This is a genomic window from Kribbella sp. NPDC004875, assembly GCF_042873375.1.
GTDB lineage: Bacteria > Actinomycetota > Actinomycetes > Propionibacteriales > Kribbellaceae > Kribbella.
Window position 1 is genome coordinate 169,009 of sequence record NZ_JBIALI010000009.1, and the last position, 57,166, is coordinate 226,174.

General features: G+C 68.9%; 51 protein-coding genes (2 of these 51 running past the window's edge). 25 read left to right on the forward strand and 26 right to left on the reverse strand.

The window, feature by feature from the left end; genetic code table 11:
* A protein-coding gene (locus ACFYRH_RS38685) for a glycoside hydrolase family 3 C-terminal domain-containing protein (RefSeq protein ID WP_387785430.1) crosses the window boundary here: on the forward strand, positions 1–528 show its final stretch. 2,373 nt of this gene lie to the left of the window's left edge; only the last 528 of its 2,901 coding nucleotides appear in the window; its start codon lies beyond the left edge, outside the window; the stop codon is at positions 526–528.
* On the opposite strand, the gene ACFYRH_RS38690 is transcribed toward ACFYRH_RS38685, so the two are convergent.
* Positions 472–1,203 (reverse strand): MerR family DNA-binding transcriptional regulator, encoded by a 732-nt coding sequence (locus tag ACFYRH_RS38690; protein WP_387785432.1) that lies wholly within the window; start codon positions 1,201–1,203, stop codon positions 472–474. The genes ACFYRH_RS38685 and ACFYRH_RS38690 overlap by 57 nt on opposite strands.
* Positions 1,204–1,306: 103 nt before the next feature.
* Between ACFYRH_RS38690 and ACFYRH_RS38695 the strand changes: the two genes are divergently transcribed.
* The 3 genes from ACFYRH_RS38695 to ACFYRH_RS38705 are packed head-to-tail and all read left to right on the forward strand — an operon-like array spanning position 1,307 to position 3,851.
* The gene (locus ACFYRH_RS38695) at positions 1,307–2,302 is read left to right on the forward strand and encodes an ATP-binding cassette domain-containing protein (protein WP_387785434.1); all 996 of its coding nucleotides are present in this window, start codon (positions 1,307–1,309) and stop codon (positions 2,300–2,302) included.
* A gap of 17 nt (positions 2,303–2,319) precedes the next feature.
* Positions 2,320–3,069, forward strand: a complete 750-nt coding sequence (locus ACFYRH_RS38700; protein WP_387785435.1) for an ABC-2 family transporter protein — start codon at positions 2,320–2,322, stop codon at positions 3,067–3,069.
* A complete protein-coding gene (locus ACFYRH_RS38705; RefSeq protein ID WP_387785437.1) occupies positions 3,069–3,851 on the forward strand; it encodes an ABC transporter permease in 783 nt (260 codons plus the stop codon). The genes ACFYRH_RS38700 and ACFYRH_RS38705 overlap by 1 nt, the downstream gene beginning before the upstream one ends.
* Here the strand turns inward: ACFYRH_RS38705 and yicI are convergent.
* On the reverse strand, positions 3,848–6,073 hold the full coding sequence (yicI, locus tag ACFYRH_RS38710; protein ID WP_387785438.1) for an alpha-xylosidase: 2,226 nt from the start codon (positions 6,071–6,073) through the stop codon (positions 3,848–3,850). The two genes, ACFYRH_RS38705 and yicI, sit on opposite strands and share 4 nt — an antisense overlap.
* Positions 6,074–6,207: 134 nt before the next feature.
* Here yicI and ACFYRH_RS38715 point away from each other — a divergent pair, with 134 nt between their 5' ends.
* The 3 genes from ACFYRH_RS38715 (at position 6,208) to ACFYRH_RS38725 (ending at position 8,581) form a co-directional block, all read left to right on the forward strand.
* A complete protein-coding gene (locus ACFYRH_RS38715) occupies positions 6,208–6,885 on the forward strand; it encodes a response regulator transcription factor (RefSeq protein ID WP_387785441.1) in 678 nt (225 codons plus the stop codon).
* 42 nt (positions 6,886–6,927) lie between these two features.
* Positions 6,928–8,328: a sensor histidine kinase gene (locus tag ACFYRH_RS38720; protein ID WP_387785443.1), complete on the forward strand. Its 1,401-nt coding sequence runs from the start codon at positions 6,928–6,930 to the stop codon at positions 8,326–8,328.
* Positions 8,329–8,389: 61 nt separating this feature from the next.
* Positions 8,390–8,581: a DUF1918 domain-containing protein gene (locus ACFYRH_RS38725; protein WP_387785446.1), complete on the forward strand. Its 192-nt coding sequence runs from the start codon at positions 8,390–8,392 to the stop codon at positions 8,579–8,581.
* A gap of 6 nt (positions 8,582–8,587) precedes the next feature.
* On the opposite strand, the gene ACFYRH_RS38730 is transcribed toward ACFYRH_RS38725, so the two are convergent.
* Positions 8,588–9,484: a LysR family transcriptional regulator gene (locus ACFYRH_RS38730; protein ID WP_387785448.1), complete on the reverse strand. Its 897-nt coding sequence runs from the start codon at positions 9,482–9,484 to the stop codon at positions 8,588–8,590.
* A gap of 80 nt (positions 9,485–9,564) precedes the next feature.
* Here ACFYRH_RS38730 and ACFYRH_RS38735 point away from each other — a divergent pair, with 80 nt between their 5' ends.
* Complete coding sequence (locus tag ACFYRH_RS38735; protein WP_387785451.1) at positions 9,565–10,434, forward strand: DMT family transporter; 870 nt, start codon at positions 9,565–9,567, stop codon at positions 10,432–10,434.
* Here the strand turns inward: ACFYRH_RS38735 and ACFYRH_RS38740 are convergent.
* Positions 10,421–11,530, reverse strand: a complete 1,110-nt coding sequence (locus ACFYRH_RS38740; protein ID WP_387785453.1) for a DNA glycosylase AlkZ-like family protein — start codon at positions 11,528–11,530, stop codon at positions 10,421–10,423. The genes ACFYRH_RS38735 and ACFYRH_RS38740 overlap by 14 nt on opposite strands.
* 233 nt (positions 11,531–11,763) lie before the next feature.
* On the opposite strand from ACFYRH_RS38740, the gene ACFYRH_RS38745 reads away from it, so the two are divergent.
* Complete coding sequence (locus tag ACFYRH_RS38745; RefSeq protein WP_387785455.1) at positions 11,764–12,486, forward strand: hypothetical protein; 723 nt, start codon at positions 11,764–11,766, stop codon at positions 12,484–12,486.
* A gap of 103 nt (positions 12,487–12,589) precedes the next feature.
* Positions 12,590–12,844, forward strand: coding sequence for a GlsB/YeaQ/YmgE family stress response membrane protein (locus ACFYRH_RS38750; protein ID WP_387785457.1), 255 nt, complete (start codon positions 12,590–12,592; stop codon positions 12,842–12,844).
* A 42-nt stretch (positions 12,845–12,886) separates the two neighbouring features.
* Here the strand turns inward: ACFYRH_RS38750 and ACFYRH_RS38755 are convergent, their stop codons facing one another.
* The 5 genes from ACFYRH_RS38755 to ACFYRH_RS38775 are packed head-to-tail and all read right to left on the reverse strand — an operon-like array spanning position 12,887 to position 18,539.
* On the reverse strand, positions 12,887–15,256 hold the full coding sequence (locus ACFYRH_RS38755) for a glycoside hydrolase family 65 protein (protein ID WP_387785460.1): 2,370 nt from the start codon (positions 15,254–15,256) through the stop codon (positions 12,887–12,889).
* Positions 15,253–15,996, reverse strand: a complete 744-nt coding sequence (locus ACFYRH_RS38760) for a beta-phosphoglucomutase family hydrolase (RefSeq protein ID WP_387785463.1) — start codon at positions 15,994–15,996, stop codon at positions 15,253–15,255. Before ACFYRH_RS38760 ends, ACFYRH_RS38755 begins: the two co-directional genes overlap by 4 nt.
* 43 nt (positions 15,997–16,039) lie before the next feature.
* The gene (locus ACFYRH_RS38765; RefSeq protein WP_387785465.1) at positions 16,040–17,011 is read right to left on the reverse strand and encodes an RNA polymerase subunit sigma-70; all 972 of its coding nucleotides are present in this window, start codon (positions 17,009–17,011) and stop codon (positions 16,040–16,042) included.
* Positions 17,008–17,502: a glyoxalase superfamily protein gene (locus ACFYRH_RS38770; RefSeq protein ID WP_387785468.1), complete on the reverse strand. Its 495-nt coding sequence runs from the start codon at positions 17,500–17,502 to the stop codon at positions 17,008–17,010. The genes ACFYRH_RS38765 and ACFYRH_RS38770 overlap by 4 nt, the downstream gene beginning before the upstream one ends.
* A gap of 26 nt (positions 17,503–17,528) precedes the next feature.
* The gene (locus ACFYRH_RS38775) at positions 17,529–18,539 is read right to left on the reverse strand and encodes an acetylxylan esterase (RefSeq protein WP_387785471.1); all 1,011 of its coding nucleotides are present in this window, start codon (positions 18,537–18,539) and stop codon (positions 17,529–17,531) included.
* 78 nt (positions 18,540–18,617) lie between these two features.
* Between ACFYRH_RS38775 and ACFYRH_RS38780 the strand changes: the two genes are divergently transcribed.
* Both ACFYRH_RS38780 and ACFYRH_RS38785 read left to right on the forward strand, forming a co-directional pair.
* Complete coding sequence (locus ACFYRH_RS38780; protein ID WP_387785472.1) at positions 18,618–20,105, forward strand: sulfatase; 1,488 nt, start codon at positions 18,618–18,620, stop codon at positions 20,103–20,105.
* 57 nt (positions 20,106–20,162) lie between these two features.
* Positions 20,163–21,827, forward strand: a complete 1,665-nt coding sequence (locus ACFYRH_RS38785; protein ID WP_387785474.1) for an MOSC domain-containing protein — start codon at positions 20,163–20,165, stop codon at positions 21,825–21,827.
* A gap of 2 nt (positions 21,828–21,829) precedes the next feature.
* Here the strand turns inward: ACFYRH_RS38785 and ACFYRH_RS38790 are convergent, their stop codons facing one another.
* Together ACFYRH_RS38790 and ACFYRH_RS38795 are read right to left on the reverse strand one after the other, a co-directional pair.
* Positions 21,830–22,876, reverse strand: a complete 1,047-nt coding sequence (locus tag ACFYRH_RS38790; protein WP_387785476.1) for an enolase C-terminal domain-like protein — start codon at positions 22,874–22,876, stop codon at positions 21,830–21,832.
* A complete protein-coding gene (locus ACFYRH_RS38795; protein WP_387785478.1) occupies positions 22,873–23,904 on the reverse strand; it encodes a DUF4037 domain-containing protein in 1,032 nt (343 codons plus the stop codon). The genes ACFYRH_RS38790 and ACFYRH_RS38795 overlap by 4 nt, the downstream gene beginning before the upstream one ends.
* Positions 23,905–23,959: 55 nt before the next feature.
* On the opposite strand from ACFYRH_RS38795, the gene ACFYRH_RS38800 reads away from it, so the two are divergent.
* From ACFYRH_RS38800 to ACFYRH_RS38810, 3 genes are all read left to right on the forward strand, one after another.
* A complete protein-coding gene (locus ACFYRH_RS38800) occupies positions 23,960–24,604 on the forward strand; it encodes an HAD family hydrolase (RefSeq protein WP_387785481.1) in 645 nt (214 codons plus the stop codon).
* Between the two features lie 105 nt (positions 24,605–24,709).
* Positions 24,710–25,471 carry a hypothetical protein gene (locus ACFYRH_RS38805; RefSeq protein WP_387785482.1) on the forward strand — a complete coding sequence of 254 codons (762 nt, stop codon included), beginning with the start codon at positions 24,710–24,712 and terminating at the stop codon, positions 25,469–25,471.
* 108 nt (positions 25,472–25,579) lie between these two features.
* The gene (locus ACFYRH_RS38810; protein ID WP_387785560.1) at positions 25,580–28,300 is read left to right on the forward strand and encodes an ATP-binding protein; all 2,721 of its coding nucleotides are present in this window, start codon (positions 25,580–25,582) and stop codon (positions 28,298–28,300) included.
* Positions 28,301–28,311: 11 nt separating this feature from the next.
* Here ACFYRH_RS38810 and ACFYRH_RS38815 read toward each other — a convergent pair whose 3' ends face one another.
* Genes ACFYRH_RS38815 through ACFYRH_RS38830 form a run of 4 tightly spaced genes read right to left on the reverse strand, consistent with a single transcriptional unit; the run spans position 28,312 to position 32,994 of the window.
* Positions 28,312–29,751, reverse strand: coding sequence for a sulfatase (locus ACFYRH_RS38815; RefSeq protein WP_387785484.1), 1,440 nt, complete (start codon positions 29,749–29,751; stop codon positions 28,312–28,314).
* Positions 29,748–30,650, reverse strand: coding sequence for a carbohydrate ABC transporter permease (locus ACFYRH_RS38820; protein ID WP_387785487.1), 903 nt, complete (start codon positions 30,648–30,650; stop codon positions 29,748–29,750). Before ACFYRH_RS38820 ends, ACFYRH_RS38815 begins: the two co-directional genes overlap by 4 nt.
* Positions 30,647–31,540, reverse strand: a complete 894-nt coding sequence (locus ACFYRH_RS38825) for a carbohydrate ABC transporter permease (protein ID WP_387785489.1) — start codon at positions 31,538–31,540, stop codon at positions 30,647–30,649. Before ACFYRH_RS38825 ends, ACFYRH_RS38820 begins: the two co-directional genes overlap by 4 nt.
* A 2-nt stretch (positions 31,541–31,542) precedes the next feature.
* On the reverse strand, positions 31,543–32,994 hold the full coding sequence (locus ACFYRH_RS38830) for an ABC transporter substrate-binding protein (RefSeq protein WP_387785492.1): 1,452 nt from the start codon (positions 32,992–32,994) through the stop codon (positions 31,543–31,545).
* Between the two features lie 91 nt (positions 32,995–33,085).
* Between ACFYRH_RS38830 and ACFYRH_RS38835 the strand changes: the two genes are divergently transcribed.
* Positions 33,086–34,087 carry a LacI family DNA-binding transcriptional regulator gene (locus ACFYRH_RS38835; RefSeq protein ID WP_387785495.1) on the forward strand — a complete coding sequence of 334 codons (1,002 nt, stop codon included), beginning with the start codon at positions 33,086–33,088 and terminating at the stop codon, positions 34,085–34,087.
* The gene (locus tag ACFYRH_RS38840; RefSeq protein WP_387785497.1) at positions 34,080–35,501 is read left to right on the forward strand and encodes a sulfatase; all 1,422 of its coding nucleotides are present in this window, start codon (positions 34,080–34,082) and stop codon (positions 35,499–35,501) included. Before ACFYRH_RS38835 ends, ACFYRH_RS38840 begins: the two co-directional genes overlap by 8 nt.
* On the opposite strand, the gene ACFYRH_RS38845 is transcribed toward ACFYRH_RS38840, so the two are convergent.
* The 7 genes from ACFYRH_RS38845 to ACFYRH_RS38875 are packed head-to-tail and all read right to left on the reverse strand — an operon-like array spanning position 35,482 to position 41,943.
* Positions 35,482–36,306 carry a phosphoenolpyruvate hydrolase family protein gene (locus tag ACFYRH_RS38845; protein ID WP_387785499.1) on the reverse strand — a complete coding sequence of 275 codons (825 nt, stop codon included), beginning with the start codon at positions 36,304–36,306 and terminating at the stop codon, positions 35,482–35,484. The two genes, ACFYRH_RS38840 and ACFYRH_RS38845, sit on opposite strands and share 20 nt — an antisense overlap.
* Positions 36,306–37,520: a Tm-1-like ATP-binding domain-containing protein gene (locus ACFYRH_RS38850; protein ID WP_387785501.1), complete on the reverse strand. Its 1,215-nt coding sequence runs from the start codon at positions 37,518–37,520 to the stop codon at positions 36,306–36,308. Before ACFYRH_RS38850 ends, ACFYRH_RS38845 begins: the two co-directional genes overlap by 1 nt.
* 1 nt (position 37,521) lies before the next feature.
* Positions 37,522–37,884, reverse strand: a complete 363-nt coding sequence (locus ACFYRH_RS38855) for a cupin domain-containing protein (RefSeq protein WP_387785503.1) — start codon at positions 37,882–37,884, stop codon at positions 37,522–37,524.
* Position 37,885: 1 nt separating this feature from the next.
* Positions 37,886–38,965, reverse strand: a complete 1,080-nt coding sequence (locus tag ACFYRH_RS38860; RefSeq protein WP_387785506.1) for a Gfo/Idh/MocA family protein — start codon at positions 38,963–38,965, stop codon at positions 37,886–37,888.
* On the reverse strand, positions 38,962–39,786 hold the full coding sequence (locus ACFYRH_RS38865; protein ID WP_387785507.1) for a carbohydrate ABC transporter permease: 825 nt from the start codon (positions 39,784–39,786) through the stop codon (positions 38,962–38,964). The genes ACFYRH_RS38860 and ACFYRH_RS38865 overlap by 4 nt, the downstream gene beginning before the upstream one ends.
* Positions 39,787–39,790: 4 nt before the next feature.
* Positions 39,791–40,678 carry a carbohydrate ABC transporter permease gene (locus tag ACFYRH_RS38870; RefSeq protein ID WP_387785510.1) on the reverse strand — a complete coding sequence of 296 codons (888 nt, stop codon included), beginning with the start codon at positions 40,676–40,678 and terminating at the stop codon, positions 39,791–39,793.
* Positions 40,675–41,943 carry an ABC transporter substrate-binding protein gene (locus ACFYRH_RS38875; RefSeq protein WP_387785513.1) on the reverse strand — a complete coding sequence of 423 codons (1,269 nt, stop codon included), beginning with the start codon at positions 41,941–41,943 and terminating at the stop codon, positions 40,675–40,677. The genes ACFYRH_RS38870 and ACFYRH_RS38875 overlap by 4 nt, the downstream gene beginning before the upstream one ends.
* Before the next feature lie 100 nt (positions 41,944–42,043).
* Between ACFYRH_RS38875 and ACFYRH_RS38880 the strand changes: the two genes are divergently transcribed.
* On the forward strand, positions 42,044–43,513 hold the full coding sequence (locus ACFYRH_RS38880) for a PLP-dependent aminotransferase family protein (RefSeq protein WP_387785515.1): 1,470 nt from the start codon (positions 42,044–42,046) through the stop codon (positions 43,511–43,513).
* Positions 43,514–43,593: 80 nt separating this feature from the next.
* Here ACFYRH_RS38880 and ACFYRH_RS38885 read toward each other — a convergent pair whose 3' ends face one another.
* The gene (locus ACFYRH_RS38885; protein WP_387785516.1) at positions 43,594–44,436 is read right to left on the reverse strand and encodes a MurR/RpiR family transcriptional regulator; all 843 of its coding nucleotides are present in this window, start codon (positions 44,434–44,436) and stop codon (positions 43,594–43,596) included.
* A gap of 164 nt (positions 44,437–44,600) precedes the next feature.
* Between ACFYRH_RS38885 and ACFYRH_RS38890 the strand changes: the two genes are divergently transcribed.
* From ACFYRH_RS38890 to ACFYRH_RS38910, 5 genes are read left to right on the forward strand one after another with little or no spacing between them, the layout of a single operon-like run.
* Positions 44,601–46,031 carry an ABC transporter substrate-binding protein gene (locus ACFYRH_RS38890; RefSeq protein ID WP_387785519.1) on the forward strand — a complete coding sequence of 477 codons (1,431 nt, stop codon included), beginning with the start codon at positions 44,601–44,603 and terminating at the stop codon, positions 46,029–46,031.
* Positions 46,028–46,963, forward strand: coding sequence for a carbohydrate ABC transporter permease (locus ACFYRH_RS38895; protein ID WP_387785520.1), 936 nt, complete (start codon positions 46,028–46,030; stop codon positions 46,961–46,963). The genes ACFYRH_RS38890 and ACFYRH_RS38895 overlap by 4 nt, the downstream gene beginning before the upstream one ends.
* Positions 46,964–46,975: 12 nt before the next feature.
* Positions 46,976–47,836: a carbohydrate ABC transporter permease gene (locus ACFYRH_RS38900; RefSeq protein ID WP_387785521.1), complete on the forward strand. Its 861-nt coding sequence runs from the start codon at positions 46,976–46,978 to the stop codon at positions 47,834–47,836.
* Positions 47,837–47,867: 31 nt separating this feature from the next.
* Entirely contained in the window at positions 47,868–48,908 is a 1,041-nt protein-coding gene (locus tag ACFYRH_RS38905; protein WP_387785524.1) for a sugar phosphate isomerase/epimerase family protein, read from the forward strand.
* Positions 48,901–50,331: an amidohydrolase family protein gene (locus ACFYRH_RS38910; RefSeq protein WP_387785526.1), complete on the forward strand. Its 1,431-nt coding sequence runs from the start codon at positions 48,901–48,903 to the stop codon at positions 50,329–50,331. The genes ACFYRH_RS38905 and ACFYRH_RS38910 overlap by 8 nt, the downstream gene beginning before the upstream one ends.
* Positions 50,332–50,335: 4 nt before the next feature.
* Here the strand turns inward: ACFYRH_RS38910 and ACFYRH_RS38915 are convergent, their stop codons facing one another.
* Entirely contained in the window at positions 50,336–51,841 is a 1,506-nt protein-coding gene (locus ACFYRH_RS38915) for an alpha-L-arabinofuranosidase C-terminal domain-containing protein (protein WP_387785530.1), read from the reverse strand.
* A 107-nt stretch (positions 51,842–51,948) separates the two neighbouring features.
* Here ACFYRH_RS38915 and ACFYRH_RS38920 point away from each other — a divergent pair, with 107 nt between their 5' ends.
* The gene (locus ACFYRH_RS38920; protein ID WP_387785532.1) at positions 51,949–53,157 is read left to right on the forward strand and encodes an ROK family protein; all 1,209 of its coding nucleotides are present in this window, start codon (positions 51,949–51,951) and stop codon (positions 53,155–53,157) included.
* 334 nt (positions 53,158–53,491) lie between these two features.
* On the opposite strand, the gene ACFYRH_RS38925 is transcribed toward ACFYRH_RS38920, so the two are convergent.
* Both ACFYRH_RS38925 and ACFYRH_RS38930 read right to left on the reverse strand, forming a co-directional pair.
* A complete protein-coding gene (locus ACFYRH_RS38925) occupies positions 53,492–55,087 on the reverse strand; it encodes an arylsulfatase (protein WP_387785534.1) in 1,596 nt (531 codons plus the stop codon).
* Entirely contained in the window at positions 55,060–55,383 is a 324-nt protein-coding gene (locus ACFYRH_RS38930; RefSeq protein WP_387785535.1) for a hypothetical protein, read from the reverse strand. Before ACFYRH_RS38930 ends, ACFYRH_RS38925 begins: the two co-directional genes overlap by 28 nt.
* A gap of 515 nt (positions 55,384–55,898) precedes the next feature.
* Here ACFYRH_RS38930 and ACFYRH_RS38935 point away from each other — a divergent pair.
* Positions 55,899–57,166, forward strand: partial view of a cryptochrome/photolyase family protein gene (locus tag ACFYRH_RS38935; RefSeq protein WP_387785537.1) — the 5' portion only. 211 nt of this gene lie beyond the right edge of the window; the window shows 1,268 of its 1,479 coding nt (coding positions 1–1,268); it begins with the start codon at positions 55,899–55,901; the stop codon falls past the right edge of the window.

Consider the following 57,166-nt stretch of genomic DNA (forward strand, 5'->3'; position numbering starts at 1 on the left):
ACCGCCACCCTCGACGTCCACGGCGAGCGCATCCCTCCCCGCACGCTCGCCCACCTCGAGGCCACCAGCTTCGACGAGCACTGCGCCATCACCCTGACCGCCGCACCAGGCGAACGCGGCGACGCCGTCATCTCACTGGAACCCCAAGCCTGGCTGGCCTTCGACGACGTACTGCTCGACTCCACGACCTACCAAGCCCGAGCAGCCAGCCGCACCAACACACCCGCCACCATCGAACTCCGCCTGGACGACCCACTCCACGGCCAACTCGTCAGCACCCTGCACGTCCCGCCCTCCAACGAGCTCATGTCGATCCCCGCCTACCTGCAGCTCGACAGTACGTATACGTCCACTGGCCACAACCGCACGTCTGGCTCCGCCTCGGACTCAGCGGCCAGTAGCCATATACGTACTGTCGAGCCGCAGACCCTCTACGCGGTCTTCTCCGCAGCCGATGTTCTGCTGGAGGGCTTACGCATGAGCGGCCCGCCAGTCCAGATAGGTGACCAGGGCCGCGTCCGCTCGTAGGCGGGCGAGGCTGCGCTGGTGCAGTTCGGCGTCGCGCCGGTTGAGTTCGGCGCCGACCCGTTCGGGGCGGCCGTCCGGCGAGGAGTGCATCTCGTCGAGGGCGGCACGGATGATCGCCATCGGGAAGTTCCCCTCCCGCAACAGCCGTACGAGATGCGCGTCGCGCGCGGCGCCGACGTCGTACCTGCGGTAGCCGGTGGTTCGTTCACGGAGCGGATGGACGAGACCGGAGCGTTCCCAGAAACGCAGCGCCGACGTGCGGACACCCAACAGACTCGCCATCTGGCCGATCCGCAACGGGGCGCCCTGGCGCGTGATCTGAGCGAGTGCGGCTGACATCCGCGGGTCCGCGTCGAGTGGATGTGTCACCACGACCTCGAAGGCCCGGAGCGCCTGCTGAATGCGTTCGCGTTCCCGATGCAGCGCGGCGTGCGCCTCGTCGACACGGGCCACCGCCGTCCGCAGGTCGTCGCGGTGCACGGCAGCCAGGATGGTTGCCGCGGCCTTCCATCCGTACGCGCGCACCAGCACCCGCGCCGCCGTCAGCGCCTGCCGATGCGATTCGTCGAACTCGCGATAGCCGGCCGCCGTACGGCCGGCCAGCGGAAGCAGTCCGGCCTCCTCGTAATTCCGCACCTGCTGGACCGAGATCCCAGCCTCCCGGGCCAGCGTCACGCCGCGCACAGTCCTTGACGCACCGGTTGAGGGTTTTCTCACGGGACTCCTGATTCGCTCAGCGGCAAACAGTCTAACCGAACTTCAACGATAGACTTTAAGCATGGATGCCGTCGAGGTGGACCGGTTGTCAATGACCTACCGCGTGCCGGTCCGCGACGGCGGACTCGTCGCCGCTGCCCGCGCCCTGGTCCGGCGGCAGCACCGCGACGTCCACGCGGTCCGCGACCTCAGCTTCCGGGTCCCGGCCGGACAGGTCGTCGGATTTCTCGGCCGCAACGGCGCCGGCAAGACGACCACGCTGAAGATCCTGGCCGGGATCCTGCACCCGACGGGCGGGACGGTCCGGGTCCTCGGCGAAACCCCGTGGCAGCGGCACAACCACTACCTCCGCGAGATCGCGCTGATCCGGGGCAGCCAGCCGATCGGCGATGCACCAGAGCTCACCGTCCTGGACTCGTTCCACTACCAGCAGGTGCTGTACGAGATCGGCGAGCCGGCGTTCAAGCGCAACTTGGCCGAGCTCAGCGAACTCCTCGATCTCGACAGCATCCTGCAACGCCAGGTGCGCGCGCTGAGCCTCGGCGAGAGGATGCGAGCCGGCCTGGCGCTCGCGTTGGTCTATCGGCCGAAGGTCCTGTTCCTCGATGAGCCCACGATCGGGCTCGACGTCTCGGCGGCGCGGATCATCCGGACCTTCATCGCGGAGTACGCCGCCCGCACCGGCGCCACCGTGCTGCTCACGAGCCACACCATGGCCGACGTCGAATCGCTGTGTCCGCGGCTGATCCTCGTGGATGACGGCGCGATCGCGTTCGACGGTCGCCGCGACGAGCTCGGCTCGCTGTTCGCACCGGCCAAGCTGATCCGGGTGACGTTGACCGATGACGACCCGGACCTCACGTCGTACGGCGATGTCCTGCACCGGGACGGGGATCAATGGCTGCTGCGGGTCGGCCGTGACGCGGTGCCGGCGACGACGGCCCGGCTGCTCGCCCGATTCGCGGTCGCGGACCTGTCCGTCGAGGAGCCCTCGCTCGAAAGCGTGATGGATCAGGCGTATCAGAGCCTCCGGGGGACGAAGGACATCGCCTCGTGAGCCGCATCCTCCGACTGGTGAGGCTCGAGATCTGGCGGCAGATTCTCGGGTGGTCCGGAGCCTGGTGGTTCCTCGTCACGCTGATACTCGGGCAGGCGGTGGCGCCACTGCTCGGGCTCTTTGTCTGGCGGCAGGTCCCCGGTGCGGGCTCGGAGATCAGTAGCTACTACCTGGCCGTCGTCTGCGTGGCCCTGCTGACGGCGTCGTTCGAGAACCACACGTTCGCACAGGCGATCTACAGTGGCTCGGTTGCGTCCGCGTTGCTCCGGCCGCAGCCCGCGGTGATCGGGCCGCTCGGCGAGAACCTGGCGATCCGGTTCTGGATGTTCCTGCTCGGGATCCCGCTGCTCGTCGTGGCCGGGCTCGCGACAGGCGTGCGCTTCGAGCCGCCGGCGGTGCTGGCCGCCGTACCGGCGCTCGTTCTGGCCGCGGTCCTGCACTTCGTGTTCGTGTGGACGCTGGCGATGGCCGCCTTCTGGACCGAACGGGTCCACGCGGTCGTTGCCTTCGGCACCGTGCTGATCTTCCTGCTCGGTGGTTCCGCGGCGCCGAACGCGCTGCTCCCCGATCCGCTCCGGACGATCGCCCAGGTGCTGCCGTTCCGCTCGATGCTCGGCTTTCCGGCCGAACTGGCAGTCGGCAACCTGACGCCGGCTGCCGCAGCGACGGGATACGCCGTCTCGGTGTTCTGGACAGTGGTGCTGGGCAGCTGTGCCGTCGGCGCCTGGCGGCTGGGCGTCCGCCGCTACACCACAGTGGGGGCCTGATGCGATCCGCGCGGTTGTTCGGTACGGCGTTCTCGCTCTCACTGCGCCGTGCCTTCGCGTACCGAACCAATCTGTTCTTCGACGTCCTGCTGGCTGTCCTGGAATTGACCGCGTCGATCTCCGCCATCGGCATCGTCTTCACACGCACTGGTCTGCTCGCCGGATGGAGTGCCGGGCAGATGCTCGCCCTCACCGGCACCTATGCGCTGATCACCGGCCTCCGAGCGACCTTCCTCGATCCCAGCCTCGCGGGCTTCGCCCAGCAGATCCGTGACGGCCAGCTCGACGCGTACTTGCTCCGGCCGGCGAACAGCGTCGTACTCGCGACCTGCACCCGGCACGCCCCACTCGCACTGGTGCAAAGCGTCCTCGGCCTCGGCGTCATCGCCGTCGGACTGCACAGGCTCGGCACCGTCCCATCGCCGGCAGCTGTGGGCGGGTGGGTCTTGCTCACGCTCATCGGCTTACTGATCGGATGGGCGACCTCGGTCGGGCTGGCGGCGCTCGCCTTCTGGGCACCGCGGCTCAGCCTCGGCGTGTTGCACGGCGCCGCGTGGGAGACCGGCCGCTATCCCGTCGACATCTACGGGCGCTGGCTCCGCCGCCTCCTCACGTTCGCGTTCCCCGTCGCCGCGCTCACCACGTGGCCCGCGCTGACTCTCACCCGAGGTCCTGACCCGGGCATCCTGATCGCGGCGGTCCTGCTCGGCTCCGGCTTCACGACAGCAACGCTGCTCCTCTGGCGCCTAGGCGTACGCCGCTACACCGGCGCGACCTCCTAGTTTCGGCAGAGCTTGACTGTGTAGTTCGCGCAGGAACCCTCCACGACGCGAGAGCTCACCTCACCGTTGTGCAGTGCGAGTTCGATGACGGCCGCCACTCCCCCGTCGGCGGCCGGCAGAGCCACCGTGGCGGTTCGACCTTCTGATGGGCTGAACCAACGCAGCTCGACATCAGCTGCCCAGTCGTAGTCCGGCCGCTCGTCCACCGCGCCGACAGGGATCACGGCGCCCTCACGGACCAGGAGCGGGACGCTGTCGAACGCATGCGTTTGCGTCACCCAGCGGGAACCCTCAAGAACCTCACCGGTGAGCAACGACGTCCAACGGCCGGCCGGCAAGTAGAACGAGACTGCACCGTCGAAGCTCATCACGGGCGCGACCAACAAGTCCGGCCCGAGCATGTACTGGCGATCCAGATACGCAACCGCCGGATCGTCCGGGAACTCCAGGACCATCGGCCGCATCATCGGTACGCCGTCCCGATGCGCCTCGCCGGCCGCTGTCACGAGGTACGGCATCAGCGACAGCTTCAGCTTGGTGAACTTCCGCAATACGTCGACCGCCTCCTCGTCGAACGCCCACGGCACCCGGTACGACGACGAGCCGTGCAACCGGGAGTGGGACGAGAGCAACCCGAACGCCACCCACCGCTTGAAGATCGCCGGATCCGGCGTGCCCTCGAAGCCACCGATATCGTGACTCCAGTACCCGAACCCGGACGCGGCCAGCGACAGCCCGCCGCGCAGCGACTCCGCCATCGCCTCGAATGTCGACTCGCAGTCGCCACCCCAGTGCACCGGGAACTGCTGACCACCCGCTGTCGCGGACCGCGCGAACAGCACCGCGTCGCCGTCGCCACGGTTCTCCTCCAGCAGACCGAACACGGCCGCGTTGTACAGCTGCGCGTAGTAGTTGTGCATCCGCTCCGGGTCCGAGCCGTCGTACCAGGCCACGTCGGTCGGGATGCGCTCACCGAAGTCGGTCTTGAAGCAGTCGACGCCGATGTCGATCAGCGCCTGCAGCTTCGACCGGAACCACGCCGTCGCATCCGGGTTGGTGAAGTCGACGACCGCCATCCCCGCCTGCCACATGTCCCACTGCCAGACCGAGCCGTCGGGTCGCTTCAGCAGATACCCGAGGCTGCGGCCTTCCTCGAAGAGCACCGAGCGCTGCGCGATGTACGGGTTGATCCACAGGCTGATCCGCAGACCGCGATCCTTCAGCCGGCGGAGCATCCCGGCCGGGTCCGGGAACGCCACCGGGTCCCAGAGGAAGTCGCACCAGTGGAACTGCCGCATCCAGAAGCAGTCGAAGTGGAAGACGCTGAGCGGCAGGTCGCGTTCGGCCATACCGTCGACGAACGAGCTCGTCGTCTCCTCGGTGTAGTCCGTGGTGAACGACGTCGACAACCACAGGCCCATCGACCACGCCGGGACACGAGCGGGCCTGCCGGTCAACGCGGTGTAGCGCTGCAGGACGTCCTTCGGGGTCGGGCCGGCGAACACGTAGTACCCGAGCTCTTGGCCCTCGACGCTGAACTGGTTGCGCGACGTGACCTCCGAGCCGATCTCGAACGAGACCCGCGCGGGGGTGTCGACGAGGACGCCGTACCCCTTGCTGCTGAGGTAGAACGGCACGTTCTTGTACGCCTGTTCGCTGGACGTGCCGCCATCGGCGTTCCAGCTGTCGACGACCTGGCCGTTCTTCACGAAGGCGCCGAAGCGCTCACCCAGACCGTAGATCGTCTCGCCGACGCCGAGCGCGAGCTGCTCGTGCAGGTAATGCTTGCCGTCGGCATCGGTGATCAGGCCGATGCTGCGCGCGGCCGAGTTCGTCAGCGGCCGGCCGTCCTGCTCGAAGCGGACGTCCCACGGCCCCTCGAGCGCGATCACGACACTCAGTTCGCCCGACGTCAGCCGCGCCTCGGCAGCCCCGACGTCCACCTTCACCGGGTGCTCGTCCTCGACGTTCAACTGGTACGCCGGACGCGCGGGCAGGCCGCCGAGATGATGACCGATCCGGACCCCGATCACACCGGGCGCGGGTGCTGTGAACGTCACCGTGAACATCGGCTGGTTGAGGGTGTCGCCCCGCCGCTCGATCCGTTTGGCCGGCGCGAACACGGTCAGGTCCCGCGGGCCCGCGACCACGCTCTCGACCTCGGCCGGCCGCAACCGGGTGAGTCCGGCCCGGAGCTGCCAGTACCCGTCGGTGAACTTCATAGTGGCCACTCTCCAGCCCGGTTGTCGAAGCGCTTCGACAACGCTAGGTGGGCCAACTTCACAGCGTCAAGTTGCTGGTCACGTTGTGGGGGTCTCTCAGCGGACTCTCAGCGGTCTGCGGTGACACTGGTGGGATGCGAGTGCTGATGGTCGAGGACGAACTACGGCTGGCCGACACGGTCCACCGCGGGCTGACCGACGCCGGGTTCGTCGTCGAACTGGTGCACGACGGCGAGAACGCGGTCTGGGCGGCCACCGAGCACAACTACGACGTGATCGTGCTCGACATCATGCTGCCGAAGCTGAACGGGTACCGCGTGCTCGAGCTGCTCCGGGCCCGTGGCATCTGGACGCCGGTGCTGATGCTGACCGCGAAGGACGGCGAGTACGACCAGACCGACGCCTTCGACCTGGGTGCCGACGACTACCTGACCAAGCCGTTCAGCTTCCTCGTGCTGGTCGCCCGCCTGCGGGCGCTGATCCGGCGCGGCGGTCCCGAGCGGCCGGTGGTGCTGACCGCGGGCGACCTGTCCCTGGACGTGGCCCGCCGGCGAGTGGAGCGGAACGGCCGCGAGATCACCCTCACTCCGCGGGAGTACGGGCTGCTCGAGTTCCTGATGCGTCACCGCGGCGACACGGTCAGCAAGACCGAGATCCTCGCCAATGTCTGGGACCCGGCGTTCGACGGCGACCCGAACGTGGTCGAGGTCTACGTCCGGTACCTGCGGAAGAAGATCGACACGCCGTACGCGCGGCACGCGATCGAGACCATCCGCGGGATGGGCTACCGGCTGAACCCCGAGGGCGGCTGACCCCACTGGGCGACCTGCGAAAATGGCGGGGTGAGCACGGTCGTGCGACGACGCGTTGACGGGTGGTACCGGACCGCCGGCGGCTTGCGGCAGGCCAGTGTGCGCAGCCGCTCGACGGCGGCGGCGGTGATCGTGGTCGCCGTGGCGATGATGCTCGGGGCGGCCGCGCTGCTGCTGCTCCTGCAGCGCGCGCTGATCACCGAGGTCTCGGACGCCGCCGAGGGCCGGGTCGCCGAGGTCGCCCAGCAGGTCAGCGCGGAGGGTACGGCGGGCCTCGCGCGGGATCTCACCGAGACCACCCGGGCCAGCCAGCTGGTGCAGGTCCTGGACTCGTCCGGACGGGTGATCGCCGCCTCCTCCACCCGCGTGGGCACCACGCCGCTGACCGATCTCCGCCCGCCGGCCGGTGCGCTGCTGCGCGCCGAGGTCGGCGAGATGCCGCTGATCGACGACGATCACTCGTTCCTGGTCGTCGCCCAGGGTGCGTCGTACCGCGGTCAGACGTACACCGTGGTGGTCGCCTCCTCGGTGCAGACGCAGCGACAGACGGTCGCCACGGTTGCGCAGTACCTGGCGATCGGCTTCCCGGCGCTGCTGATCGTGGTCGGGGTGGCAGCCTGGCTGATGATCGGGCGAGCGCTGCGGCCGGTGGACCGGATCCGCGCCCGCGTCCAGGGCATCGGGAGCCGGGACCTGACCGAGCGGGTCCCGGTGCCACCGACCCGGGACGAGATCGCGCGGCTCGCGGTGACGATGAACGAGATGCTCGACCGGCTGGAGACCGGGCAGGCGACCCAACGGGCGTTCGTCGCCGACGCCAGCCACGAGCTGCGGTCGCCGTTGGCCACGCTGACCGCGGCGCTCGAGGTCGTCGAGGCGGATACCACCGGGCGGGCCTGGCATGACCTGCGGCAGGTGATGGAGACCGAGACCGACCGCATGCGGCAACTGGTCGAAGACCTGCTGCTGCTCGCGAAGGCCGACGACACCGGGATCCGGATGCGGCAGACCGACGTCGACCTCGACGACCTGGTCGCCGCGGAGATCCAGCGGCTGCGCAGCTCCGCACCCGATCTGAAGGTCACCGGCGACGTCCGGCCGGTCCGGGTCGTCGGCGACCCCGCGCGCCTGAGCCAGGTACTGCGGAACCTCGTCGACAACGCCGCGCGCGCCGCGCACACCACGGTCCGGCTGACCACGGCCGAGCAGGACGGGTCCGCGATCATCACGGTCGAGGACGACGGCGACGGGATCCCCGAGGAGGACCGCCAGCGGGTCTTCGAACGTTTCGTCCGCCTGGACACCAGCCGCTCCCGGGCCAGCGGCGGCTCGGGGCTCGGCCTGTCCATCGCGCGCGAGATCACCCGCGCACACCACGGCACGATCGCACTCACCTCGTCGAGCACCGGAGGTACGACGGCCACGGTCACCCTCCCGAACTGACCTGGGGGGTGGTGCGGGCCGCCCACCAGGACCAAGCTGGAGGTGAAGGAGGTGGGGACTGGTGAAAGCGGCAGCAGGCGATCAAGTCGTGGTGGAGACCAGCCATCTGATGGCACACCGGCGGGAGGGCCGGATCGTCGAGGTACACGATCCGGACGGCGCGCCGCCGTACCTGGTGCACTGGAGCGACACCGACACCGAGTCGCTGTTCTTCCCGGGGCCGGACGCGCACATCGTGCACATCGGGCGGTAGGAGTCCTCAGCCGGCCGGTTCGCGGATCGTCGCGGCCGCGTGCCGCAGGTTGCCGAGAGTCGTCCGCACAGCACGCCGGGCGGTTCGCTCCGGCCGGTAGAGGGCGTCGATAACGCGGCGGGCGTGCACTCCGAGCAGCGGGCGCAGGGCCACGCCGGGATGCGTGCGGGCCGTCCAGCGCGGGATCAGCGCGAGCCCGGCGCCGGCTGCGACCAGTTCCGCGACCACGCTGAACTCGTTGACCCGGTGCACCAACTCGAGTCGCTGGTTGGCTGCCGCGCCGATCGCCTCGATCGTCGCCATCAGCGGAAAGCCGTCGTGCACGGTGATCCACGGGTCACCGGCGACATCCCGCGGTGACAGCGAGCGCTTCGATGCCAACCGGTGGTCAACGGGTACGGCGACATCCAGCGGCTCCTGCAGCAATGGCGTCACGCCGACCGTCCGCGGCCACGCGGCGGCGTGGTCCATCCGGTGGGCCAGCACCACGTCGTACTCGCGGGTCAACGCCGGGAACTCGTCCTGAGGCACGTCCTCGTCATGCAGGGTGAGCCGCGGGGCAGCCTCCGCGCGCAGCAACACCGGGAACAACGCCGCGGCCGCACTGTGGAAAGCGGAAACCGACACCACGCCGTCCGGCTGTTCGGCGAAGTCGTCGACCGCATGACGCGCCCGCGCGAGAGCCGACTCGACATCGGCCGCGGCGGCAGCCAGCGCGCGCCCGGCCGCGGTCAGGACCACCCGCCGGCCGTCGCGTTCGGTCAACGGCACCGGGATCGATCGCTGCAGGAGCCGGAGCTGCTGCGAGATCGCCGACGGGGTCACCAGCAACGCGTCGGCTGCCGCTGTCACGCTGCCGAGCTCCCCGACTTCTCGCAGTACCCGCAACTGCCGTTCGTCCATCTCGACAGTGTAGGTCTGCTACAGGATTGCTTTAGAAGATGGGCCTTGGCTTCAACGTGCCGCCGGATCACGCTGGGTCCGTGCCCGCGCCCCGCCGTACCGATCTCGTCCTGCTGCTCGTCGCCATCGTCTGGGGATCGAGCTACCTCGCCGCCAAGACTGCGACCGCCGTCACGCCGGTGCTCGCCGTCCTCTTCGTGCGGTACGCCATCTCCGCCGGCTCGCTGGTCCTGTTCGTCCGGGGCATCAACCGCCGGGAGTTGGGCATCGGCGTCCTGCTCGGCCTCACGCAGGCGGCCGTGCTGATCCTCGAGACGTACGGCGTCACGCACACCAGCGCGGCGAACGCCGGGCTGATCATCAGCCTCACGCTCGTCCTGACTCCCCTGTTCGACCGTCGCCGGCTGCCGTCACGGTTCTACCTGGCAGCCGCGACCTGCGTCATCGCTGTCGGTCTGTTGATGGCCAGCCACGGTCTGCACGTCCCCGGCGTCGGGGATCTGCTGATGCTGGCTGCCGCCGTCGTCCGCGCCGGTCACGTCGCTCTTGTCGGCCGTCTCGCCACCGGCCTCCGGCCGCTGCAACTCACCACGGTCCAAGCCCTCGTCGGTACGGCGCTCTTCGCGGCACCCGCCGTACGCCACCTGCCCGCGATCCCCGCCGTAGGCTGGCTCCAACTTGCCTATCTCGCCTTGTTCTGCAGCGTTTTCGCGTTCCTCGCACAGACCTGGGCCATCCAGCGCACGTCGGCCAGCCGCGCCAGCCTGTTGCTCGGCACCGAACCGCTCTGGGCCGTTGCCATCGGCATCGGTCTGGGCGACGAGCACCTCACGCTCCCCGCCGTCGCCGGCGCCGCCCTGCTGTTGGCCGGCACCACCTGGGGCCAGGCCGTCGAACGGTCCCACCGCGAATCCGGCGCCGGCCAACGGGTCCTGGTCACGCAGCCTTGACCACGAGCTCCAGCCGGAGCCACCGCGCGAGATCCCGGATCTCCCGGTGCACGGCAGCGGACACGGTTTTCGAGAACGGCTCGTCTTCGTGGACGGCGTCGACACGGAAGATCCCGGCCTTGCGGTCGGCCTGCGCGTCGAGCTTCCCGATCAGGCGGTCGTTGTGCAGGATCGGCAACGCGAAGTAGCCCCAGCGGCGCTTCGCGACCGGCTTGTACATCTCCAGCTGATAGTCGAACTCGAAGATCTCCGTCAGCCGTTTCCGGTCGTAGACCAACCGATCCAGCGGCGACACGATCGCGGTCCGCCCGCTGAACGGCTGCCCGAGCAGCTCCGGGTCGACCCGCCACTCGCCGCGGACGCCGTCCACGACGGCCCGCTCCCCCGCTTCGCCGGCGTCCAGCGGCTCCCCCGGACAGGCCGGACCCTTCGCACGCAGGATTCCCATCGACCGCAGCCGTTGCCGATCGCGGAGCCGGCCGGCCTCCTCGATCGGTACGGCGGGCTCGTCCGGATAGATCCGGGACGCGAGATCCCAGAGCCGGTCACGGCCGTCCCGTCCCGCGATCGCCACCTCGCCGCGCTGCATCATGAACTCCAGCAGTTGCGAGACGTTCCGGTTGTTCGTCCAGCCGGACGACTTCCACGGCCTGACGCAGGTGTCGGGCAATTCGCGCATCACCAACGGGCCGTCCTGCCGCAGGCGTTCGAGAATATCGAGACGGCAGCCCTCGTTCGCTTGCACCCAGTCGCGCCGGTATTCCTGCCAGTCAAGCGATTCACCGTCCGCGCCCGGCCACGCCGCCATCTCGGCCCGGAACAACGCGAGCGTCTCCGGCAGCCGGACGAACCCACGCAACTCGAGCAACTGCTGCGTCGCCAACGCGTCGGCCAGCTCTTCCGGGTCGTACGACGATCCGAGGCGGCTCCAAGCCACGAGATCCGCATTAGGCGCGACGTACGCCGTCTGGTCGTACTGCAGGACGTTGAGCCCGCCGACTACTTCGAACAGATCATCGGGGCGCTCGCTGGTCAACAGCTGGGCACGCACTGCCAGCCGCCTGGCGTCCCGCTTCGACAACTGGTGGAGGGTCACGGGCCGAGGCTAAGGCATGGCGCCGACAGTCACAGACAGTATGGTGAAAGGAAGACCGAGTGGGTGGGGACCTGGTACTCGGACTCAGGGGGGTCATCGTGACGGGACGTTGGCGGGCACTCATGCCCAGTGAAGTAGTTGCCGGTGCAGCAGCGGTTGTCGTGGCGGTCGCAGGTTGCTCGACCGCGGAAGGTTCAAGCGGGACTCAGGAGTCTCCTAATCCGTCGATCGTCGTGCCGCGGACCGAGGCGGCGTCGAAGCCGGCCGTGGACTGTGCGCATTCCGACGTACGACTACCAGCGGTTTCCGACACCGACGGCGTCGAGCTCACGGTCAGAACCGACCCGAGCCGTACGTCGCTGCTCGTCAAGAACACCGGGAATCTCACGGTCGTGGTGATCCCGGACGCGAACTTCGACAGCCGGTTGGCACCCTCGCCGTACGCCAATCCGACCGATCCGGCATCGCAGGGGGCGCTGGCCGCGGTGGACGGCACTCCTGGCGGCTCGATGCCCGAGATCCCGTCGTTCGTGCCGGGCGGGCAGGTGATCACGGTGCCACCAGGCTGGTCGACCTGTGCGCTCACCGACAACCCCCGGGAGGTTGCGAGCATCCAGTACTTCCAGGACCGGACGTCCAGTGCGGAGTACATCCTGACGAGAGGCCTCGCCGAGCAGCTCCTGGCCAAGCACAGCGTGGCACGCACCCGGCCGGTCCTCGACCGGTGCTCGAAGGACACGCTGAACGTCGTCAAGCTCCACCCGGAGATGTCGGACATCGAGTTGTACGCCGAGATCCTCGGCGCCAAGTCGTCGTGCCGCGCGGCGTACCGGGGGTTGCTGAGCGCGGACGGGCAGGCGGCCGACCAGCTCGCGACCACGGTCCTGAACCGGCTGGCGAGCGGTCCGCAGCTCGCGCCGAACAGTCAGCTACTCAGCACCACAGCCGCCGGCTGACCAGGGTCGGCTCCGGGTCCGGTCAGGGAGAACTCCACTGCCGCCGGCGCCGGACCCGACGGAGACTGGAGTCGTACCGTTCGACACCTCGGAGGACATCAGCATGATCGGCTTCATCATCGCCGGACTCATCATCGGAGCGCTGGCGCGACTCTTCACGCCCGGCAAGCAGAAGCTCGGTCTGCTCGCCACCCTGCTGCTCGGCCTGGCCGGCTCGGTGATCGGCGGCACCATCGCGAGCATCCTCGGCACCGGCGGAATCTTCGAGCTGAACATCCTCGGGTTCATCGTCGCCGTGATCTCGTCGGTGCTGCTGGTCGGAACCGCCGAGTCGCTGTCCGCCCGCGCCAAGCACTGAGCACGCTGCACCGGAGACATCGAGACACCGGAAGCGCCGGAGCTACAGCTCCTCGTTGACCGCCATCGCCGGCCGCGGCTCGCGGCCCGGCGGTTGCGGCGGCCGGGGCAGGAGCGGCCGGCGCTTCTCCAACGTCCGGATCACCGGCTGCGTCGCGGTCACGGTGATCTCCTCGCCGGCGTGCCGGAAGGTGAGCGAGGCGTCCGGTCCGTCGTGCACGGTGTACTTCACCGACACCGGGTCGATCTCCACCTTCAACCGCACGGCCCGCCACCGGACCGTGAAACTCAACCCGGACAGGCCCATCGGCAACGCCGGATCGAACGACAACGTGCCGTCCTGGTCCCGCAGCCCGCCGAAGCCGGCCACCAGCGCGCTCCACGCCCCACCCAGCGAGGCCATGTGCAGGCCGTCGCCGGTGTTGTGGTGCAGGTTCCGCATGTCGATCAGCGCGGCTTCGTACGCGTAGTCGTAGGCCAGGTCGAGATGCCCGACCTCGGCGGCCATCACCGCCTGCACGCACGCGGACAACGACGAGTCCCGCACGGTGAGCCGCTCGTAGTAGTCGAAGTTCCGCGCCTTCTCCTCGGGTGTGAACGCGTCACCGCACCAGTAGGTCGCCAGCATCAGGTCGGCCTGCTTCACCACCTGCGTGCGATACAACTGGAAGTACGGCGCGTGCAGGAGCAGCGGGTACTTGTCCTTGTAGCCTTCGAAGTCCCAGACGGCGTACCCGGTGAAGCCTTCGGACTGCGGGTGGACGCCGAGGGCCTTGTCGTACGGCACGTACACCGCGGCCGACGCGTCGCGCCAGGACGCCTCTTCCTCGCTGTCGACGCCCAGCTCGCGCGCCCTGGGCGCCAGCTTCGCCGCGACCTCGGCCGCGAAGCGCAGGTTGCGCGCGGCCATCAGGTTGGTGAAAACGTTGTCGTCGGCAACGGCGCTGTACTCGTCCGGGCCGGTGACGCCGGGCAGGTGCCAGTGGCCGTCGCGGTCGTGGTGTCCGAGTGACATCCACAGCCGGGCCGTCTCGACGAGCAACTCGAGGCCGACCTCCTCGAGGAAGTCGTCGTCACCCGAGGCCCGGTGGTAGCGCATGACCGCCTCGGCGATGTCGGCGTTGATGTGGAACGCCGCCGTCCCCGCCGGCCAGTAGCCGGAGCACTCTTGGCCGCGGATCGTCCGCCACGGGAACGCTGCACCGCGGAAGCCGAGCTCCTCGGCGCGTTGCTTCGCGAGCTTGAGTGTCGAGTGCCGCCACCGCAACGCGTCGCCCGCTGCCTCGGGCAACGTGTAGGTCAGCACCGGCAGGACGAAGCCCTCGGTGTCCCAGAACGTGTGCCCGTCGTACCCGGCGCCGGTCAGTCCCTTCGACGGGATCGCTCGGCGCTCGGCACGCGCCCCGGCCTGCAGGACGTGGAAGAGCGCGAACCGGGCCGCCTGCTGCAACTCCGGATGGCCCTCGACCTCGATGTCGGCGCCGTCCCAGAAGTCGTCCAGGAACTCGACCTGCTGCTTGGTCAGACCGTCCCAGCCGGAGAACCGCGCACTGGCGAGCGCGGCGGCCACCTGGTCGCGGATGGCGGTTTCGGAGCGCAGACTCGACCAGCCGTACGCGAGGTACTTCACCACGCGCAGGCTCTCGCCGGGCTGCAGCTGACAGATCACCGTGGTACGGGCCCAGTCCTCGCGGACGTCCTGGTCCATCGCGTACCGCACGGTGGTGTCGACCTCGTGCGCCATCGCCGCGGCCATCAGCTGCTGGCTGCGGGTGGTCCGGTGGATCAGCACGGTGCCGTGCTCGCCACCGTCGTGGCTGACCGGCTTCAACGGGTTGTCCAGTACGGCGGCCACCCGCGGATCGTCGGACAGCTTCGGCTGGGTCTCGTTCGCGACCAGTTCGGACTGGATGACGAATCGGGCCGGCTGGTCGACCGGCTCCACGACGTACTCGATCGCGGCGACCGCGCGCTGGGTCAGCGACACCAGCCGGCGGCTGCGGACCCGGATCCGCTTGCCACCCGGTGAGGTCCAGTCCACGTCGCGTTCGAGGATGCCGGTGCGGAAGTCGAGGGAGCGTTCGTGCTTCGTCAGGTACCCGTAACGGATGTCGAACGGCGAGTCGTCGACGAGCAGCCGGATCAGCTTGCCGTTGGTGACGTCGACGAGCGTCTGACCGGACTCCGGGTAGCCGTACCCCGCTTCGGCGTACGGGAGCGGACGCTGCTCGTAGAAGGAGTTCAGATAGGTGCCGGGAATCGCGAACGGCTCGCCCTCGTCGAGGTTGCCGCGCAGGCCGATGTGACCGTTCGACAACGCGAACAGCGACTCCGACTGCGCGAGCTTGTCCATCGCGAGCCGGGTCTCCCGCAGCCGCCAGGGCTCGATCGGGTGATGGCCTCGGTCGATCATTCGCCCTCCAGCAGCTCGGCCAGGTCGCGGACCACGACGTCGGCGCCGTGCGACTTCAGCTCGTCGGCCTGGCCGACGCGATCGACTCCGATCACGTGCCCGAAGTTCCCGGCCCGTCCGGCCGCCACACCGGCGAGGGCGTCCTCGAACACGGCCGCCGCGGACGGGTCGACGCCGAACTCCTTGGCCGCGGCAAGGAACGTGTCCGGGGCCGGCTTGCCCTTCAGGCCTTCGGTCCGGATCGTCACCCCGTCGACGATCTCCTCGATGTACTGCGCCAGTCCGGTGACGTCCAGCACCTCGCGGGTGTTCGCGCTCGACGACACCACCGCCCGGCGCAGCCCGGCCCGCTCGGCGGCCTCCAGGTACTTCCGGGAGCCCTCGAACACGTGCACGCCCTCGGTCCGGATCCGGCGCTGCACGGCGACGTTCTTCCGGTTACCCAGGCCGTTCACGGTCATCGCGGTCGGCGGGTCGTCCGGCGTTCCGTCGGGCAGCGTGATGCCGCGCGCGGCGAGGAAATCGCGGACACCGTTCGCCCGCGGTTTGCCGTCGACATAGGCGTCGTACTCCGCGCGGGCGTCGAACGGCTGGAACGGTATCCCGTGCTGCGCCGCATAGTCGCGAAGGAACTCGTCGAACATCTCTTTCCACGCGGCTGCGTGAACGGCAGCGGTGTCGGTCAGCACACCATCGAGGTCGAAGAGGCAGACCCGGATCTCCGCAGGTAGTCCCAGCATGACTCCACACTAGTGTCCCGTCAGGGCGATAGCTTGGCGGGCACTAGGGTGTCAACCGGTCCGGCAGGCCGAAGGCCGGGAAACGGGAGTAGCCGAAGGTCATGATCTCGACGATCTGCCGCTCCCGGACCCACAGCACGTCGAGCTTGAACGCCCGCCACACCGTGTCCCCGGGCTTCAGCAGATAAGACGCTGCCGCAGGCAACCGATTCGCCGAGGTCGGCACCAGCCGCCACTCGCCCTCGCGATCAGGACCGAGCCCACGCTCGAAGAGCGGAAGACATGCCGTGAGGCCGGCGAACGACATCCGGTCCGGTGGCATCGAGATGCGCAGGTCCTCGGCAGCGATCGCGATCGCCGCCGCCGTGTCGCACCGCTCGTGCGCGTCGATGAACCGCGCCAGCACCTCGCGCTCCTCCGGCGTCGGTTCCGGTGCGGTCCACTCCGATCGCCGCGCCGGCAGCCGCTGCTGCATCGTCGCCCGCGCTCGCTGCAGCGCACTGTTCGCCGCGGCCACGCTGGTGTCCAGCAGCCCGGCGGTGTCGGCGGCCGACCAGCCCAGCACGTCGCGGGCGATCAGCGCCGCGCGCTGGCGGGCCGGCAGCTCCTGCAGCGCGATCAGGAACGTGAGCTCGATCGTCTCCCGGTCCACCACGACCGCGTCCGGCTGGTCGGTCGGTGGCGCGATCTCGTCGAGCAGGCGATCCGGATACGGCTGCAGCCAGGTCAGGTCTCCGGCCTCACCCGACGACGCACGCCGGGCGTGTCGCCGAGTGAGGTCGAGACAGACGTTGGTCGCGATGCGGTAGAGCCAGGCCCGGAAGTAGGTGCGCCCGTCGTACTGGTCGCGGCTGCGCCAGGCTCTGAGCAGCGTCTCCTGCACCGCGTCCTCGGCGTCGTCGAAGGAGCCGAGCATCCGGTAGCAGTGCACGTGGAGCTCGCGGCGGTGCTGCCCGGCGAGGTCGGCGAACGCGGTCTCGTCGCCCGCGAACGCCGCCTCTTCGAGAGTCGTCACGGCGCGACCTTCCCCACCTCCTGGACGGTCCAGCCGTTGCCGTCCGGGTCTTCGAAGGAAAGGAAGGTCTCGTAGTCCGCACGTTTCGGCGACAGGCCGGTCTGCTTTCCTTCGGCGGTGAAGTGAAACGGCTCGCTGACCTCGACACCGCGCTCGAGCAGCTCGGCGCGCGCGGCGGCGATGTCGTTCACCACCAGGTGGATGCCCTGGTAGCTGCCCGGCGGCGCCGAGGTCAGACCGGTGCCGATCGTGATCGAGCAGGCGGATCCGGGTGGTGTCAGCTGCACCACCCGGAACGAGTCACCCGCCCGATGGTCGACGTCCTCGGCGAAACCGAGCTGGTCGGTGTAGAACTTCTTGGCCCGATCCACGTCCGACACCGGCACGATCACGAGCTCGAGCTTCCAGTCCATCTGCGCCTCCGCGGTCCAGGTCGGCCGCTGTGGCCGACAGTTGATGACCGTGTAACGACGCCAGACCCGAAAACTCATCGGTCCCGCGATGACCGATCCGGAGACTACTTCCGGGAGGCCTCGAAGATCCCCGCGAACCAGTCGAGCTGCGCGATCTGCTGGTAGGTCTGCCCACCCTCGTGGGTGTTGTAGTGGTAGACCTCGATGTCCTTCGGCTCGCTCCCCGTGGCGCCGTAGTGATTGTACGCCGCGAACACCGTCGACGGCGGGCAGATCGGGTCCATCAGCGCGACCGAGAACAGCGTCGGCGCGGTGGCCAGCTTGCCCAGGTTGACGCCGTCGAAGTAGCTCAGCGTCCGCAGCGCCGCGTCGACGTCCTGCCGGAACCCCTTCAGGTACCGCGCGATCTCGCCGTACGGGTCCTTGTCGGTGATCTGCAGCGCCCGCTCGAAGTGACACAGGAACGGTACGTCAGGCGCGCACCCGAGCAGGTCGATCCCGGCCAGCGGCGCGAGGCCGGCCGCGGCGATCGAGATGCCGCCGCCCTGGCTGCCACCGGTCACGATGATCCGGTCCGGGTCCACGAACGGGGACGTCCGCGCGGCCTCGATCGCCCGGACGGCGTCGATGTAGACGCGGCGGTAGTAGTAGGTCTCCGGGTCGGTGATGCCGGCCGTCATGAAGCCCGGCGTGTGGTTCAGACCGGCGTACGGCGTGTCGTCCGGCGTACCGGCCGGGCCACCGGAGCTGTAGCCCTGACCGCGGGTGTCCATCACGAAGTGCGCGTAACCGGCCTGCGCCCAGAGCGTGGTCGCGTGCGCGAACCCACGGCCGCCGGAGTACCCGTGGTACTGGACGACGGTCGGCAGCGGACCGGTGGCACCGGCGGGAACGTGCAGCCAGCCCTTCACGGGCGAGCCGCCGAAGCCGGCGTAGGTGACGTCGTAGGTGTCGATCACCGCGAGCTTGTTGTCGATCTCGGTGAACGTGGCGGACAGGTCGTCGGTGCGCGCCTTCTCGATGGAGCGGCGCCAGAAGTCGACGAAGTCGGCGGGAGCGGCCACGTCGGGCCGGTACTCGCGGAGCTGGTCGAGGGAAAGGTCGAACATGGCCATGAGCGACAAAGTTACCGCTAGGGACCACAGTCTGGTAAGCGGTGTCCATATCCGGTCGCCGGTGGCTAGGGTGACGTGATGCCTGCCTCCACACCTGGCCCGAAATCCGGCCCGAACATCGTCTTCGTGATGTCCGACGACCACGCCGCGCACGCGATCTCGGCGTACGGGAGCAAAGTCAACAGCACGCCGCACCTGGACCGGATCGCGCGCGACGGTGTCCGGATGGACGCGACGTACTGCACGAACTCGATCTGCTCGCCGTCCCGGGCGTCGATCCTGACCGGCACCTACAGTCACGTGAACGGTGTCGCGTCGATCTACACCGAGATCGACTACCGGGTGCCGACGTTCGCGGAGGTGCTGAAGGACGCCGGCTACCAGACCGCGCTGTTCGGAAAGTGGCACCTCGGTGAGCGTCCGGAGTCCGCACCGCGGCACTTCGACGACTGGCGGGTCTTCCCCGGGCAGGGTGAGTACGTCGACCCGCTGATGATCGGACCGGACGGCGCGGAGACCGTTCCCGGTTACGCCACGGACATCGTCACCGACCAGAGCATCGACTGGCTCCGCGAGCGGGACACAGAGCGGCCGTTCCTGCTGTTCGTGCATCACAAGGCACCGCACCGGCCGTGGGTGCCGGACGAGAAGCACAAGCACCTCTACCCGGTCGGTTCGATCCCGGAGCCGAGCACGCTGCTCGACGACTACGCCACGCGGAGTCAGGCGGTCCGCGGCGTCCGGATGTCCGTCGCGGACGACCTGGGGACGGTGGAGGAGCTCGGCGAGGAACTGCCGGAGGAGCTACGTGGACCGGAGAATCGCGATGCGCGCATGCGGTGGAACTACCAGCGCTATCTGCGTGACTACCTGCAGTGCGTGCAGTCGATCGACGACAACGTTGGCAGGCTGCTCGACGTACTGGACGAGGAAGAGCTGAGCGACAACACCGTCGTCGTCTACACCTCCGACCAGGGTTTCTTCCTCGGAGACCACGGTTGGTACGACAAGCGGCTGATGTTCGACCAGTCGCTGCAGATGCCGATGATGATCCGCTGGCCGTCCGTGATCCCGGCCGGGAGCACGTGCGACGCCATCGTGACCAACGTGGACTTCGCTGCGACGTTCCTGGACATGAGCGGGATGGACGCCGCGTCGGTGCTGCCCACCTCGCAAGGCCGGAGCTTCCTGCCGTTGCTGCGCGGTGAGGAGGTCACCGACTGGCCGACCGCGATGTACTACCGGTACTGGGAGCACGACGACCCGAACCACCACGTGCCGGCGCACTACGGCGTACGGACGCGGGAACACAAGCTCATCCACTACTACGGTGCCGGGCTGGACGTGCCAGGGTCGTCGCAGCAGATCTTCGAGTCGGAGTGGGAGCTGTACGACCTGCAGCAGGACCCGGACGAGCTGAACAACGTCGCGGACGACCCGGCGTACGCCGAGCTCCGCGCAACGCTGACGGACCAGCTGGCCGAGCTCCAGAAGCAGTACGCCGATACGCCGTACGCCGGCCCGTCGACTCCGCACCCGGCGTGGCCCTGGACCGACCAGTCCTAGCCTGCTCGACATGAAGTAGATCTGGACGAGAAGCGCCTGCGGTTGGAGCCTGGTCAGATGAGCGCGCCCACTGTGCTGTCGGTGAATGTCGGTCTGCCGAAGGATGTCGAGTGGAACGGCAAGACCGTCTACACCGGTGTCTGGAAGCAGTCGGTGGACGGACCGGTGATGGTCCGGCGGCTGAACCTGGACGGAGACGGTCAGGGCGACACAGCCGGCCACGGTGGTGAGCAGCGTGCTGTGTTCGTGTACCAAATCGACTCCTACCGCTACTGGGAGAAGCACTTCGGCCGCGACGACTTCGTCTACGGGCAGTTCGGCGAGAACCTGACGGTCGACGGACTACCCGACGACGAGGTCTGCATCGGGGACCGCTACCGGATCGGCGGCGCCGAGCTGGAGGTCACCCAGCCGCGCGTCACCTGCTACCGGGTCGGTCTGCGGATGGGCGAACCCGAGCTGCCCGCACTGCTCGTCAGCCGGCACCGGCCGGGGTTCTACTGCCGCGTGATCACCGAGGGCGAGATCACGGCGGGCGATGCGATCGTCAAGACGGCCACCGGTCCGGGTGCGCTGACTGTGGCGGACACCGATGCGCTGCTGTACCTGCCGGATCGGGATCTGGAGAAGCTGCGGGTCGCCGTACAGATCCCGGCGATGAGTCCCGGATGGGTGGGGTCGTTCCAGGAGTTGTTGGACGATGCTGCGAAGCCGATGCCTGCATGGGAGGGTTTCCGGCGGCTGCGGGTGACCGAGGTCGTGCCGGAGAGTGCCGACGTGTTCTCCGTCCGGCTGGCTGCTGAGGACGGCGGTGACCTGCCGAAGGCTAGAGCTGGGCAGTATCTGACGTTCCGGTTGCCGGGGGCCGGTCAGCCGGTGCCGGTACGGAGCTACTCGCTGTCCACCTCGCCGGACTATCGCGTCAGCGTGAAGCATGAGCCACACGGCGTCGGGAGTGGCTACATGACGACCCAGCTGACGACGGGAAGCGTGTTGGAGGTGGCGGCGCCGCGTGGGGACTTCGTTCTCGAGGACGGCTCTGGTCCGGTGCTGCTGGTGTCGGCCGGTATCGGTGTGACGCCGGTCCTCGCGATGCTGCACGTGTTGGCGGCGCAGCGGACTACTCGTGAGGTCTGGTGGATTCACGCCGCTCGGCGGCCCGCCGAGCATCCGTTGGCTGCGGAGGCACACGAGCTCCTCGCACAGCTCCCGAATGCACAGGAGCGCATCTACTACAGCTCAGTGGACGGACGGCTCACGAAGGACCGGTTGGCCGAGCTGACGCTGCCGGCGGACGGTACGGCGTACATCTGCGGGCCGGAGTCCTTCATGGCGGACATGCAGGCAGGGCTGACCGCTCTGGGAGTGACGCGGATCCACACCGAGCTGTTCGGTGCGTTGGCGTCGCTCAATCCCGGAGTCGTTGGTCAGACCACCAGACCGCCACACCAGCCGGAGGGTGCGCCGGGTGCAGGGCCGCTGGTGACGTTCGCACGCAGCGGGATCGCCACCCCCATGCGCGACGGCAGCCTGTTGGAGCTGGCGGAGGCCTGCGACGTCCCAACCCGATGGAGCTGTCGTACCGGCGTCTGCCACAACTGCATCACGCCACTGCTCTCGGGTGAGGTCGTCTACTCTCCCACGCCGCTAGAGCCTCCGCCCGCGGACCAGACGTTGCTCTGCTGCGCCCGTCCCACCACCGACCTCGTCCTGGACATGTGACGTCAGGGCAGGTCGAGACCGAAGCCCGGGCGGTCCGGGAGTACGACGTAGCCGTCCTCGAGCGTGTAGTCGCCGGTGCCGACGGTGTGGCCGGGGACACCCTCGATGATCGGGACGTTGCCGAGGCCGGCCGCCAGGTGAGCGGCGTACAAAGTCTTCAGGGGCAGGCCCCAGGCGTGCGGTGAGGCCTCGGACTTCAGCTCCGGCATCGTGCGGCGCCAGGCGGTGAGCCCGTGGCCGGTGACGTCCATCAGGGCGATGTCGACGAGGCCTTCGGCGGCCAGGCTGAGCACGTGCTCCTCGTCGGGGTCGTACTCGCCGTCCGCGACCTTCGGCCGGGTCGGCAGGGTGCGCAGGTGGTCGTGCAGTGCCTGCAGGTCCGGCCTGCGCTCCTGGAACGGCTCCTCGATCCAGTAGAGATCGCAGTCCGCGACGGCGTCGAGGTACTCGAACAGGCCGTTCACGGTGAAGCCGTCGTTGCCGTCGACAAGGATCCCGGCGTCGGGGTACAGCTCGCGCGCCAGCCGGGTCACCTCGATGTCGCGCCGCAGACCGGCCGCCGAGTCCATCCAGCGGTGGCCGCGCCCGATCTTCAGCTTGAAGTCGCGGAAGCCGAACGCGTGGTCCTGGGCGAGGTTCGCGCGGATCGCATCGAGCCCGCCGTCGAGGTCGTCGAAGTAGATCCCGCCGCTGTAGCAGCGCACCCGCGGCGAGCCGGCGGCGCCGAGCGTCGCGTACACCGGCACGTCGAGGATCCGCGCCGCGAGATCGTGGAGCGCGTAGTCGAGGAACATCGCCGTCTGGTCGACCACTCCCCGATCCGGGTCGATCAGGTCGGCCAGTCGCCGGCCGATGAGCGATCCGGGATCCCCGTGGGACAAGGGCAGCCCCCATCCGGTCGCACCGCGGTCGGTCTCGATCACGTAGACCGTGGTCGTCCCGCCGTTGCCGTGCGAGCCGAGGAACGAGTTCCGCCCGATCGTGCGGAGGTACTCGTACCGGATCTCCGTGGTGGTGATCGAGCTGATGAGATGGTTCGACAGCGTCACTGATAGACCCCAAGCAGTCGTCGGAAAGCGGGTGGCTTACTCAGTACGTCGGTGTTGTCCACGAACTGGTCGATCGCGCCGACCAGCCCGAAACTCTGCAGCTGTGGATCCGTTACGGTCGCCAGGCACGCCTCCGCGAACCGCTCGGACTGGAGCACCATCGCCGGCCGGTCGAAGTACGGACGCGTGGACGGCTCCACCTCGGTGGTGATCCCCAGTGCGTTGTGCCGGTCCGCCATCAGCTCGTACGCCGACACCAGCGCCTTCTCGCGCTCCCCGAAGTCACCGGCGCCGACCGCATCGCTCAGCGCCTGGTCCAGACCGTCGGGATGGCCCAGCCGCGCGAACGCAGTACCGAGCCATTTGGTGTACGGCGCGTAGGTCCGCGACTGCAGGAGGGCGAGTCGCATCAGGTCGCGCACCAGTCGGGCGGTGACGATCCGGGACCCGAGTTCGTCGCCCACTTCATGCGTGCGCTGCACGAACGCCTCCTCCTGCGCGATCCGTGTCCACTGACAGGCCAGCGTCCACCGCCAGATCTGGTCCGGGTACCACGCCAGCGCCTCGCGCACCGGTGCGAGTCGTCCGTCGTCGGCGTACACCCGTCCGGTCACCACGCCGAGGATCTGCTGCTGCGGCGTCACCAGCCAGTCCGTGGTGCCGATCCCCTGGGACGCGTCGAACCCGAGCTGTCCGCGTAGCCAGTCACCCAGCGTCGCGATCGTCACGTGGTGCTCGACGTCCTGCCCCGACCAACCGAACCGGACCGGTACACCGCCGTACTCGTCAGGCAGCGCCGACTCCACTCGCGCGCGAACCGGCTCCACCTCGTGCGCGTCGACCAGTACGACGATCCGCGGTCCCCACCCATGGTCCGTCGACCGCGCCGTGTCGTACCCGAGCACGTCCGAGCCCCAGCCCAGAAGACCAGCTGCGTGACTGGTTCGGCCGAGCGCCGGCGCGATCACTGCGGTGTAGAAACCCGCCACCAGCTCCTGCGCACTGACGAACTCCGGCATGCGCTTCATCCTCTCATCCATCGGTCGAGCACGCCGGGAGTTTTCGCGACACTAGAGTGACCGCGTGACCTCGCATGTGGTGTGGGACTGGAACGGGACGCTGCTGAACGACAACCACGCGGTGCTCGCGGCAGTCAACGAGGTGTGCGCCGGGTTCGGTCGCGCGGACCTGACGTGGGGCGAGTGGCAGGCGGCGTACGCGCGGCCGATGCGGGTGTCCTACGAGCAGATCCTCGAACGCACGCTCAACGAAGAAGAGTGGGCGCAGGTCGACAAGCTCTACCACGAGCGGTACGACGCGATCCTGCACACCTGCGAGCTCGCCACCGGCGCCCACGACGTACTGCGGGCCTGCACCGACAGCGGTCGCACCCAATCGCTGCTGTCCATGTGGTTCCACGCCCGGCTGACTCCGACCGTCGAGCACTACGGACTCACGTCGTACTTCACGCGGGTCGACGGACTGCCCGGCGACGTCGGTGGTGGGTCGAAGGCCGAGAGCCTGCTCCGTCATCTCGAGGCGCAGCGGCTCGACCCGGCGAGCGTCGTACTGATCGGTGACGTTGTCGACGACGCGCAGGCTGCGCAGGCCGCTGGCACCCGGTGCGTGCTCGTGTCGACCGGTGCGATGACTGTGGCGGCTCTGGAGGCCACAGGCGCGCCGGTGACCGGTTCCATCGCCGATGCGTTGCAACTGCTCGACACGTGACCCCGTGGGCCCCAGTGTGCGGGCCCGTGCTTCTCCCTGGTGTGAGCCACCCGCCCTCGGCGGGACGGTGGTGTCACACAGCAGAACGGACCAGGGAGGCACCTGATGAAGCAGTACCACGGCCCGGTGGTGGTCTTGCTCGAAGACGACGGCCACGACACGTTGGAGTGGGCCGCCGCCGAGGCAGCCACCCGCGGCGCCGAGCTGCGCATCGTGTACGCGTTCCGCTGGCAGCACCTGCTGGACGCTGCGGGCAACCTGGCTGTGGACCTTCGGATCCGCGAGGCCGCCGAGGCGGTCGTCAACGCTGCCATCGAGCATGTGCAAGGGATCTTCCCGAGCCTGCGGATGTCCTCCACGGTCTTTCCCGGCCGCCGGCTCACCGCGCTGCTGAACGAGGCGAAGGAGGCGACCGGCGCACTGATCGTCATCGGCCACGGCCGGCGGTTCGAGCGGACGCTGGCTCGGCGCCTGGCCCGCCGTACGACGGCCTCGCTCGCCGTCGTCGGCCTGACCTCGGACCGCGCGGCCGGACCGTCGATCGGACGGGTGGTCGTGGCGGTCGACGGCAAGGGACCGTCGGACGCGCTCGGCTTCGCATTCGGCGCGGCCCGGCGGCGGGGTACTGGTCTGACCATCCTGCAGACCGGATCTGGCGAGGACCGGGTGGCCGCGTGGCAGACGGCGTACCCGGAGGTCGATGTACGGCGGAGCGCGGTCAGCGGGACCGTGGCGAGTGCCGTGCTGGCGGAATCCGCCGCGGCGGCGCTGACCGTGCTGACCGCCGACCGCGGCTGGCTGCAGCACGCCGGCGACGACTCCGCGACCGTCCTCCGCCTCGCCCGCGGACCCGTCGTACTGGTCTGACCAGTCCCACCGCACCTCGTCCACTGGTCTGACCAGTGCGCATCAGCTTCGCCTACTGGTCCGACCAGTGGATTCTGGGCGGCGCCGTTTAGGCTGGCCCGCGTGGGGATGGCAGATCGAGAGCTCCGTGGCCGCCGGCAGGAGACCGAAGTACTCAACGGGCTCATCGGCGAGGCACGGACCGGCACCAGCCGCGTGCTGTTGCTCCGGGGCGAAGCCGGAGTGGGCAAGTCGGCCTTGCTCGACACCCTGGTCACCGGCGCCGACGGCGTCCGCGTCGCGCGGACGGCCGGCATCGAGTCCGAGATGGAGCTCGCGTACGCCGGTCTCCACCAGCTCTGCCAGCCGTTCCTCGACCACCTCGACCGGCTGCCACCACCGCAACAAGGCGCGCTCGGTACGGCGTTCGGCCTGGTCAGTGGACCGGCACCGGACAAGTTCCTGATCGGTCTCGCGGTCCTGAACCTGCTTGCCGACGCGGCCGGCGACCAGCCGGTGCTGTGCGTCATCGACGACGCGCAGTGGCTGGACCTGATGTCCGCCCGCATCCTCGCGTTCGTCGCCCGGCGGCTGGCAGGCGAGTCCGTGGTGATGGTGCTCGCGGTCCGGGACGGTATCGACCACGAGTTCACCGGACTCACCGAGCTGGAGATCCACGGTCTCGACGACACCGACGCGCGCGCCCTGCTGGAGTCGGTGCTGCCCGGCCCGATCGACCCGCGGGTCCGCGACCGGATCGTGGCCGAGACCCGCGGCAACCCCCTGGCGTTGCTGGAACTCCCCCGCGCCTGGACCGCCGCCGAACTCGCCGACGGCCTCACCGCGGGCACTCTGGTCAGCCGAATCGAAGACGGGTTCGTACGGCGCCTCGAAGTACTGCCTGCGGACACCCGCCTGCTCCTGCTCACCGCGGCCGCCGAGCCGCTCGGTGATCCGACACTCCTGTGGCGCGCGGCCGAGCAGCTCGATCTGGGCGCGGACCCGGCGGCCGGAGCGATCGAATCCGGGCTGATCACCTTCGGCCGGCACATCCGGTTCCGGCACCCGCTGGTGCGATCCGCGGCGTACCGGATGGCGACGGCGCAGCAACGGCAGGCCGTGCACCAGGCGCTCGCCGAGGTGACCGATCCCGAGGCCGATCCCGACCGTCGCGCGTGGCACCGGGCACAGGCGACCACGACTCCGAACGAAGACGTCGCCGCCGAGCTCGAGCGATCAGCCGAGCGGGCGCGGGCGCGTGGTGGGTTCTACGCGGCCGCGACCTTCCTGGAGCGGTCGGCCGCACTGACCATCGATCCAGCTCGCCGGGCCGACCGGGTGTTGGCCGCGGCGGCAGCGAAGCGCAGCGCGGGCGCCCTCGACGCGGCGCTCGACCTGCTCGGCGGAGCGGCTGCCGGCCCATCGGATCCGATCCGGGAGGCCGAGATCACCCGGCTCCGCGGCGAGATCGCCTTCGACAGCGGGCACGCGGCCGAAGCCGCCGCGACTCTGCTCCAGGCCGCCCAGCAACTCGAACCACACGACCATGAGCAGGCCCGCCTGACGCACCTCGAGGCGATGTCCGCGGCGATCTGGGCCAGCGGCCCCGAGACGGCAGGCCTCCTGGGCACCGCAGCCGCCGCGGCGCCCGCCCCGGCACCGTCGGACCCACCGGGCGACGCGCTGCTGCAGGCACTCGCACTCCGTTTCACCAGCGGGTACGTCGCCGCGGCGCCGCACCTGGTGAAGGCACTCGCCGAAGCGCAGCAGAGCGCCGACAAGGCCGAGGACGTCCGCGGCTGGCTGTGGCTGGCCGGCAACCGCGCCAGCGGGATCGTCGCGATCGACGTCTGGGATCTCGACGCGGCGCTCGAACTGGCCGCCCGTCAGGAACGGGTCGCGCGCGAATCGGGCGCGCTCGTGCAGCTCCAGTTCGCGCTGAACTTCCGGGCCAATGTGGTGTCGATGACCGGCGACCTGGCAGCAACCGCGGCGTACGTCGACGAGGAGCGCCGGATCGCCGCCGCGACCGGGAACCGGCTGCTCGGCATCGGCTGGATGCAACTCGCGGCCCTGCGCGGGAACGACGCCGAGGCCACGGAGGCGATCGATGCGATGGTCCGCGAGGCCCGCGCACAGAACCAGGGCCGGATGATCGCGATCGCGACGTACACGAGCGCACTGCTGAACAACGGCCTCGGCCGGTACGAGGCCGCGCGGGACGCGGCGTCGCAGGTGGTCGAGCAGGACGTGGTCGCATACAGCGTCCTCGCGATCGGCGAACTGGCCGAGGCGGCCTCGCGGACCGGCGACACGTTGCTGGTCGGGACCGCGCTGGCCTGGCTGAACGAGCGGGTCGACGCCGTACCGACCGACTGGGGTCGTGGCCTCGAGGCGCGCGCCCGGGCATTGCTGACCAACGACGAGGACGCGTACCGCGCCTCGATCGAGCACCTCAGCCGGACCGGTCTGCGCATCGAACTGGCCCGTTCCGAGCTGCTGTACGGCGAGTGGCTGCGCCGGGAGGGCCGTCGTCAGGACGCGCGCGAACATCTCCGGATCGCCCACGACCAACTGGCCGCGATGGGTGCCGAGGGCTTCGCCGAGCGCGCCCGCCACGAGCTACTGGCCACCGGCGAGACCGTCCGCAAGCGGACGCCCGAGACGACCAACGACCTGACCGCGCAGGAGGCCCAGATCGCCGGGCTGGCCCGCGACGGCCTGACCAACCCGGAGATCGCCGCGCAGCTGTTCATCAGCCCCCGCACGGTCGAGTGGCACCTACGGAAGACCTTCGCCAAGCTCGGCATCACGTCCCGCCGCCAACTCCGGACCGCTCTCCCCCGCTGACGGCCACTGGTCTAGAAGTGGTCGAGCCGGGGTTGGCTGCGGTCCTCCGTCGCGACCAGGACGTCGAGCAGCATCTCCTGCAACCGCAGGCGCTCAACCGCATGGCCCGCGTCGTCCCAGAGGTTGTCGAGCTCCAGCGGATCCGTCGCCAGGTCGTACAACTCCCCGCTCCGCTCGCGATCCGTCGCCGGCAGACCGTGGTACACCACCATCTTCCACTGCCCGGTCCGCAGCATCGTCGTGTGCACGGCGGGATCGTAGGGATGCCCACTGTTCCGGTACTCGCACAGTGCCCAGCCACGCCCCACCGCACCGGCCTCACCACGAGCCAACGGCAACAGACTCTGCCCCTGACCGCGCGGCAGCGCCGGCGCTCCAGCAGCCTCCAGGAAGGTCGGCGCAAGATCGATCCACTGCACCAGCTCGGTACGCCGCTCCCCCGCCGGCAGCTGTCCGGGCCAGCGCACGACCAACGGCACCCGGACCGCGCAGTCGTACATCATCGGCCCCTTCAGCATCAACTGGTGGTCGCCGAGCATCTCCCCGTGGTCGCTGGTGAACACCACGATCGTGTTGTCCGCGAGGCCTTCCGCTTCGAGCGCGGCCAGGATCCGTCCGACCTCGTCGTCGACCAGGGTGACCATCGCCCAGTACGCCGCCTTGACGTCCTGCAGCTCGTCCTCGCTGTAGGACAGGTAGCCGCGCGCGTGGCCGCCGTACGACTCCTTCGACGCCTCGGTCAGGATCGCCGGCTTGCTCTCCAGCTCGCCTTCGCGGGTCACCGGGCGCGGCAGGTTCGCGGCCCGGTACCGCTCGAGGTACTCCTTCGGCGCGCCGAAGCCGTGGTGCGGGTCGAAGAAGTTCGCGACGAAGCAGAACGGCTTGTCCTTGTCCCGTGAGTCGCGCAGGTAGTCGATGGTCTCGTTCCCGATCCACCGGCTGTAGTGCGCCTCGGTCGGCAGGTTGTCGAACCCGGGCCCGCCGGGCTCGACCGCCTGCGCGTAGAGCTCGGGGTACGCCGTCTTGAGCCACCGGTGGTACTGGTTCTCGGACGAGCCCGGGTACGGGTCGTGTGCCCAGCGGAACACCCGGAACCCGTCGTCGTGCCGTGGCTCCAGCCGGCCGCCCTTGCACGCCGACAGGTGCAACTTGCCGACAAGGCCACAGTCGTAGCCCTCGTCGGCCAGCGTCCTGGTGAAGAACTGCTCGTGGTCGGGCAGCTGCACGCCGTTCGCCCAGAGACCGTGCGCATGCGGGTACCGCGAGGTCATCAGCGAGGCCCGCGACGGCGAGCAGACGGGATTCTGTACGTAACAGTTCTCGAACAGCACGCCGTCCGCGGCGAGCCGGTCCAGGTTCGGGGTCTGCACATGGTCGTTGCCATAAGCACCGAGCGTGTCGTAGCGCTGCTGGTCGGTGCAGATCAGAAGGATGTTCGGGCGTTCACTCATGACTTGACGGCTCCTGCGATTCCCTCGACGAAGTAGCGTTGCAGTACGACGAACAGTGCGACCACCGGCAGCAGCGAGATCGACGCGGCCGCGGCCATCCCGGACCAGTCTGTCGAGTTCTCCCCGACGAACGCCAGCATGCCGACGCTCAGGGTCCGGAGGTCCGGCCGCGAGAAGCTGAACACCAGTGGCAGGAAGAACGCGTTCCAGGTGCCCAGGAACGTGAGCAGCGTGACGGTCGCGGTGACCGGGTTGGCCAGCGGCAGCATGATCCGGCCGAAGATGCTGAGGAACCCGGCACCATCGATCACCGCCGACTCCTCGAGCTCCCGCGGCAGCTGCCGGAAGTACCCGAGATACAGCAGCACCGACGCCACGTGGGCCCCGCCGGACAGCGCCAGCACCATGCCGGTCAGCGAGTTCAGCAGCCCGAGCCGCTGCGAGATCTCGACCACCGGGATGATCGTGTACCCGGTCGGCACGAACAGCGTGCCGATCAGGATCCCCATCACGATCTTCCGGCCGAAGAACTGGTGCCGGGCCAACACGTATCCGGCCATCGCACACCGCAGTACGACGAGCACGACCGTCGTCACCGTGACGACGACGGTGTTGAACAGGTACTGGCCGAAGCCGGCGTCACTCCACGCGCGCCCGTAGTTCCCCCACTGGGCGTGCTTCGGGACCAGCGAAAGGCCGGACGTGAAGACCTCCAGCGGATCCTTCAGCGAGGCGCCGATCATCCACAGGAACGGGTAGATCCAGAGCAACCCACCGATCCCGATCACGACCGCCGCGCCCCACCACGGCAGGCGTCGCAGGATCCGCGCCGAGCTCCAGCGGTTCCGCCGGGCAGCGACATCAACCGTCGTCCGCACGGCCTCGCCCGAGGCAGTCATACCGCGTTCCTTGTCTTCCGGGCCGCGCGGATCCCGAGCAGCTGGAGCGCGCCGAGCAACCCGACGAACAGGCCGAAGATGACCGCGGCCGCCGAGGCGAAGCCCAGCTCGGGAACCGTGGCCGCGAACGCCCAGCGGTAGATGTAGATCTCGACCACCTCGGTGGCGTAGAACGGGCCGCCGTTGGTCATCGTGAGCATCAGGTCGAAGACCTTCAACGTGCTCTCCAGGGTCAGCAGCGTGATGATCACCGCGAACGGCTTCAGCAGCGGCAGCGTGACGTGCCGTAGCAGGCCCCACGGTCCGGCACCGTCGATCGCCGCGGCCTCGTACACCTCGTCCGGCACGGTCTGCAGGGCCGCGAGCCAGTAGATCAGCGTGACCCCGAACCACTTCCAGATGTACACCCCGACCACGGTCCACAGCGCGGTCTTCGGGTCGCCGAGGAAGTTGATGCCGTCCGCAACGACACCGAGTTTGCGCAGTACCACGTTCACCGGGCCGGACGCCGGGTCGAAGACGAACTGCATGACCACGCCGACGATCGCCGTCGTGGTCACCACCGGGAGGAAGAACGCGGTCCGGAACAGCGTCCGCATCGGCAGCTTCGGCGAGTTCAGCACCAGCGCCAGCAGCAGCGTGAGCAGGACCTTCACCGGCACCACGGCGACCATGAACAGCACCGTGATCCTGAACGAGTTCCAGAACAGCGGATCGTGGAGAACGGCCTTGTAGTTGGCCAGTCCCACCCAGGTCTTGGCCGAGTCGAATCCGTTCCACTCGACGAACGAGTACCAGTAGCTGGCCAGCACCGGGTAGACGGTGTAGGCGCCGTACAGGATGACGGTCGGGGTGAGGAACAGCCAGATCCAGAGCCGGTTGCGGGCCATTCTCACGAGGTCTTGTACTTGTCGCGGCCATAGTCCTGGCCTGGTGTCCAGTTCGAGAACTTCCAGTCGTCGGCGCTGACCTTGACGCCCTTCGCGGCGACCGCCTTGATCGCGCGCTCGCGCTCCGCGGTCAGCTTCTGGTCGTACTCCGTCAGCGCCTTGCGCGCGTCCGGCAGCTGACCGGACAGCACGCCCTGCACGATCCCGCCCAGGTCGGGCTCGACCTGCTTCATGGTCGCGATCACCTCGCTGACCCCGGGGTTGCGGACCTGCGGCGCAGGCTGCAACTTGATCTGCTTCCCGAACAGCTCGGCCGCCTTCTTGTACGTCGGGTGCACGTTCGCCTTGTTCACCAGGGCCAGGTCGACCGGCATCCCGTCCATCTGCTCGGTCTCGGCGAGCATCACCTCTTCGGTGGTGAAGATCTTCAGCAGCTTCGCGACCAGTTCCGGCTCCTCGGATGTCGCCGCGGCGACGTAGTCACCGGCCTTCGGCGGCGCGTAGACGATCAGTGGCCGCCCAGCCTCGGCGGTCGGCATCGACGTGACGCCGACCTTGTCCAGGAAGACCTTGAACTGGTCGTTGATCACCCCGATGTTCCAGGGGCCGTCGAAGAACAGCCCGGCCACGCCGGTCGACCAGCGCGCCCGCGCCGTCCGCGCGTCCAGGGACGACGAGGCCGGGAAGATCAGCCCGTCCTTCTTCAGCGAGGCGAGGAAGTCGATCGCGTGCACGTACGGATCGGTCCCGTACGCATACGCGCCGGTGCGCGGGTCGGTGGCACCCGCGCCGCCGGCCGCCATCGCCAGGTCACTGACGTGCTCGCCGAGCCGCTGGGCGAACTGCAGCGGCGCGATCCAGCCGGAGATCCCGTCGCCGCCGGAGGACTTGATCTTGGCCGCCGCGGACCGGAACCCGTCCCAGGTCGCGAGGTCCCGCTCCGGGTCGAGCCCGGCCTTCTCGGCTAGTTCCACGTTGTACCACGTAAGTGTCCCGTACTGCCGGTAGTTCACCATCGGCAGCGAGTACAGCTTGTCGTCGAAGTGCGTGAAGCCGTTCAGGAACGCGTCGGCGGGCATCGCCGACAGGTCGTCCTTGGTCAGCTGGATCGGCGCGATCCAGCCGTCCTTGCGCAGCCGGGCCTGCGGCAGCTTGACGCCGGCCGTGGTGAACACATCCGGCAACTGCTTGCTGCCGAACGCCAGCTGCAGGGCCTGGCCCTGCTGGTTCGGGTTGTAAACCGTGTACTGCACAACGGCTCCGCCGGACTTCTGGAAGTCCGCGAACAGTTTCTTGTGCAGGTCCTCGCGCGGCTGGAAGTGGTCCCAGACGCGCAGCGTCTTGCCACCGGCGGTCTGTCCACCACCGCTCGGTGCGGTGCTGCAGGCACTCGCGACGAGCGCGCCGAGCGCGCCACCGGCCGATGCGCCCAGGAACCTTCGCCTGCTGATCATGACTCCTCCTCGGGGAGCTGTACCGAGATCGTGGTACAGCGTTGTATCAAGAATCTGGGCGCTGTGTATAGTCCTCGCGAGGGAGGTGCCGATGGCCGCAACACTCAGCGATGTCGCCGCGCGGGCCGGAGTGTCGATCAAGACGGTGTCGAACGTCGTCAACGGCACCGGCCGGGTCGGCGCCGCGACCAAGGAGCGGGTCGAGCGGGTCATCGAGGAGCTCGGCTACCGCCCGAACGTCTCGGCCCGGAACCTGCGGCACGGGCGGTCCGGCGTGATCGCCCTCGCCGTACCGGAGATCGGCAACGCGTATTTCGCGGAGCTGGCCGAGCTGGTCGTCAAGGCCGCCGAGGGCTACGGCTGGACCGTCCTGGTCGACCAGACCGCGGCCGATCCCGACCGTGAACGCCTCGTCCTGCAAGGGATCCGGTCGCATCTGATCGACGGGCTGTTGTTCGTCCCGAGCCGCCTGACCGCCGACGACTTCGCCGCCCGCACCGACACCACCCCGATGGTCCTCCTCGGTGAGCGGCTGACCCGGGTCGCGGACCGGGTGGCGATCGACAGCTACGCCGCCGGCCGTGCCGCCACCGAGCACCTGATCGACCTCGGACGCAAGCGGATCGCCTCGATCGGCGCCGCCCCGAGCGGCGACGCCGTCTCCCGCGGTCGTTACGAGGGGTACTACGACGCGCTGGTGGCCGCCGGCATCCGGCCGTCCGCCCGGCTGGTCATGCCGTTGCGCCGCTGGCGTCAGGAGAAGGGCGTCGAGGCGATCGAGCGGCTGCTGGCGCTCAGCAAGCCGCCGGACGCGGTGTTCTGTTCGAACGACCTGCTCGCGCACGGCGCGCTCCGGGCGCTGTACGACCACGGCGTCCGGGTGCCGGAGGACATCGCCGTGGTCGGGATCGACGACATCGCCGAGAACCGTTACACGCGCCCCAGCCTGACGTCGATCGCGCCGGACAAGCGGCACATCGCCGAGACCGCCGTCGGGCTGCTCGCCGACCGGTTGAAGGGCAGCTTCTCGTCCGCGCCCCGGGAGTTCATCGCCGGCTTCCACCTGGAGGTCCGGGAGAGCACGGGTGGCTGACACGCGCACCGGGGCGCCGCGGGACATCGTCTTGGTGATGACCGACCAGCAACGCGCCGACCTCACCGCCCGCGAAGGATTCCCGCTCGACTGCACCCCCGCGCTCGACCAGCTGGCGACGACCGGCCGATGGTTCGACCGCGCCTACACGACGACACCGCTCTGCGTGCCGGCCCGGATCAGCCTGCTCACCGGGCGGTTCCCCACCGCGCACGGAGTCCTCGGCAACAGCGGGTACGACGACCCGTCCCGCGGCCCCGACCTCATCGACGTACTCGGCACGGCCGGCTTCCGTACGGCGCTGGTAGGCAAGAACCACTCGCACCTGACACCCGATCGGCTCGACCACTGGGTCGAGTTCAGCCACTTCGGGCGCGTGCCCGCGACGGCAGCGACCGGCACCGACCGCGAGTTCGACGACTGGCTCCGCGCGAACCCCGGGACGACGACCACGCCCACGCCGTACCCGCTCGAGAACCAGCTGCCGGTCCGGATCGTCGACGAGGCGATCGGCTGGCTGGACTCTGCAGGCCCGGACGACCGCTCGTTCCTCTGGCTGTCGATCCCGGAACCGCATGTGCCCTACCAGGTCCCCGAGCCGTACTTCCCCGACCCGGACTCGGTCCCGCCCGCGGCGACCACGATCGACGCGCTCGCGGACCGCGACTTCAGCTGGCGGTACGCCGGTCGGCTCGCAACGCTGAGCGGTGAAGCCGACATCGTGGATCGTGCCCGTGCGAACTACGTCGGCATGCTCAGGCTCGTCGACGACCAACTGGCGCGCCTGATCGCGCATCTCGAGCAGACAGGTCGGCTCGAGACGACGCTGATCGTGCACGTGGCCGACCACGGCGACTTCGCCGGCGAGTACGGCCTGATGCGCAAAGGCCCCGGGCTACCCGAGGTCCTCGCCCGGATCCCGATGCTCTTCCACGGTCCCGGCGTACGCCCCGATCCCCTGCCGAGCCCCGCGCACGTCTCGATCGCCGACGTGCTGCCGACGATCTGCGAACTCGTGGACCAGCCCGTCCCGCAGGGCGTCCAAGGCCGCAGCCTGATGCCGCTGCTCGCGGACCCACACGTCGGCGGCTTCCCGAGCGTGTACGCCGAGCAGGGGTACGGCGATCCGCTCGACGAACGCCAGCTCGGCGACCGCACCCCCGGCATCCGCGAGACGCCTTCCGGCCGGCTCGCCGTCGACACCGTCAACGAGGTCACCCAGGCCGGCAGGCGCCGGATGATCCGCGCGGGCCGGTGGAAGCTGCTCAGCCACGACGAGGGTCCGACGCAACTGTTCGACCTGGACGCCGACCCGTACGAGCTGCACGACCTGGCCGGCCGGCCAGCGCATGCCGGCGTACTCCGGAAGCTTCAACGAGAACTGCAGCGTTGGCTCACCTGCGTCGAAGGTTGACGAACGTACTGGTCGTCGCGGTGATCGCCTGCTCGGTCGGCAGCCGCTCCATGGACGACGCGCCGTAGAACCCGTCGATCTCCGGACACAACTCGAGGATGCGCTGGACGTCCGGCGGCTCGGCGATCGGGCCGCCGTGGCACAGCACGAACACGTCCGGCCGAACCTCCCGAGCGGCCCTGGTCCACTCGTTGATCAGTACGGCGCAGTCCTCCAGCGATCGCGCCGTACCCGCGCCGATCGAACCACCGGTGGTCAGGCCGAGATGGCAGACGATCACGTCCGCGCCCGCCTCCGTCATCGCGGTGGCGTCCGCGGCGGAGAAGACGTACGGCGTGGTGAGCAGGTCGAGTTCGTGCGCGGTGGCGATCATCGCGACCTCCTCGGCGTACCCCATCCCGGTTTCCTCCAGGTTGGCCCGGAAGTTCCCGTCGATCAGGCCGACGGTCGGGAAGTTCTGCACGCCGGAGAAGCCGAGCTCGATCAGCCGGCGGAGGTACTGCGTCGGCTGGTAGAACGGATCGGTGCCGTTCACCCCGGCGAGCACCGGCGTGTGCTTGACGACCGGCAGCACCTCGCGACCCATGTCGACGACGATGTCGTTCGCGTTGCCGTAGGCAAGCAGACCGGCGAGCGACCCGCGGCCGGCCATCCGGTACCGGCCGGAGTTGTAGATCACGATCAGGTCGATCCCGCCGGCCTCCTCGCACTTCGCCGACAGGCCGGTGCCGGCACCGCCGCCGACGATCAGCTCGCCGGCCAGGCGCTTGGCCCGCAGCCGTTCCAGGATGGCGTCCCGTTCCATCAGCTCTCCTTCGTCAGATAGGCGTGCAACCGGTCCGCGGCGGCGTTCGCGAACGCCTCGTCGTTGATCGCCGCGTCCACCTCCACCAATTCGACCACCGACCGGTCGACAGTCTCCCGGATCGCGTCGAACAGCGCCGCGTCCGCCACCGGATCGTGGAAGACCCCACCCGCGACCGCGATCGCCGAGATCCCCCGCAGCGGCAGCAGCAGTGCGACGGGCCCGGTCGCGCCGTTCAACCGGGTCGCGAGGCGGCGGCCTAGCTCGGTGCACTCCTGCGGGGTGGTACGCATCAGCGTGACGGTCGGGTTGTGGACGAAGAGGTTCCGGTCGCGGAACTTCTCCGGGACGGTGTCCATCGGGCCGAAGTTCACCATGTCCAGCGCCCCGACCGACACCACCTGCGGGATCCCGGCTCGTCCGGCGGCCGTCAACCGGGAGGCGCCCGCCGAGAACACTCCCCCGACCAGCTCGTCGGCCAGCTCCGTCGTGGTGAGATCGAGGACACCCGCCAGCTGAGTCGAGGCCAGCGACTCCAGGGTGCGACCGCCGACTCCGGTCATGTGGAAGACGAGTACCTCGTAGCCCAGGTCCGACAGCCGGGCCCGGGCGGTGTCGACCGCCGGCGTGGTCACCCCGAACATGCTTGCTGCCAGCAACGGCTTGTCGTTGGCGGTCGGGACCGGCTCCGCGAGCACCATGCCGGCGACCGCGGCGGCCGCGTTCGCGAGGATCCGCGCCGACAACCGGTTCACGCCGGCGACGTCCACCACGCTCGGCATCAGCACGAGATCGGTCTCCCGGACGTACGCCGACGTGTCGCCGGACGCCGCGGTCGACACGATCACCTTCGGTACGCCGAGTGGCAGTTCGCGGAACGCGGCAGCGGCGATCGACGTACCGCCGGTGCCGCCCAACGCGAGTGCGCCGTCGCAGCGGCCCTCGGCGCGCAATCGCCGTACGACGGCTGTCGCGCCGGCGGCCATCGCGGTCACCGCCGCGCCACGATCACCGGCCTCTCGCAGGTCCGCGAGGTCAGCGGATGCTGCGGCCGCCACCTCGGCACGGTTGACGTCGGCGGTCATCGTCGGTGACCCGAGAACCCCGGCGTCAACGACAACGACAGTCAGACCGGCCCCGACCAGGCGATCGCGGACGAACGCGTACTCGGAGCCCTTGGTGTCCAGGGTTCCGAGGAGCACCACGGTCGGCATGTCACTCACCCACCGTCTGCCGGTCCGGCGCCGAGAACGAGATGACGAAGATCGCCTCGTCGTTCCCGACGTTCCGGGCGTTGTGCAGCGCTCCGGACGGGATGCTGATCGTGTCCCCGGGACCCATCTGCACCTTGTCCCCGTCGACGGTGTGCTCGATCGTGCCCTGCAGCACGTGCAGCACCTCGTCGCAGTTCGGGTGGTAGTGGCGCGGGTTCTGCTCGCCCGGCCGGATATAGCAGCGGCCGACGGTCATCGTGCCGGAGTTGCCGAGGGCACCGGAGACCATCCACTCCAGCCGCCCCCACGTCTGGTCCTCCACCGTCACCGCGTCGGCGGGGGTCACCCGGCTCTTCTCTCCCATGTCAGCTCCCTAGCGTGGCCGATTCACCGGCGGGCAGCCGGCGATACAGCTCGTACAGTTCGATGATCTCCCGGACGTCACCGAGCGTGCCCTTCTCGACCGGCTTCCCGGCCAGCACGTGCTCGCAGAAGTGCACGACCTCGGGCACGTACCCGAGGTAGAACAGGTTCTTGTTGTAGAGCTGCCCGAGCGAGAACTCGGGCTCCCACCGCAGCGGCGCCACCGCGTCGTCGGTGACGAACGACGCCGAACGCCCGTACCCGAGGTCGGCCCCGGGCCGGTAGTAGGTGATCCGTACGCCGTTGTCCACGACGACGTTGGCGCCGTCGCCGATCACCTCGACGCGCTCGAGCGGCGCCCCGTTCGCGGACCCCGCGGCCAGGTGCAACGTCCCGACGGCGCCGGACTCGAACAGCAGGCTCGACACGCTCGCTCCGGTCCGCGGCTCCCACTCGTAGCTCAGCCGGCGGACCGGTCCCATCAGGTGGGTGAGGATCGCTGCCGGGTGGAAGATGTGGTCGAGGAACCCGATCATCTGCACGTCGTCCGACCGTAGATCAGGCGCCGGCAGCGACTGCGGGTACCGCACCGAGATCGACGACGCGGCGCCGAACTCCGGCGTACCCATGATCGCCTTCACCTTCTCCATGGCCGGCGTGAAGATCTTCTTCAGCCCGGTCATCACCTGTCGGCCGGTCTCGTCCGCGGCCGCCTGCAGCCGGTCGAGCTGTTCGAGCCCCGCCGCGGTCGGCTTCTCCATCCACACGTGTGCTCCCGCGCGCAGACAGTCCTCGGCGAGCGCGGTCGCCTGCACATCGCCCTCGGCCGTGTACGACGTCACGATGAACACCGCATCCGGTTGCTCGGTCGCCAGCATCTCGCGATGGTCGTCGTACGCCGCCGCGGCACCGAACCGCTGCGCATACGTCTCGGCTCGGTCGAGGTGTACGTCGCAGACCGCCACCAGATCGACCGGGGCGTACTGGAAGGTGGGATACACGTTGCGGTACGAGTGCCCGCCCGCGCCGATGAAGGCGACACGCAGACGCTCGGTGTACTCGAACTGATAGGTCACGGTCATCGCAGGGCTCCTGCCACGAGGCCACGGGTGAACGAACGCTGCAAGACGACGTACACCAGGATGGACGGGATCATCGCCAGCACGATGCCGGCGAACAACGCACCTGAGTCGGAGCTGTACTGCCCCTGGAACTGCACCAGGCCGAGCGGAATCGTCCGCTTCTCCTGGCTGAACAGCAGCAACAGCGCGAGCTGGTACTCGTTCCACGCGCCGAGGAAACTGAACACCCCGACCGCGAGTACGGCGGGTTTCGCCAGCGGCAGCATCACGCTCCGGAAGATCCGCCAGTCCCCGGCACCGTCGACGCGAGCCGACTCGATCAGCTCGTTCGGCAGATCGCGGAAGAAGTTGCGGGCGATGAACACACCTAGCGGTACCCCACCGGCGACCAGGATCAACCCCAGGCCGACCCGGCTGTCGACCAGCGACATCTCGCGCAACTGGTAGAACGTCGGCACCATGATCGCCTCACCGGGCAGCGTCATGACGAGCAGGTAGGCGTAGAAGATGCCGTTGCTCCGGCCACTCGTCAGCTTGCCGAACGCGTAACCGGCCGGGCAGGTCACCAGCACGGTCAGCGCGGTGACGGCGATCGCGATCACCGCGCTGTTCACGAAGTACGTGCTGAAGGCGCCGCTCGTCCAGACCGTGCGGAAGTTCTCCCACCGCCAGTGCAACGGCAGGCCGAGCGGGTCGCCGAAGATCTCGGTGTCGTTCTTGAAGGCGCTGAACAAGGCCCACAGCACCGGGACCATCGTCGCGCCGGCGATCAGCGCGACCAGGACCACGAGACCGTGGTGCCAGCGGGTGACGGTACGCACGCGATCACCTCCCGAGGGCGGCGCGGTCGCGCCAGCGGTTGAAGGAGACGGTGATGACGACCGCGATCACCGCGATACTCAGGCCGGCCGCGCTGGCCGCGCCGATGTCACCGAGGCCGAACGCCTGCCGGTACGCGTATACCGCGACCAGCTCGGTGGACCGGTCCGGACCGCCCTCGGTCATCGACCACACCGTGCCGAAACCCTTGAGCGCATTGATGAAAGCCAGTACGACGACCAGGCTGATCGCGTTGTGCAGCGACGGCACCGTGATGTTCCGGAACCGCTGCCACGCTCCCGCACCATCGATCGCCGCCGCTTCGTGCAGCGCCGGGTCCACCGCCTGGATCGCGGCCAGGAAGATCACCAGGTAGAACCCGTACGCCTGCCACGCGCTCGCGATCCCGACAGACGGCAGCGCGAACGTCGTACTCCCGAGCCAGGGCTCGGCCAGCGATCCGAGACCGGTCGCCTTGAGGAAGCCGTTCAGCAGGCCGATCGTCGGGTGGTAGAGCTGACTCCAGATCACGCCGACGACCGCGAGCGACATGATGTGCGGCACGAACACCAGGCTGCGGAACAGCGTCTGCGCGCGCCGCCAGCGGATCTCGCTGATCAGGGCCGCGAGCAACAGTCCGCCGCCGACCGCGAGCCCGAGGTGCATCGCCCACCAGATCACCGTCCGGCCGAGCGCCCGCAGGAAGAACGGGTCCGACCAGACGTGGAGGTAGTTGTCCAGCCAGGCGCGATGCATGACCGGCGCCACGCCGTCCCAGGTGTAGAAGCTGAGCTCGATCCCACGCAGCAGCGGCAGGAACAGGAAGACCGCGAGCAAGGCCAGCGACGGCAGCAGCATCAGCGTGATGAGGAGCGTACGGCGTCTGGTCGTCATCGGCTCGCTCCCAGCTTGTCCTGCACGCCCTGCATCGCCGTCTCCGGTGACATCCGCCGGGTCAGCAGTCCTTGCACCGCTTGGTACCAGGCCTCCTTGGCGGCGTCCGGCAGGTACACGCTCGGGTTGAACCCCGTGCCCTTGGCAACCTTCTCCAGACCGTCCTGCACCGCCGGGTCCAGCTTGGTTCCAGCCGGCACCACCTGCGCCGGCACCAGCGTCCGGCCCTTCGCCGCGGTCAGTTTCAGGTACTCCGGGCTCGCCAGCCAGCGCAGCCACTCGACGACCGCCGATCGTGACTTGGTGCTCTTGTTCACCACCCAGCTCAACGCCAGCCCGGCCGTCGGCAGCGCCTCCGCGCCCGAGTCGACGGTCGGCAACGGGAACGCGCCGTATTGCGACACGTCGATCCCGTCCTGCCGCGCGTCAGCCATCGACCCCTGCGGTACGACGGTCATCGCGCCACCGCCCTTCCAGAACGCGGCCTGGGCCTGACCACCGTCGAGTGCCGCCGCCTGGCCTCCGTCGAGGCAGCCTTTCGCGATCAGGTCGGACAGCATCTGCCCGCCGCGTACGACGTCCGGATCCGCGAACGATCCGGACCCGTTGATGACCTCACTCATCTTCTGCCGGCCCGCCGACGCCTGGACGAGCGCACCGAGCAGCCATCCACCCGCGAAGTTGTCCCGCGCACCGGCCAGCAACGGCTTCACCCCCGCGTCCTTCAGCTTCTGACACGTAGCGAGGAAGCCCTGCCAGTCCCGCGGGATCTCGACACCGTGGGCCGCGAAGATCAACTTGTTGTAGTAGACCTGGAACACGTCCAGGCCCTCGACGATCTCGTAGATCTTTCCGGTGCTCGCCTTCGTCTGCTTGACGACCTCCGGCTGGAACCGCCCGGCCAGGCCGTTGGTCGCGAACACCTCGTCCAGCGGCCAGATCAGCCCGGCCTTGGCGAGCATGCCGACCCGGCCCGGACCCGAGTTCACCAGCAACAGGTCCGGTCCGCTGCCGGACCGCAGCAGGGTCTGCACGCTGCCCTGCTCGAAGGAGATCGCACCTTTCACGTACTCGACCTTGATGTCGGGATGCTGCTGCTCGAACGCCTTGACCGTGGCATCGGTGTACGGGAAGTCGGCTCCCATGATGCGCAGGGTCTTGGACGTGTCCTGCGGACCGTCAGCACTCAACGCTCCGGTGCCCGGCGCGGCGACCGTGGCACACCCGGACAGGACCAGCAGCAGGGCAGTCCACATCCATCTCATTGCGCCCCACCTCACAGACCAATAGGCTCGATGGCGTCCTAGATTGGCGTTCGATTCGGGATGCCATCTATAGCCACAGCGATCAAATTGGACTCTGTTTGTGATTCAGGACGGCAATGGCCTCAGATTCTCCGCGGACGAGGTGGCCCGGATGCTGGTCGGCACCGGAGCCCGCTCCGGGCCGCTGTACCGTCAGCTGAGCGACAGCCTGTCCGAGTTGATCGAGCGCGGCGAGCTGCCGGCCGGAGCCGCGCTGCCACCCGAGCGGGCACTGGCCACGGCGCTGACGGTCAGCCGGACGACGGTGGTCGCGGCCTACCAGGCGCTCCGGGAGAAGGGGCAGCTGGAACGGCGTCAGGGCAGCGGCACCCGAGTCAGCACCGACCGGTCCCGGGAGACGGTCTCCGGGCTCGCCGGCGACCACGCCGCGACCCAGTTCCTGAACGGCCCGCTGGCAACGATCGACTTCGCGACCGCCGCCCTGCCGAGCCTCGATCTGGTCGCTGACGTCGCCGCCGGGCTCACCCGGGACGATTACCTGCGGCTGGCGAGCACCCACCACGGCTACCACCTCCGCGGACTACCGGAGCTGCGGGAGCGGGTCGCCCGCTGGTACAGCGACGCCGGTCTGCCGACCGCGCCCGAGGACATCCTGATCACCTCGGGCGCGCAACAGGCGCTCGAGCTCGTGGCCCGCGGTTGCCTGCAGCCCGGCGACGGTGCGGTGGTCGAGCAGCCGACGTACCGCGGTGCTCTGGAGGCGTTCGCGCGGACTGGCAGCCGGTTGCGATCGGTTCGCGTCGATAACGAAGGGCTGGACGTCGCGGCGCTCGAGACGCTGCTGACGACCGAGTCCCCACGTCTCGTGTACGTGCAGACCGCCGCGCACAATCCCACCGGCGCGGTGCTCTCCGACGACCGCAGGCAACGGCTCGCGAAGCTGCTCGACAAGCACGAAGTCGTGATCGTCGACGACACCTCCCTGGCCGGTACGGCGTTCGACGGGCGGCCGTCCGCGCTGGCCCTCGCCACCCACGAGCGGCTCGTCACGATCGGATCGATGAGCAAGCTGTTCTGGGGCGGACTGCGCCTCGGCTGGATCCGCGCGGTCCCGCAGGTTGTCTCGCGACTCGCACAGGTTCGCGGCATCACCGATCTCGGCAGCTCGCTGGTCGCCCAAGAGGTCGCGCTGCGTCTGATGGACCATCGCGAGGCCGCCGAAGCAGAGCGCCGTACCGCGTTGCCGGTCGGACTGCGTGCGTTGACGGACCTGCTCGGCAAGCACCTTCCCGACTGGACCTGGCGTGAGCCGCAGGCCGGCGCATCGCTCTGGGTCCGCCTGCCACAAGGCGACGCGACGCACTTCGCCCAGATCGCCCTCCGGTACGGCGTCGCGCTGCTCCCCGGCGCGGTCTTCTCCGCCGACGGCAGCACCGACCACCACACCCGGCTGCCCTACGCGTTGCCCGCGGCAACACTGACCCAAGGTGTCACCCGCCTGGCCCAGGCCTGGACCGACTACGTCAACCGCACCACCGTCGACGTCACGCTCACCTCAGCGGTGACCTAAGCCGACTGCAACGTCAACAGATAGGCATCAACAGCGGCCGGACGCAACGCATGCTCGACAACCACCATCGCCGCGCTCTGCTAGCCGCGGTCGAGGAGGTTCAGGCGGCTCAGGAGTTCGGCCGCGCGGTGGCCGACGTCCTCGCTCTGTTCCGGATGGCGAGCGACGAGATCGGACAGTACGCCGTACACGACACTGATCGCCGCCGTCATCGACGGGAAGAACGACACTCCCTCCGTTGGCACCACCAACGTATGGTCGCCGCGCCGCGCGGCCGGCGAGCTCGCCGAGTCGGTCAGCACGCAGATCGACGCGCCGGCCTCGCGGGCCATCTCGATCGCCGTCGTCGTGTCCCGGTAGTACTGCCAGAAGCTGATCGCGACCAGACAGTCGTCCGCGGTCAGTGACGCGAGCGCGTTCGCCAGCCGCACTCCGCCCTGATCCACCAGCACCATGTCGATCCCGCGATTGGCGCCCAGCGTGGCGAGCACGTGCCCGGCCGCCGCGTGCGTCCCGAACGCCAGTACGACGGTACGCCGGGCAGCCGCCAGCGCGTCGACGAAACCGGTCACCGCGGCCGGATCGACCTGTTTCGCCGCCACCTGAAGGTTGTGGATATCGCGATCCAGCGCCGCGTGCACCGGTGAGTCGGCCACGTCGGTGCGGTCCGCCAGCCGCGAGGACAGGAACGCGTCCCGCAGCCCAGCCTGCAGATGCGGCCAGCCGGTGAAGCCCAGGCTCTGCGCACAGCGCGTCACGGTCGCGACGTTCACACCGGCCCGCTCGGCCACCTCGGTCGCACTCGCGTACGACGCGAACGCCGGCTGCATCTGCAACACCTCGTAGACGCTCTGCAGCTTCGGGCTCAGCCCACCGACCGGCGACGAGGCTGCCAGCCAGTCGGCAACCTGCTGCTCGGACATACGGTCCCCTTCCCCGAACGGATGCCGGACGACTCTACTGTGCAATGAACTCTGCGAGAAATCAATCTTGCAATATCCCTTGCAGACCGCTGTGAATCCTGCTTCCATCGAGATCGCCACAGCCGACCGGCCGCCCGCCGGATCCAGTGATTGGCAGGACTCCCGTGCATCTCAGTCACCAGCCTTCACATCGCCCCGCGCTCACCCGCCGCCACTTCCTCGGCGCCCTCGGCGGACTCGCCGTCGCCACCTCGATCGGCACCGCCTCCGGGTGCGGCCAGGAGGTGTCGCCGCGCGCCGCGATCGCGCTGCCGACCGGTCTCTGGCCGTACACCGGCCCCGCGCTCACCAAGCAACGCATCACGCTGCGCGTCCTGCGCCAGCAGTTCCCGATCAAGCTCCAGGACCAGTACTTCACGAAACTGTTCGCCCAGTTCACCGCGGCGTACCCGAATCTGCGCATCGAAGACCAGACGGTTCCGTTCGGTGAGCTCTCGCAGAAGGCGCAGCTCGCGATCGCCGGCGGTTCGCCGCCGGACATCATCCTGACGTTCGGCGACTTCATGCCGGAGTACGTCGCGAACAACGCCGCCGTACCGCTCGACGACCTGATCGCCCGGGACTTCATCGAGGACATCGTCGCGCCGACCCGGACGCTGCACTCGCACGACGGCAAGCTCTACGCGATGCCGTGGGAGCAGCAGATCCTCGCGCACTTCTACAACGCCGACGTCTTCGCCAAGTACGGCGTCGAGGCTCCACCGGTGTCCGACGACCCGGCCGACGCGTGGACCTGGGATCGCACCCGCGACGCCTGGCGCGAGCTCGAGGAGGCCCAGCGCGGGAAGGACGGGCGGCTCTGGTCGCTGGCTCCCTCGATCATGGGGCCTGGAGGTCCCGGATCGAGCTACTGGTTCGAAGGCATCTTCCTCCGCTCGGCCGGCGCTCGGAACGGCACCGACTCCGAACGCCGGACCTTCGAGGCGGTCTCGCCGGACGGCACCAGCGCCCGCGGGTACGTCGACACTCCCGAAGCGGTCGCCGGCATGCAGTACTACCAGAGCCTCTTCACCGACCGGCTCACTCCCCGCGCCGGCCTCCCGAACGCCTGGTACGACGGCCGCGCGGTGTCCTTCATCAACGCCGACACGACCGCGCTGCGAGCCCAGCAACTCAAGGTGAAGTTCCGCTGGGCGGTCGCACCGGTCCCGGCCGGCAAGACGCAGTTCAGCCACGGCAGCGGCGCGGCCTTCTTCGTCGCCAGCGCCTCGAGGCATATCCCGGAAGCCGCCGCACTGCTGGCCTTCCTGCACAACGACACGAACCGGATGAGCTGGCACACCGACGTCCGCGGCACGCTGCCGGCCCGGAAGAGCCTCTTCGAACGACTTCCTCGCTATCGGCAACACCCCTACAAGTTGATGCTCAACACCCTGGAGCAGTGCGCGTACCCGCCACCGGCCACGCCAGGTGCCTTGAGCTACCAGTACGTCCTCAACTCCGCGATCAAGGACATCGCTCTCGGCGCCGCGCCGGACGAGCGACTGACCCACGCGGCCACCAAGCTCGAGACCCTGCTGGCGAGGTACCGATGACCACCCAGGCAGTCCGCACAGCCGCCGTACGCCGCCGTGCCGCGGCCACCGCCGTCCGCGCACCGCGCTCGCACAAGCTGACCCTCGCCGGGCTGCTCGCACCGGCCTGCATCGGGCTGGCGATCTTCCAGCTCGGTCCGCTGGCCTACGCGTTGCTGAACAGCCTGCGCCAGGTCAGCCTGCTCGACCTGACCCGCGGCAAATACGTTGGCCTGTCCAACTACGCCGAGCTCCTGCAGGACACGACGTTCTGGCACTCGATGGGCAACACCCTGCTGTACGTCGTCGGCAAGCTCGCGATCCAGGTCCCACTGGCCTTCGTGCTCGCCGTCCTCCTCGACCGCAAACTCCGCGGTACGGCGCTCGCCCGCGCCGCCCTGTTCGCGCCACTCGTCACGTCCGGCGCGGTCATCGCGGTGATCTGGAACCTGATGTACTTCCCGGACACCGGCCTGTTCAACTCGATCCTCGACTGGCTCGGTGCGCCGACGCAGCCGTTCCTGACCAGTAGTACGCAGGCGCTGCCCGCGATCCTCCTGGTCGGGATCTGGGAGGACCTCGGCTTCTCGGTGCTGATCTTCCTGGCCGGTCTACAGGCGATCCCCGCGTCGGTCCGCGAGGCCGCCGAGATGGACGGTGTCCGCGGCGTCCGGCTCGCGCGGTACGTGACCTTGCCGCTGTTGCGGCGTACCACGATGGTCGTCACGTTCATGGCGACGGTGTTCAGCTTCCGGGTGTTCACGCCGATCTTCGTGATGACGCAGGGCGGCCCGGACAACGCGACCAACAACGCCGTCTACTTCATGTACCAGCAGGCGTTCCAGTTCTCCAACCTCGGTTACGCCTCCGCCGTCGGCGTCACGGTGATCGTCCTGGTCGCCGGTCTGCTCGCGCTGCAGGCCCGCCTGCTGCGCACCGATCTCGAGTACTGAAGGGCCGGTCCCATGGCACTCTCCGCCGCAACTACCCCTGGTGAACGGATCCGTCGCCGGCTCGGCTCGCTCGTCCTGCTGGCCGTGACGATCGTGTTCTTCTTCCCCTACCTGTGGATGCTCGCGTCGTCGCTGAAGCCGACCGCGGACGTCTTCAAGTACGGCTTCCCGCTGAGCTGGAAGACGTTCCTGCCGCCGCACCCGACGTTCGAGAACTACGCCACGATCTTCTCCGAGTTCGGCTTCGGCCGGAACCTGCTGAACAGCCTGCTCGTCGTCGGGTGCCAGGTCGTCCTCACCCTGGTCGTCTGCGCCGGCGCCGGGTACGTCTTCGGCCGGTTCACGTTCCGCGGCTCCAAGGTGCTGTTCGCGCTGGTGATGGTCGCCTCGTTCATCCCGTTCGAGGTGGTGATGGTGCCGATGTACGTCGTCACGCGCGAACTGCGGCTGACCGACACGTACGCCGGTCTGTTCCTGCCCTGGATCGCGAACGCGATCGGGATCTTCCTGATCCGGCAGAGCGTCCAGGAGATCCCGCGCTCGCTCGACGAGGCCGCGGCGATCGACGGCGCCTCGACCTGGCGGACCTTCGTACAGATCATCCTGCCGAACCTGCGGCCCGCGCTGCTGACCGTCGGCCTGGTCAGCGCGGTAGCCGGGTGGAACCAGTTCCTGTGGCCGTTGATCGCCGTGCAGGACCCGGACAAGCAGGTCGTCCAGGTCGCGATCGCGACCTTCACCGATCCCGGCCAGCTGCCGACCTGGGGCGAGCTGTTCGCGGCCGCGTCGGTGGCGGCGATCCCGCTGCTGGTGATCTTCCTCTTCCTGCAGCGCTACTACATCCGGGGCGTCGTGACGTCCGGGATGAAATGACCGCACCCATCCAGAAGGAGTCATCACCATCATGAGAGTTGGAGTGGACGGCAAGAAGTTCCCGTTCGGCCGGGAGGAGGGCGCGATCGGCATCCTCCAGGCCGCGGCGACCCGCGGGTACGACGGGGTGTTCTTCCGGTCCGTCGTCGACGTCAGCCCGACCCTGGACAACGGTTATCTGGCCGCTGTCCGGGACACCGCGGACAGCCTGGGGCTGTACCTGGAGATGGGGGTCGGGAAGGTCAACCCCTACGCCTCCCCCGAGCAACCCGAGATCCGCGAACTGGGCGGCGGTGACTACCTGCGCGCGATGGAGATGATGGTCGAGTCGTCGGTCGCGATCGGCTGCCGGGAGCTGTGGACGTCGGCCGGCAACTACAAGCACAACCTGCCCGGCCTGTTCGCCATCGACCGGTTCCGCACCGATGTCGACTGGCCGGACCAGTTGGCCGCGATCGCGAAGTTCCTGCGGAAGCTCGCGCCGATGCTGCAGCACCACGGTGCCCGGCTGAACATCGAGAACCACGAGGAGATCACGTCCTTCGAGGTGCTCCGGCTGATCGAGGAGGCCGGCGACGACGTTCTCGGCGTCACGTTCGACACTGCCAACACCGTCTCCCGCAGCGAGAACCCGGTCGCGGCGGCGCACCGACTGGCGCCGTACACGCATCTGTCGCACCTGCGGGACGTGGTGCTGTTCTACGACGCGAGCGGGCTGACTCGGCAGGTGCGTCCGTGCGGTCAGGGCGTCATCGACTGGGAGCAGGTCGTCGGCGCGCTGCACGCAGCGAACCCGGATCTCAATCTGTCGATCGAGATGACCAACGACCGGTTGCTGATGGGTGTCCAGATCTTCCACCCGGTCTGGGAACAGGCGCACCCGGATCTGACGACCACCGAGCTCGCCGCGCTCGTCCGGCTCGCCGTCGAGTGCGAACAAGCAGCCCGGTCCGGCGCGTTGCCGTCGCTGGCCGACTATCACGCGCAGCCCTTCGGCCTGGTGGAGAAGGGCGCGTTCCTCGAGGAGAGCGTGGCGTACGTGCGGCAGATCGTGGCCAAGATCGATGGCTGAACCACAACCCGCCGACCTGCTGATCCGGAACGCGATCGTGCTGACGATGGATCCGGACTTCCGGGTCCTGGCTCCGGGCGCGGTCGCGGTCCGCGCCGACCGGATCGTTGCCGTCGGCCCCGACGCCGAACTCGGAACGGCGTACCGGGCCACGCGCGAGATCGACGCCGAAGGGCAGATCGCTCTGCCCGGGCTGATCGACAGCCACGGCCACGGCGGCCACACCCTGATCCGCGGCTGGTACGAGGGCGCGACCGCGGACCGCTGGCTGGAGATCTTCAACGACTTCTACCGCACCCACACCACCGAAGGATTCTGGTACGCCGACGGCCTGCTCGCCGCCGCCGAACGCGCTCTCGCGGGCGTCACGACCGGCCTGTCGTACCCAGGATCCACGCCGTGCCTGGACGAGCTCACCGCGGTCCGCGCCGGCGCCCGCGCCTATCGCGAGGTCGGCCTCCGCCACGTCGCGGCCGTCGGCCCCGGCCCGGGCCCGTGGCCACACGTGTACGGCGGTACGACGAAACTGTCGCTCGCCGACGAACTGGAGCTCACCAGCGTCGCGATGGCGGAACTGCCGACCGACGACCTGATGTGTTCCGTCCTCCCGTCGCCGTCCAACCTGACGATGGACCCGGCCGGAGCAGCGAGTGACGAGCCCCATCCGGACACCCCGGTCGTCTGGGAGCACGTCGCCGGTCTGTCCCGGAAGCACGACGTACCGATCCACGCGCACGCGTTCCGCGGGATGGTGACGCAGGCCGTCCGGTTCGTACCCGAGATCGTCGGTCCGCGGCTGCATCTGGCGCACTGCACCAGTCAGACGCGCAAGGATCTCGACCTGATCGCGGAGCACCGGTGCTCCGTTGCCCACGGCCCGTACACGCACGCCAACGTGAAGGCGCCGTGCCATGTCCTGGAGTTGCTCGAGGGTGGCGCCAACGTGGTGATCGCCACGGACGGCGCCGCGCCGGATCGTTCGTTCGACCTGCTCGCGCAGGTGCATCCGGCGATCCAGTGGCAACGCATCCAGGCGAACGACGTCCAGGTCCTGCCCGCCGCCAAGGCGCTGTCGATGGTCACCATCGATGCCGCCCGGGCGCTCGGTCTGTCCGACGATCTGGGTTCGCTGGAGCCCGGAAAGAAGGCCGACATCATCCTCGTCGACGGCCGCGCACCGCACTTCCAGCCGCTCCTGCCCGAACTGGCGGCCCATCGACTCGCCTACGCCGCGAACGGCAACGACGTCTCCACCGTCATCGTCGACGGCCGGATCATCGTCCGCAACCAGCAACTCCAGACGGCCGACATCACCGAGCTCGGGAGCCGAGCCACCACCGAAAGCCGAGCGGCCCTCGAACGGTCCAACCTGCTGGATGCGTTGACGACCCCTCCAGCAGCTTGGACCGCAACGAGGTATTAGTTGTTCAGTCGACGATCGGTGTGGTGGTGGTGAGTTCGATGATCGTGTAGGAGCCGGCCGGGAGGTCCAGGGCGAGGTTGTCGTCGAGTTTCACCTCGTCCGAGCGCGGGCGCACCCGGTCGGGCTGGTCGAGGGTGTTCTTGGCCAAGGGATCATCGGTGTGCAACTGGTGGATCTTGACCAGGTTGGTGAGCAGCGGCCGGCCGACGTCGACCGACAGGCTGACCGCGTTGTCGCGGTCGCGGTTGACGACCGAGAGCCACACGGTGGTGCTGCCGGGGTTTGTGGAGGCGCTGATGTCGAGGGCCGGGAGCTCGATCGGGACGCGTCCCAGGGTCTCACCGGGGACGGTCCCGGACGTCGCGTCGCCGGCGAGCGCGATCGTGCCGCTGTGGTGGCGTTGCATCTGGAGCGGCCAGTAGACGGTCTCGTGCACGACCTCGTCGTCGGTGACCACCAGAGCGCCGACGACGTTGATGGTCTGCGCGAAGTTCGCCAGCGTCACACTGTCGGACCGGCGCTGCATGACATTGAGGAAGGACGCGACCGCGAGTGCGTCGACGGTTCGGTAACGGGTCTCCCCCGGGCGCCACTTCGGGCTCATCTCGAAGCGGGTGGCGTCGGCGCAGTTCCACTCGGTGAAGGCGAGCTCCGGCTTCGGCGTACCGGGCTTCTCGCGGGCGACGAGGTCGACGAGGCCCTGGATCGCGACGATCGCGTCCTCGGTGCGAGCCGGGCCGCTGAGCACGCGGGCATAGTCGCCGCCCGCAGCGGTCGGGTCGAACGGCCAGTAGGTGTGCAGCGTCAGGTAGTCGATGTGGTCCCACGCCTCACGGAGCAGCGCGAGGTTCCAGTCGACGGCCTGCGACGGTTCGAAGCAACCGATCGCGAGCACCTTCAGCGTCGGGTCGATCCGCTTGATCGCCTTCGCCCACTCCCGGCAGCGTACGGCGTTGTCCTGTGGGCCGAGCTGCCCGAGCTCCCACGGTCCCCACTCCTCGTTGCCGATCTGCCAGTACCGGACGTTGAACGGCTCGTCGTACCCGTGCGAGCGGCGCAGGTTCGCGTAGACCGAGTCGCCGGTGCCGTTGCAGTACTCGACCCAGGCCAGCGCCTCACGGAGCGTGCCGGTTCCGGTGGTCAGGTTGATCTGCGGTTCGGCCCCGATACGGCGGCAGTAGGCGACGAATTCCGCCGTACCGAAGCCGTTGCCGACGTCGTAGCCGAAGTGCCAGTCGACCGTGCGCTCGCGGTCCGGGCCGACGCCCCGTTCCCATTCGTACGACGTCCCGGTGCAACCGCCCGGCCAGCGGACCACCGGTGCGCCGAGGCCGGTGATCGCGTCGACCACCTGCCGGCGCAGGCCGTCCGCGCCGGCGTCCGGGTGCTCCGGGTTGTGCAGCGCCTCGTCGGCCACCCAGCGGCGGCGTGACAGGAACTGGCCGTAGATTTCCGGCCGGATCCTCCCGTTGACGCTTCCGCGCACCGTGAACGTCGCTTGTGTGCTCACTACCGGGTCCCTTCCGTCGCTTTATCTCTGACTTGAAGATAAATAGCCCACGCCGACGGTGTCAACGTGTTGGACCCCGGCTGACCGACGGTGCTAGAACCGTGCACATGAAGGAGCTCACGCGTTCTGCCCAGCTCAGCGACATCCGGCAGCAGAACTACTCGACGATCATGCGTGAGCTGATGCGCTCCGGCCCGACCGCCCGCACCGACCTGGCGGCCGCGATCGGGATGTCCACCGGCTCGGTCACCCGGCTGACCGGTGCCCTGGTCCGCTCCGGGCTGCTGCGCGAGTCCGCCGAGCCGGCCCAGCGCGGCACCGGCCGTCCGAAGGTCCCGGTCGCGATCGACCAGTCGACGTACGGCGTGATCGGCGTGCACTTCGGCCTGTACCGGGTGAACATCTGCCTCACCGACCTCCGCGGCGAGCTGATCGCCGAGGCACACACGACCGAGCGCACCACCAATCTCGACCGGCTCGTGCGCAGCGCGGCCCGCTCGGTGCGGACGATGATCGATGCTCACGACATCACGGTTCTCGGGATCGGCGCGAGCACCGGCGGCTGGGTGAACAGCACGACGGGACAGGTGCACAGCCAGCCCGTGCTCGGCTGGCACGACGCTCCCCTCGCGTCGGCGCTGCAGAAGCTGGTGGAGCTGCCGGTCATCATCGACTCCCAGGTCCGGGCGCTGGCGCTCGCGGAGCACTGGTTCGGCGCGGCGACCGGCGTGGACAACTTCATCCACCTGTTCGTCGGCAACGTGATCGGGGCGGGCTTCGTGTTCAACGGATCGCCGTACCGCGGAGCGCACTCGGCCGCCGGCGGGCTGGATCACCTACCCGTCGCCGGCCGATCGAGCGAGCCGTGTTCGTGTGGCAGCCGGAGCTGTTTCGCGGTCGTCGGCGGTGACCTCGAGGTCGCCCGCCGGGCCCGCGCCGCCGGCCTGATCACCGACAAGCAGGAGGTGTACGACGTGTTCGCGCTCGCCGGCGACGGCGACGCCCGAGCCCGCCGCCTGCTCCAGGAGCGCGCCAGCCTGGTCGGCACCGCGGCCGCCACGCTGATCGAGCTCCTCGACCCGGAACTGGTCGTGATCGGCGGTGGTATCGCTGCCCCGGTCGACAACGTCTCCGCCCTGCGCGACTCCGCGCTGGACAAGCTCGCCGTCGACCGGGGCGGCGATGCCCCGGCCCGCATCCAGGCCAGTGCCTTCGGCCCGCACGCCCTCGGCATCGCCGCCGCCGCGATCATGCTGGACGCCGTCTACCGCTCCCCCGAGGCATTCGTCTCAGCCCTGACCACCAACGCCATCTAGTGTCGAACAGCGTCGCCCACTTCCCCGGCGGGTCGAGTGGCGAGTGCGGACTGGGCAGCGAGCAGAACGCAAAGAACGGTTGGTCGGGTGCGTTCGCGATCGCCTCGATCGTCCGGTCTACCAGGAACGCGTCGCAGAACAGGTCGGGCGGGACCGGGTTCGGATGCGCCGAAGCCCGCGCGTACCCATGGTCGGCGAGGTGCTTCGCGTAGTCGTCGGCGACCGTGGCGCCCTTCTCACCACCGAGAACGCATTCGTCGTCGAACGTCGCCGGTCCACCGAAGTGCGTCTGCTGTCCGTCGTCACCAGCAGGATGTTCGGCCGGGCGCTCATCTCAGGCGGGCTGGTTCGGCATCGACGCGCGGGCCGCGAGTACGTCGCCGTACGGGATCACCCCGACGGTGTCGGCCCACGCCTGCCAACGGGCCGACAGGTCCTGCACTCGCTCCGGATGGTCTGCCGACAGGTCGCGGCTCTCGCTGCGGTCGTTGGACAAGTCGTACAGCTCCCACGGGCCCTCGTACTCGCGCACGAGCTTCCACTGCCCTGATCGGACCGCGGCGTTGCCGATGTGCTCCCAGAACAGGTCGTGCTCGTTCGCGGAACCACCCCGCAACAGCTCCAGCATGCTGTGACCGGGCAGCGCCGGCAGCGACTCCCCGTTCCGCTCGGTCAGCGCCGGTACGCCGGTTGCCTCGAGCAACGTCGGCGCGATGTCGGTCAACTGGTTCGGCGCGTCCAGCACCGTGTCGGTCAGACCGCCCGCGGGCCAGGACACGATCAGCGGCGTCGCGATACCACCTTCGTGCACCCAACGCTTGTAGAGGCGGAACGGGGTGTTCGACAGGTTCGCCCACGCCTGGCCGTAGCTCGTGTACGTGTCCGCGGTCCCCGGCCGGATGTCGGGCGTGTTGCCGACGCGCATCGGCGTACCGTCGGGGGCGCTCGGCGGGATGATCAGGTGGTGCTGCCGGAAGCGGTCCGCCGCCTCAGGGGCACTGTTCAGTTCCTCGGCGCAGCCGCCGTTGTCGGACAGGAACAGCACGATCGTGTTGTCCCGCTGCCCGGTCTCGTCGAGCGCGGTGAGGATCGTGCCGACCGCGCGGTCCATCGCGCGGACCTGAGCGGCGTACACCTCCATCCGCTCGAGCTGCCACTTCTGCTCCGGCTCGTCCGCCCACGCCGGGACCTCCGCGTCCCGCCGATCGAGCGTCGCGTCGGCCGCGCAGATGCCCGCGTCGAGCTGGCGCTGCCGGCGACGGGTCCGCAGTACGTCCCAGCCCTCGTCGAACAGCCCGCGCGTCTCGGCGAGATCGTCCTCCTTGGCGTGCAGCGGCCAGTGCGGGGCGGTGAAGGCGACGTACCCGAAGAACGGCCGGTCGCCGTCGGCCTCCCGGATCGCCGCCGCCGCGTGCGCGCCGATCTCGTCGGTGTAGTAGAAATCCGGCCCGAGCTCGGACAGCGGTACGGGCGTCTCTCCGTCGTGCAGCGTGGTGGTCTGGAAGTAGCTGCCGGCGCCACTGATCGTGCCCCAGAAACGCTCGAACCCGCGCCGCGTCGGCCAGGTGTCGGTCGGCTGCTCACGCTCGTTCGACAGGTGCCACTTGCCGGTCATGTGCGTGTGGTACCCGGCCGCGCGGAACGTCTCGGCGAGTGTCGCGGACCGCTGCGTGAGACTGCCCGGGTAGCCGCCGGGGCCGTCGTTGTTGACCAGTTCGGCGACGCCGGTCTGGTGCGGGTGCAGGCCGGTGAGCAGCGAGGCCCGCGACGGGCTGCAGCGCGCGGTGTTGTAGAAGTTCGTCAGCCGGGCGCCGTGTTCGGCCAGGCCGTCGATGTTCGGGGTCCCGATCTCGCCGCCGTAGCAGCCGATGTCGGAGTACCCCATGTCGTCGACCAGGATGATCAGGACGTTCGGTCGCGCAGATCCCATGAAAACCTCGCTGTTCTAGTGTGTGTGATCAGGCCACAGATCAGGCCCAGTGCGGCAGCGCGGCGAGCATGCCGCCGTCCACCGGGAGGGACACGCCGGTGACCGCGCGGGTAGAACGTGTTCACCCAGCCCAGCTTGTTGAACAGGATGTACTGCGGCACCAGCGTCACGTGCGTCGGCAGCATCAGCGTCACCAGCATCGTCACGTACGCGATCCGGCGGCCGAAGAAGTTCAGCCGGGCGAACGCGAACGCCGCGAGACTGCAGGAGATCACGTTGCCGATGATCGCCGTCACCGAGATGAACAGCGAGTTCTCGATGAAGATGCTGAACGCCGTACTGACGCCTTCCAGCCCTCGGCGTGGTTCGACGCTCGAAGTGCTTCGGGATCAGTCCCGGCTGGGAGAAGATCTCGTCGGTCGGTTTGAAGGAGCTCGCCACCATCCACACCAGCGGATAGAGCATCACAAGCGTGACGACGATCAGCGCGAAATGCGCCAGCAGCCGCTTACTCGGCGCCCAGCGCCGGCCGGCCGGACGGCTGTCGGCGCCGTCCTGGATCGCGGTCAGTCGCTCAGTCGCCCGTTCAGTCGCCATAGTGCACCCAGAATCAGCCCAAAGTGTTCCAGCTCTGCTCGTCGGCCATGACGACCAGCACGTTCAGACGGTCGCTCACACGTCCCACCTTGTCGGTATCGACGGCTTTATTTCCAGTTGAAGTTAATTGCGTGGGCGGACGCTGTCAACCACTCGGACGGAATTAACTTCGATCAGAAGGAAACCCTTCGACTCAGGGCGCTAGGTTGTCGGGATGACGTTGCGGTGGATCTTCGGGGACCAGCTGGGCCCGCACTTCGTGTCCGACACCGACGACCGGCTCCTGATGATCGAGTCGGCCCGGGTGTTCGCGCGCCGGCGGTTCCACCGGCAGAAGGCGCACCTCGTGCTGTCCGCGATGCGGCACCGCGCGGCCGAACTGGGCGACCGGGTCGACTACGTGCGCGCGGACACCTACCAACAGGCGCTCAACGGGATTCGTGAACCGCTCACGGTGTGCAGCCCGACGACGTACGCCGCCGAGGAGTTCGTGCGCCGGCAGCCGCGGATCGACGTACTGCCGGCGCGTGGCTTCACCACCAGCCGCGAGGACTTCGAGGAATGGGCCGGGCGCCGAGGCGCGAAGCGGTTGCTGATGGAGGACTTCTACCGCGAGGCCCGGGTGCGGCTCGGCGTACTCGTGGACGGCAGCTCCCCCGTCGGCGGGCAGTGGAACTTCGACCACGACAACCGGGACGCGCCGCCCCGCGCGAAGACGCTCGGTACGCCGGAGCCGTGGTGGCCGGAGGAGGACGAGATCGACGAAGAGGTCCGAGCCGATCTGGACCGGTGGGAGCGTGAGGGGCAGGCTTCTTTCGTCGGGGTCGACGGCCCGCGGCGGTTCGCGGTCACCCGTTCGGAGGCGCTGCAGGCGCTGAAGCGGTTCATCGTGGACCGCCTGCCGGACTTCGGGCCGTACGAGGACGCGATGCTGTCGGGTGACGACTGGATGGCGCATTCGTTGCTCTCGGCACCGTTGAACCTCGGCCTGCTCGATCCGCTCGAGGTGGTCGACCTCGCCGAGGCCGCGTACCGGTCCGGCGACGCGCCGCTGGCCTCGGTCGAGGGCTTCGTCCGCCAGCTGATCGGGTGGCGGGACTACATCTGGCATCTGTACTGGCACTTCGGTCCCGACTACCGCCGCCGCAACAAGCTGCTGGCGCAGCGGAAGATCCCGTCGTGGTTCACCGATCTCGACAGCGCGGGCGAGGTCGAGGCGCGCTGCCTGTCCGAAGTACTGCGCGGGGTCCGCGAGCACGGCTGGGTGCACCACATCCCCCGGCTGATGGTGCTCGGCAACTACGCCATGCAGCGCGGCTGGAACCCGGTCGAGGTCACCGACTGGTTCCACCGCTCGTTCGTCGACGGCTACGACTGGGTGATGGTCCCGAACGTCGTCGGGATGTCGCAGTACGCCGACGGTGGCGCGCTGGCCACCAAGCCGTACGCCGCGGGTGGCGCGTACATCGACAAGATGAGCGA

Bases quoted from the DNA above. Each gene is read 5' to 3' on its own strand.
- ACFYRH_RS38695 (WP_387785434.1), top strand. From the start codon at position 1,307: ATGGATGCCGTCGAGGTGGACCGGTTGTCAATGACCTACCGCGTGCCG.
- ACFYRH_RS38705 (WP_387785437.1), top strand. From the start codon at position 3,069: ATGCGATCCGCGCGGTTGTTCGGTACGGCGTTCTCGCTCTCACTGCGC.
- yicI (WP_387785438.1), bottom strand. From the start codon at position 6,073: ATGAAGTTCACCGACGGGTACTGGCAGCTCCGGGCCGGACTCACCCGG.
- ACFYRH_RS38715 (WP_387785441.1), top strand. From the start codon at position 6,208: ATGCGAGTGCTGATGGTCGAGGACGAACTACGGCTGGCCGACACGGTC.
- ACFYRH_RS38730 (WP_387785448.1), bottom strand. From the start codon at position 9,484: ATGGACGAACGGCAGTTGCGGGTACTGCGAGAAGTCGGGGAGCTCGGC.
- ACFYRH_RS38750 (WP_387785457.1), top strand. From the start codon at position 12,590: ATGATCGGCTTCATCATCGCCGGACTCATCATCGGAGCGCTGGCGCGA.
- ACFYRH_RS38755 (WP_387785460.1), bottom strand. From the start codon at position 15,256: ATGATCGACCGAGGCCATCACCCGATCGAGCCCTGGCGGCTGCGGGAG.
- ACFYRH_RS38760 (WP_387785463.1), bottom strand. From the start codon at position 15,996: ATGCTGGGACTACCTGCGGAGATCCGGGTCTGCCTCTTCGACCTCGAT.
- ACFYRH_RS38770 (WP_387785468.1), bottom strand. From the start codon at position 17,502: ATGAGTTTTCGGGTCTGGCGTCGTTACACGGTCATCAACTGTCGGCCA.
- ACFYRH_RS38775 (WP_387785471.1), bottom strand. From the start codon at position 18,539: ATGGCCATGTTCGACCTTTCCCTCGACCAGCTCCGCGAGTACCGGCCC.
- ACFYRH_RS38780 (WP_387785472.1), top strand. From the start codon at position 18,618: ATGCCTGCCTCCACACCTGGCCCGAAATCCGGCCCGAACATCGTCTTC.
- ACFYRH_RS38785 (WP_387785474.1), top strand. From the start codon at position 20,163: ATGAGCGCGCCCACTGTGCTGTCGGTGAATGTCGGTCTGCCGAAGGAT.
- ACFYRH_RS38795 (WP_387785478.1), bottom strand. From the start codon at position 23,904: ATGAAGCGCATGCCGGAGTTCGTCAGTGCGCAGGAGCTGGTGGCGGGT.
- ACFYRH_RS38805 (WP_387785482.1), top strand. From the start codon at position 24,710: ATGAAGCAGTACCACGGCCCGGTGGTGGTCTTGCTCGAAGACGACGGC.
- ACFYRH_RS38810 (WP_387785560.1), top strand. From the start codon at position 25,580: ATGGCAGATCGAGAGCTCCGTGGCCGCCGGCAGGAGACCGAAGTACTC.
- ACFYRH_RS38815 (WP_387785484.1), bottom strand. From the start codon at position 29,751: ATGAGTGAACGCCCGAACATCCTTCTGATCTGCACCGACCAGCAGCGC.
- ACFYRH_RS38820 (WP_387785487.1), bottom strand. From the start codon at position 30,650: ATGACTGCCTCGGGCGAGGCCGTGCGGACGACGGTTGATGTCGCTGCC.
- ACFYRH_RS38825 (WP_387785489.1), bottom strand. From the start codon at position 31,540: ATGGCCCGCAACCGGCTCTGGATCTGGCTGTTCCTCACCCCGACCGTC.
- ACFYRH_RS38830 (WP_387785492.1), bottom strand. From the start codon at position 32,994: ATGATCAGCAGGCGAAGGTTCCTGGGCGCATCGGCCGGTGGCGCGCTC.
- ACFYRH_RS38835 (WP_387785495.1), top strand. From the start codon at position 33,086: ATGGCCGCAACACTCAGCGATGTCGCCGCGCGGGCCGGAGTGTCGATC.
- ACFYRH_RS38845 (WP_387785499.1), bottom strand. From the start codon at position 36,306: ATGGAACGGGACGCCATCCTGGAACGGCTGCGGGCCAAGCGCCTGGCC.
- ACFYRH_RS38850 (WP_387785501.1), bottom strand. From the start codon at position 37,520: ATGCCGACCGTGGTGCTCCTCGGAACCCTGGACACCAAGGGCTCCGAG.
- ACFYRH_RS38855 (WP_387785503.1), bottom strand. From the start codon at position 37,884: ATGGGAGAGAAGAGCCGGGTGACCCCCGCCGACGCGGTGACGGTGGAG.
- ACFYRH_RS38860 (WP_387785506.1), bottom strand. From the start codon at position 38,965: ATGACCGTGACCTATCAGTTCGAGTACACCGAGCGTCTGCGTGTCGCC.
- ACFYRH_RS38870 (WP_387785510.1), bottom strand. From the start codon at position 40,678: ATGACGACCAGACGCCGTACGCTCCTCATCACGCTGATGCTGCTGCCG.
- ACFYRH_RS38875 (WP_387785513.1), bottom strand. From the start codon at position 41,943: ATGAGATGGATGTGGACTGCCCTGCTGCTGGTCCTGTCCGGGTGTGCC.
- ACFYRH_RS38885 (WP_387785516.1), bottom strand. From the start codon at position 44,436: ATGTCCGAGCAGCAGGTTGCCGACTGGCTGGCAGCCTCGTCGCCGGTC.
- ACFYRH_RS38895 (WP_387785520.1), top strand. From the start codon at position 46,028: ATGACCACCCAGGCAGTCCGCACAGCCGCCGTACGCCGCCGTGCCGCG.
- ACFYRH_RS38900 (WP_387785521.1), top strand. From the start codon at position 46,976: ATGGCACTCTCCGCCGCAACTACCCCTGGTGAACGGATCCGTCGCCGG.
- ACFYRH_RS38905 (WP_387785524.1), top strand. From the start codon at position 47,868: ATGAGAGTTGGAGTGGACGGCAAGAAGTTCCCGTTCGGCCGGGAGGAG.
- ACFYRH_RS38910 (WP_387785526.1), top strand. From the start codon at position 48,901: ATGGCTGAACCACAACCCGCCGACCTGCTGATCCGGAACGCGATCGTG.
- ACFYRH_RS38920 (WP_387785532.1), top strand. From the start codon at position 51,949: ATGAAGGAGCTCACGCGTTCTGCCCAGCTCAGCGACATCCGGCAGCAG.
- ACFYRH_RS38925 (WP_387785534.1), bottom strand. From the start codon at position 55,087: ATGGGATCTGCGCGACCGAACGTCCTGATCATCCTGGTCGACGACATG.